The organism is Arthrobacter sp. NPDC056886 (assembly GCF_042788715.1).
Classification (GTDB): Bacteria; Actinomycetota; Actinomycetes; order Actinomycetales; family Micrococcaceae; genus Arthrobacter.
Map to the genome: position 1 here is coordinate 56,434 of NZ_JBHUBT010000014.1, position 57,671 is coordinate 114,104.

The following is a 57,671-nucleotide window of genomic DNA, read 5'->3' on the forward strand; positions in this document are numbered from 1 at the left end:
TCCGGCGAACGGGCTGTCCATCGCTCCGAGTAACATTCCGGCGGCGCCCAGGGCGGCCCGGTCGGCTGCCTCGCCGTTGCGCGAGAGGGCCTGCAGTGCACGGAGGACGGCGTGGGCTTCGGTGTGCGCGGCGGCCAGCCGGGCAAATCCGGTGACTTGTTCGGACGTCCCGACGGTGGCGGTGATGCGGCGTCTTTTCAGTTCGTCGATGATGGACTGGCCGATCCGGCCGGCGCCGCCTGCTTCGTTCGGGCGGTTGTCGTGCCGTTCCACGGGTTCGATGATGCACAGGTGTGATTCGTGCAGGGCGATGATTCCCGGAGCGCCCTCGGACCGGTGCCTGAGTATGGAGAGTGCCCGCTGGCGCTGGTCGTCGGGGACCCCCACCACGCGCACCACGAGCTGGAGGTGGTTTGCCAGGCCGAACTGCCCGGCCCTGCGGGCAAGTGCGGCGGCGTTTTCGGCGCGCGGGCTGAGCAGGTCATCGATGAGTTCGAGCTGCAGCCGGTATTGGGCGTCCTGGAAGGTGCGTTCCAGCAGCAGGGACACACTCAGCACCAGGGCGCTGCGTTCGAGGACCGCGAGCCGGGCCGGGCTGAGTTCCTCGGCGACGATGAGGGAGGCGAGGTGCTGGTCGCCCGCGACGGCGGACATGACGGTGTACAACTTGCCCTTGATTGCAAAGCGCACGGCCGCCCTTTTGGCCGCAGATTCTTCGGCGGCGCTCAGGGCCGGGAGGCTCCCGAAGTCTGCGTCCGCTGCGAGCTCCGCCAGCGGCTCGCCCATGGGAGAGACTAAGAAGACACCAGTGCCCAGGGACTCGGCCAGCAGGTTGAGCAGGTAAGGCAGGCTGCCGGTTGAGGCCAGGGTTTCCATGAGCCGCCGGTCCAGGCTGGAGAGCTCCTCCAGGGCCCGTACATGGGCCAGATTCTGCTGCTGTGCCTGGTCCAGCCGGGTGAGGGCATTGGCCATTTCACTGAAGTAGCGGGCGTTTTCCAGCGCGACAGCCGCGTGCGTACCAATGGATTCCATCAAGGCGACGTCGTCACTGCTGAACTGGTGCGCATGCCTGTCGGCGACCAGGAGCGCGCCGATGACTTTCCCTTCTGCACGAAGGGGGACACCCATGATGGCCCGGACGCCCTCGGCTGCCACCGCGGTGTCGCTTGACTCCAGATGCGATTTGGTCTCGTCCATCAGGTAGTCGGCGCTCTGGGCTGGCGCCTCGCCGGTCGCGACGGCGCCGAGCACGCCCTCGCCGAGGGGCATGCGGATGTTGCGGAAGAGAGCGGTGGTTGCGCCGTCGGTCACCCGGACGTATGACTCGCCGGTGTCGTAGTCGTTCAGGCTCAGGTAGGCGATGTCGCTGCCGATCAGTGACCGGGTGCGCCGGACTATGGCCTTGAGCACTGCCTCGACGTCACGTATGCCGGTCAGGTCAGTGGCCGTGTCGTACAGGACGCGCAGCAGGCCCTCCCGGCGGCTCGCCTCCCACAACCGGGCATTCAGCCGCCGTGCGGCCGCCGCAGTGGACTGGTCAATGGCCCCGGCTGCCAGCCAGGCGGACAGCGTGGTTTCCAGATCAGCCGCGGAAACGCCATGGTCAAGCATGGCCATGAGTTGGCCGGCATCTTTGGTATCGCCAGACGGAACTCCACCGCTACGAACGGCAGAACTGTCATCGGCACCCATGAACCTAATGCTAGTAGGTGAGGGCGGGCCCAGGCCGGGGACGCCGTGCGCAGTGGCGTGAACAGCTTGGGCAGAGTTGCCAGGGACTCCGGGCCGTCCTCGAATGCCGGAGCGGCGGCAAAGGCTTGCTCGTGTTCGAGGAGGCCCTCCAGGTGTGGCCCGGCAACGAAGCCCCGGATCATAGCCGTCCAGAGCTCCGTTGCCTTCGGCGGCGGCGGTTCACGGCGTCGGAATATGCCACACCGATGAGGGGAAGAACGGCCCCCATAGCGGCAACGAAGGCCGGGAGGAGAAAGCTCAAGCTTGCCAGGACCGCCAAGGCTCCGATGCCGGCGAGATCAGATGGTTCGCGGTGGCCCAGTACCCGTCGAATAAAAACGCCCCGGGCGGCAAGGAAAAGAGCGGGCCCACCAAAAATAAGCAGAACAGTAGTCAGATCGGGCCGGGCGGTCGGATCGGTGATGACGAGCTGATCACCAACCGCCACCAGGATCAGGCCCGCCAGTAACACCACCAAGGTGTTGCCGGCCAAAATACCGGGCCGGAACTGATCGTCGACAGAATCAAGCTTCTCCAGAACCTCCTGCTCGAGGCCGTGGAAGTAGCACCACCAGATCGCGACGCTTCCGGCCAAACTTACGGTCCCGGTCAGAAGTATCAAGGGGTCCTCCAGATTGGCCGCTATCGCCAGGCCGGTTGAAAGGATTGTCTCGCCGAGCGCGATCAGGTAGAACAACCCGAACCGCTCAAAGATCCTCTCGCCCGGGAGCGGGACCCGGCTTCCTTCGGTCTTCCGGCCCGGCAACCGGTGCGCCAGCATATGGCCGCCCAGATCGATCGCGGCAGCGACACCCCAGAACATCAAACGGGGCCCCGGATCGAAGAAGGCGCCGGCAATCCAAAACGGCGCGCTCATAAACCCCCAGATCAGCGTGCGCACGAAATGGTCGTGGGTGGTCCGGTCAAGTCCCACAGTGAGGATCCACGCACCTCGGCCCAGTTGGACCAGGAGATAGCTCGCAGCAAAGAGCCAGCCGAAGGCGCCAAACGCTGAGCCGATTGAGGCGTTCATGAACAGTGAGACAAGCATGACGATCAGCAGCATCCACTGCACCTCAAGCCGCGAAGTGTCCAGCAATGTCGCCGTCCAGGTGGTGTACACCCACACCTTATAGACCGCAAGAAGAAGCACAAATGTCTCTCCGGCCCCCACCCATGAGGGATGCTCCAGCAAATAATGGGACAGCTGCGATAGCGCGAAGACAAAGACCAGATCGAAGAATAGCTCAATGCGCGTAACCCGGTCTCCGGTGGTCGCGGAACGCATCAGCGACCTGGCACGGAACATCAGTGTCCTCCACGGGGCTTCAGGAGCCGACGGACGCCCCCTCCTGTTGTCGAAAAGAGTGACGACGGTCAGCAGAGAAGTCAAGGGTGGTCTCGCAGGCGACGCGGGGTAAGTTCTCACCAGTTCGGCAGGTTCCGTCAGCATCCTGAAGACTTCTTCCGGGAGAGCCGCGAGCGTCCACTCCAGGTTCAGGACCAGCCCGCCGGTTTCCGCGGTTTCCTCAGTCCCGCTCGCCTCATTCATCCTTCAACTCTGGCGTCGTCCGGAAGCCCACGGAAGCGATGCCAACACCCCTACTTCCGCAGACCCAAACCGGGCCATAATGACCACATAACTTCGGGGACCCCTCACGCCGGCCGTGCGTGGCGTGGCGTAAAAAGAGTCCCAGGTGACGGCCCCGGCTCGGCGCGCAAGGGGCGGTCACGGGCTCCGGATAAAGGATTCCGGGGGCCGAAACCGGGGGGAGCCTCGCCATCGCTGCGGTCATCCGCGCACTGAAGGGAATCATCATGCTCAAGGATTCAAACATCATGGCTGTCCTCCCCGCGAAGGACATCAACAGGGCCAAGGAGTACTACCGGGACAAGCTGGGAATCGAGCCCTCCGAATCCATGGAGGAGGGCTCCGTCATGTACAGCTGCGGCCAAGGAACCCGCTTCCTCGTTTACCAGACGGACAATGCCGGGACCGCCAAGAACACGCAGATGGGCTGGGAAACGGACAATCTCGAAGGCGAGATGGAAGAACTGCGAGGCCGCGGCGTCGTCTTCGAAGACTACGATTTTCCCGGCCTGAAGACGGAGAACGGCGTTGCCACCGCTAGCTGGGGGAAGGCGGCCTGGTTCCTGGACAGCGAGGGCAACATCATCAACATCTCCCAGCGCACGTAGCCGGAGTCTGGCAGCGATCAACGGCTCAAAGCATCACTGGGGGCAACGACCTCGGACGGAACCAGCCCCCGCCTTCAGGGCGGGAGCCGGTTTCAGCGTACCCACGGTTGTCCAGAACGCGGGCCCCTGGAAATCAGTGCATCAGCCCTTGGCCGAGTACGCCTTGGGCAGTTTCAGTCCGCGCTCTTCCATGACAGTGCGCAGCCGGGTGGGGTAGTCACTGATGATGCCGTCCACGCCGAGGTCCATGAGCCGGTTCATGTCTGCCGTGGTGTTGACAGTCCAAGGGATGACCGGCAGGCCGAGCTCGTGGGCTTCCTTGATCGTGCCCGGGGTGACGGAACTAAAGGTTGGGGAGATGACGTCGTAGCCCTGGGCAGCCGCGGCTTCGGCGAGCGAGCCGCCGTAGGAGTCGATGTCGATGCCGCCGAGGTTGGGGCTGGCGCCGGGTTTGCCGACCTGGAGCCAGGTATCGCCGCTGGACAAGGCAACGAGCGGCAGCTGCGGGGCGATCTCCTTGGTCAGGTTCAGCGAAGACCAGTCGAATGACTGCACGGTGCTGCGCTGGGCCATGCCGGCGGTGTAGATCTCGGTGACCACGGCCTTGGTCAGGGCCACCATGCCCTCACCGCCGGCCCGGCCGTCCTCCACCTTGGTCTCGATGTTGAAGCGGACCTTTTTGGCATCGGCTTCGCGCACCAGCTGGAAGACGTCCTTGAGCTCGGCGATCCGGTTGCCCTCGATCACGTGCTGCTCCGGGTACCCCAACAGCGGCGTGAAGCCGCAGTCCAGGGTCTTGATCTGCGCGAGCGACAGCTCGGCGACCCGGTCACCGACGTACGGGTACTGCGTATCGCCGGGAGCCGCCGGTGCGGTGTCGCGGCACTTGTCGGCCTGGATGGTGTCGTCATGCCAGACGATGACCTTGCCGTCGGAGGTCAGGTGGGTGTCCAGCTCCAGCGTGGACACACCGAACTTCAGCGAGTTGGCGAAAGCGGCCAGGGATTCCTCGGTCCATTCGCCACGGCCTCCGCGGTGGGCCTGCAGGTCAAAGGAGCCGTTGCGTTCGCTGGTCTTGATGGCAGCCGTTGCGGCAGCGTTCGACGACGGCGCGGAGCCGGCTTCCGGGTTGGTTGCGGCGGTGGCGGGGCTCGCCAATGCGGCGAGGAGCGCGGCGGCGGCCGCGGCAGTCAGGGGTGTGCGCATGGGAATGGTTCCTCCTGGATGACAGTTGCCGGCGCTGCGCCGGCAACTCGACCACCGTAGGGAGGCCAGATGGACTGCCGTGTTCGGGGAGCTGGACCTGGAGTGAACACACAATGATGCGGGAGATGCGTGGGCGGGCACTGCACCTTGATGTTGCCAAACTGACCTCAGAAGATCGCAGTGAAGTAGGTCGCATCGAGGCCGGGAGTCCGGCCGCGGCTCTCCGGAGCCGTGTACCCGCTGCGGAGGTCAACCATGAGCACCACGTCCGACAAAGTCTTCGATGTAACTCCCGAGGGTGACGAACCCACACTCAAGCGGGTCCTCGGACCCTAGCTCCTGCTCCTGTTCATCGTCTGCGACATCCTCGGTGCCGGCGCGAGACCTCCACGGCTTGCTGCGAAAAGCAATCACAAGGTTTCATTCGTGACTAGTGTTTGACCCATGACGCGACGGATGAAAGACACGGGTTTTCTTGTTGAAGAATGGGAACACCGTTATGACAACCACGTGGAGCCAATTAATCGCCTTGTAGATTCTCTGATTTCCGAAGGTTCATCCGCCGGTAAGGGCTGGATGCCGTATGTCGCGCCTTGGCATGGGGACACAAAAGCTCGAGTCCTAAGCATCCTCCGCGACCCCGGGCCAATGACACACAAAGACGGAGGTAGCGGTATGTTGTGCATCGAGAACGATGACCCGACCGCTGCCAAGCAGTGCGAGCTGTTCCTGGACAAGTTGGATCCTATCGATCTGACGCCGTGGAACGCATATCCGTGGTATATCAACAGGCCTCCAACCTCTCGACAAGTTACGGAGGGCGCTCACGTTCTGGGACGACTCATAGCGCTCATGCCGGACCTACGGGTCGTGCTGCTGCAGGGCGGCCACGCTCAAGAGGCGTGGCGGAAGTTCCTGAAAATTGCTCCCGGAGCGGTAGTCCGGAGGGGCCTCGTAGCAGTACCTACATTCCACCCAGGCAATCAGGCACTGCAAACCAGCAACCCAGCGGAGCGGCAACAGCGTATCGCCCGACGGATTGAGGCTATAGACGAGGTCATTGCTGTCCTAAACAGTTGAAACTATGTCCATGGTTCAGCCTTCGTCAGCGATTCCAGAGTCCGGCCCGGTACTCGCGAATAAGCTCAATTTCGAGCTTTATGGCATGAGCCCTGGTCTCGACGGTCTGCCACCGTACTTCGAGGCCCGCGTGATCAATCGCTGAACGTGCTGCCGCCGTCGCCCGCATCGGAGTACCTGCAAGGGCCTCGTCGAGCCGGGCCTGGAGCCATTTCGAGTCTTCCAAAGCTCGGTCTAAGGCATGCTCTCCCAAGCCGGAAGCGGCTCCTTTGCCGCTTGCGTATATTGCTAGGCGACCACGGAGGCCGGTGCCCTTCCGTTCTCCGGCCATGCCGATATAGACAGGGCCCCTCTCAGGCTCCTTGCCGATCCGACACATGTACACACCAGGGAAGCGCGGTGCGACTCGCAAAGCATTCTGGAACGGGATCCATTCCGACCAGACTCGATGCGGGATCTCAACTGTGGGGATGGGGCGGCTGTTGCGCGCGGGCGCATCCTCGGTAGCGCGCGGTGGTGGGGGCGTGGGGCGGTTGCCTGAAGAACTTGTGGTCCAGGGCACACTACGACCGCGTTGCGCGGCGAGCTGCTCGACATAGCTCCGCTTGAGGAACCAGTTGCCTCCGTGCTGGGGAGGAAATTGCCGAGCACCCAGAGGGCGTTCGTCACGCAGCCGTTGCCTAAGGGTCTTCCCACTTATTCCGAGAATGGCTGCAGCTTCTTCCGCGCTGACAATGTAGTCGTCCACATAGACATCTTGACGCGAACGTGTAATTTGGAGCCGCAGGCACGACGCACGATTCACGAAATCAGACGCGAAAGGGCCGTCCTCATGCCGCTCCCCATTTCACTGTGAAGCGGCCCACGTGGACGGCCCTTTTCGCATGGATCGGCTGGCGCGAGCAGAAGGCTTACGCGGGACAGTCTGGGCTTGCTAGTCCTAGTTCTTGGCCGTGAGATAAGCACTATCGCCGGGGCGTTGATATGTGACACGTTTGAATTTGCCGAGACTATCGGCCTCTTTATCGAGTTGGGACTGTAGGTCCGACAGGTAGAACTGATATTTTTCCGGTTTGACGTTGGCCTTGTGCAGGAAAAGATTGCATGCCCCTGCCATGCGGGCCAAGTGGTCGAAAGCGCCGGAATTTGGTCTGAGCTGAAGACGGGCATCCCTGAGGAGCCCGCGGGTATCGAGTACGGACTCTTTACAGCGGCCCAAGTCTGCGGCAGTTGCTTGGAGATCCGCGATGCGCGGAGTGCCGACACTGAGAGCACGCTTCAAACTCAAATCGAGGAGGAGACCGTTCAAAGCTGCAGCTTCTTTAGAATGTGCCTGGCTCCGGCCCGCAAACCAGCTGCTAAGTAGGGCAACCGCGGCCCCCGCTACGGTGCCGATGAAACCTATTGCGATTTGCTCCCAGAAGTCCATGTGATGACAGTAGTGTGGCCAGGCGAGTCACAGAACTCACACGACATTGCGAATGCGGCCCTAACCGCCCAGAACCCAAGCCGCGCTGTTCGGCTGGAGCCAGCCGTCCTCGGCCAGCGGAGCGGCGCCGGCCCACGCCTCCGGATCCTAGCCCAGTTTCGCGAAAGGGGAGGCGAAGGCCCGGTGCATCTCGAACCTCGAGCTAGATTCCTGCAGCAGGTGTTTGCGAAGAGCTTGTCCTACTTCGCGGGGATAACCCACTCCCATTGAGTAGTTCCGTCGATACCGAAGGCAAGTATGCCGGTGGTAGCGGGAACATCGAAGACGATTTTTCCTGTTACCTTCTCTCCGGGACCGACGCGGGCTGGGATCATCTCAGCCTCCGGCAGGCAACCATAGGAGTTGCCTCCGAGGTCAGCGTTAAACGTAGTTCCGTTTGATGCAATGAACTTCCAGTTCGGGGACTGCATCATGACGGGGGATATCGACTCCAACGCCGGGAAAGTCTGCAGATCCACCGTCGCGGCCAGGAAGTGTCCATTCTTGGCTGGTTGAGCATATGCCTCGGTGCACTTGACCGGCGCAACTGACTTGATGACGAAAGTTGCCGCCTGGGTCGTGCCGTCGTCTGATGTGAACCCGGCAGGTTGTCCCATCGTCTTGATCAGGTTGCCGCGTGCGCTCTTTGTGGGAGCCACTGACGGGGTGGGCGATGCTGACTGAGAAGTCGTGGCCGAAGCCGTGGTGACGGGTTCCACGGACGGAACTGACGGCTGCGGCGACGCCGCCGGGGCGGAGCAGCCTGACACGAGCAGGGCCAAAAGGCCCAGCGGAGCGATGAGTTTCTTCAAGGATTCCTCTATAAGACGGTGCGAGTGATACGAGCACAGTAATCCGGCTTCGGATATGTGAGAAATCGTGAATCTTGTACTGTACTTGAATAGGTTCCGGGCCTGCCGAGAGTGTGCGCCTCCCGCGGCGGAGGATCGATGCGGCTGCTGCAAGGAGGTAGACCTCCCGCAGCGCGCCGCCGGACCGGTCGTGATGGGCTGTGAGACGCCGTTGCTCGTACTGCAATACTCAAGTTCATGAAGACATTGCTGATCCTGATGACGCGCTTGCTTTCGTCGTCTCCTTTGGCGCGATCCTTTGGGCGTGGATGAAAGTCCGTAAGGACATGCAGGATAACGAGGCCTTGCTGGCACGGCTCCAGGAGATCGAACAGGAGTATGCCCATGAGCCTGCACAGTTATTCGGCGATGGAGACCGCAGGCACGAGAAGCGCGAGCAACAGCAGGCTGCGGGAAAGACGATGTTCACGTACGGCGACCTGGCCAACATGCCCGAACTCGTCAAGCACTTGATCTACAGCCACGCCCTCAATGGTCTGGCCTTGCAGGTATGGCTCGTAGGGCTCGGTCTGGCGGTGGGAACTGCCGCAAATGTGTTGTCGCTGTTCGTACGCACTGGCGATTGACCTGTCTGCAAAGGGGTGGGGGTGGACCCCAAGGCGCTGGTGCGCCGGACCGGTGGTAATAGCGCCTCTATTCTCATACGGGTTGGAATGTCGCGGCTGCCAATAGCCGGCCTGGTTTCTTGGGCAACCGGACCTCGACATCCTCGACGTCAGCGTGGAAATCGATGCGATATCGGTGTCGTCGACGACAGGGCAGCTGGCGGCTCTGCGCATGACCGGCCGCCCTACAGGCCAGCCAGGACGCTGCCTATTCGCCGCCTGTGGTTTCGTAGTCCGCGTGGCCCCAGGGGAGCGGACCCGGACGGGGGCCTGCGGAAATCAGGGTCGCCTTCCGTGATTGCCCGCGAAGCTCCAACGGATCGGGCAATCCTTCGTCATGTTCCGTGGCGCAGATTGACTTTTGGATGGGCGAAGAACCTTGGGTGCTACTGTGACCTCGTCGCACGTGCGACCATCACTTTCCATGGGGGAATCATGCTTGACAGTCCTACCCCGTCAGCGCGCCCGCAGCGCGGCTGGCGGGCAACCAAATCATTCTGGATTGTTGCGGCCATTGTGCTGCTCTTGGTCCTCAGTGCCGCCGCGTCCGGCGGCTTCGGTTCCGTCCTTGCGCTGCTGGGCATCGTCGCTCTGTTTACGGGGCTGTACGCGCTACTGTTCAAGCGCCGGTCTTGGGTGGGCATTCCCCACCGCAAGAGCGCCGCGATTGTGGCTGCATCGGGTGTCATCGCAACTTTTGTTGGCGGTGGAATCGGAGCCGCCACTGCCGCCCCCAGCGGCAGCCATGTTGTGGCCGTAGCGGAGTCCTCGCCGTCGGTCACTGCTACGCAAACGGAAACGGCGGAGTCCTCGCCGTCGGCCACAGCTACGCCAACGGAAACGAGCCCAGCAAACGCCGCATGCACGACGGCGACTGAGTCACGGACTTACCGTGACGAGATTTTCACTTGCACTGTGGCGAGCGATAACAAGCTTGTCTGGCTATCCGAAGCCGATTCCAAGAACCTCGCGACGCAGAAGCAGGAGGCGGCTAAAGCTGCCGAAGCGAAGGCAGCAGCGGACAAAGCTGCCGCAGCGAAAGCAGCAGCGGACAAAGCTGCCGCAGCGAAGGCTGCCGAGGCAAAGGTCGCCGCTGAAAAGGTGGCGGCTGACAAGGCTGCGGCGGAGCGCCTTGCCGGTGAAAAGGTGGCCGCCGAGCAGGCTGCTGCGGCGGAGGCTGCTCGACAGGCAGCCCAAGTACCGGCACCGGCGGCACCGGTTGCTGGATATGTACACCCCGGTGCCTTTTGCAGCGGAGGCACCGGTGTCAGCAAGACCGGCAGGGCCATGGTCTGTGCCCCTGCAACGGACGGACGGTTGCGCTGGCGGAGCGCATAGGTAAGTAGCCGACCAGGCTATAGCCCGCGTAGTCCGGAGTTCCCTCCGGCTGCGCGGGTTTCTTATTGGGCAATGAACTTGGAGCGGACTTCAGGGACGCCCGGGTTTGTCTTGATGGTGGCTCGCATAACCGCAGCAGGACAGGCCGCTCATTACCGGCGGGAGCATGGCCCCCACCTCAGCGGCGAACCGTTAGCCCCGCCGACTTGGAGCGATTGCACGGACCGCACAAAATCTGAAGGTTCTCCGCCTCATTACTGCCGCCCATGGCCAGAGGGATGATGTGGTCAAACTGCAGTTCCGTTGTAGAACCGCAGGCGCGGCAGGAGCCCGCGTCGCGCCTCATGACGTACACCTTTACGTCGTCAGGAATGGCCCGGCGGCCTGACGCCGTCCGTGGGGCGGAACCCATAGCGAAGGTTGCCTGGGCCGTGTCGATTTGCCTCCTCTTGCGCTGCTCGCGCATAGCCAGGAGCGCGTGGACCTCACCGGACCTGAGGCCGTCAGACTCCCAGTAGAACTTGTTCTGAAATTGCCAATAGTGTCGGCCATTGATTTTTGTAACCAGGTTGGGGTAATGCCTCTGCGCCTCAAGGCGCTCGAAGAAGGCCTGTTCCTTGACCTTTCCCAACAAGTAACGTTTCCTGCCGACGGTGATAATGACGTCGACGTTACTGGTCCAGAAGCGCCGACGGTATTCAAGTCGGACGTTTTCGGCCTTGTGCAGCATCCCCAAATACCTACCTGATCTCGCGAAGCGGACCGAGGCCGCCGGTGTTTAGTTTCAGTCGATTCTACTGTTCCTTGTCCATTGGGATCGCGTGCGCGGCCTGAACAACGGATCGAGCTTTGTGCTGTGCGTCAACGATATTGGGACTGCCGGAATGTGCACTATGTATGCGAACTCTGCACATGATGCGGTTACGAAGATCTGCACGCTGCCGTTGCTCGCCGGTGACAACATTTTCAGAGAAAACGTTCCTAATGACTATCGTGCCAAGACGTAGTCAGGAACGTCAGCTCTCCATAAACCGATGCCTTCGCCCAGACGGTCAAGCTCCGCAATGGGGACCACCGGTGGCTCGATGCCACGTAGGGGCGCAGCGCCTTCAGCCCTTCAGAACCCAAGCGGCGTTGTTCGGCTGCAGCCAGCCGTCTTCGGCCAGCGGTTCGGCGCTGAGCAGCACGGTGCCAGCCGGGAGTTTGACTGGCTCGGCGCCCATCGCGACGGCGACGAAGAAGTGCGCGTTGCGTTCACAGACGAGGAGGTTTCCAGCCTCGACCCGCCAACAGCCGCCGTCGTCTGCGGTGAAGACCTCGTTCCTCCACAACTGCCGGCGCAGCTCCAGGGCCGCTTTCGTGAGGTTCAAAGTGGACTGCCCGTCCTGCTCCTGACGCTCGACGGCGTGAGTTCCCCAGCCCGCCGCGATCGGCAGCCATGGTTTCGCGGCAGTCTCTGCGAGCGAGAACCCGTGGGTCAGTGCCGCGTCTTTGGTCCACGGAAGCGGGACGCGGGCGCCGTCGCGGCAGACGCCTCCGCGGGCCCACATCGGATCCACGCGGGCCTCCACCGGGACGTCGACCTCGGGCAGCCCGAGTTCCTGGCCCTGGTAGATGTAGGCGGCACCGGGCAGTCCGAGCAATGCCACCAGAGCCGCCCGGGCTCGCAGGCTGCCGAGCTCGCCGCCGCCGAAGCGGGTGACGGAGCGGACGATGTCGTGGTTCTCCAGTGCCCACGTGGGGGCGGCGCCGTGGAGCTGCCGGGCGGCCTCGAGCTTGTTCCCGACGGCGGCCCACGCCTCCGGATCCCAGCCGAGTTTTACGAACGCGAAGGCGAAGGACTGCTGCATCTCATCGGCCCGGGTATAGCGGGCCGCGCGGGCCGGTTCCAGATTGACCTCGCCCACCAGCAGCCGGTGCGGCTCATACTTCTCGGCCAGGGTGCGCCAGCGGCGGTAGACCTCGTGGACGTCCTCCTGGTCCGAGACCTGCGGGTTGGACCGCAGCCCGTCCACCACCCCGCCCGTCGAGGGCGAGTCCGGCAGCCCGTCAGCCTTGAACAGCGCATGCGCGACGTCGATGCGTAGCCCGTCCACGCCCCTGTCGAACCAGAAGCGCAGCACACCGTCGAAATAATCGCCGACGGCGGGATTGCGCCAGTTCCAGTCCGGCTGCCCGGCCGAGAACAGGTGCAGATACCAGTCCTTGTCAGTCGCCGAATCCGGGTTGGCGCGGCTCCACGCCCGGCCGCCGAAGACGCTCTGCCAGTTATTCGGCGGGGTCTCGGCGGCGCGGCCTTCAACGAAGTGGAACATGTCCCGTTCCGAGGAGCCCGGGCCGGCCGCGAGGGCCGCCTGGAACAGCAGGTGCTCGGAGGAGCAGTGGTTGGGCACGACGTCGAGCAGGATCCGCAGCCCCAGCGAGTGGGCGAGATCCAGCAAAGTATCGAACTGTTCCATGGTGCCGAACAGCGGGTCCACGCCGCAGTAGTCGGTGACGTCGTAGCCCTGGTCCACCTGCGGGGAGGGCTGGAACGGGGTCATCCAGATGCCGTCCACGCCGAGGGCGGCGATGTAGGGCAGCCGGGCGATGAGCCCGGCGAGGTCGCCCACGCCGTCGCCGTCGCCGTCGGCGAAGGAGCGCGGGTAGACCTCGTAGATGACGGCGGACTGCCACCACTCGGGGGCCGGCGCGAGCGTCGTTTCCTCGACCGGAATCACGTGCGGAACAGGGCTCATTTGCTCGCGCCCGCGGTGAGGCCTTCGACGATTCGTCGCTGGAAGATCAGCACCATAATCACCAACGGTACGGTGACGATTACGCCGGCGGCCATCTGCTCGCCGAAGGGCGCCTGGAATTCGGTGGCGCCGGTGAACTTGGAGATCGCGACCGTGGCGGTCTGGATCTTGGAGTCGTTGATCATGGACAGCGCGATGATGAATTCGTTCCAGCTGTGGATGAAGGTCAGGATCGCGGTGGTGAACACGCCCGGCGCGGCCAGCGGGAGCAGGACCCGGCGGAACGCCTGCCACTTGGTGCAGCCGTCGATCATCGCGGCCTCCTCCAGATCGAACGGCAGGGCCTTCATGAACGTGGTGAGGTTCCAGACCGCCAGCGGGATCGCGAAGGACAGGCTGGGGACGATCATCGCCTGGTAGGTGTTGATCCAGCCGAGGTCCATGAAGAGGCGCAGCAGCGGCACCACCACGGAGATGCCGGGGAACGTAATCGGTTTCGGAAAACGGTTTACGTAAACGGTTTCGTGACTTGCCTCATCAACAGTAAGGGAGAGGCGCCGGAGTGGTGCCTGCTTCGGAAACAACCCCTTCAGGACGGCCAGTTGGCGGTGCCCGGCCCGTCGAACAGCGCACTGGTGCTGCTCTGGGGAACGACCACGTGGACGGCGTTGCGCTCGATGGTGAAGTCGGCCGGCGTGGTGACGGCGATCTCGCCGTCGAGGTTCACCGGCATCTGCGGCTCGGTGACCAGCCGGACATGCCGGCTGGTCAGGTGGTACACCCGGTCGTGTTTGATGAAGCTTCCGTCCTTGAGCAACCGTGCGATGCTCACGTGCTCCCGGAGCGGCCCCGCCAGGATGGCGTAGATGTCAAGGATGTGATCGTCGATCCCTGCCGTGGGGGAGACCGTGTTGCCACCGCCATAGTGCCGGCCGTTGCCGACGGCCACCTGAAGCAGGTCCTCGAGCTCCAGCGGCTCGTGGTCACCCTCGGGGAACTCGAGGCGGGCCCGGAACGGCTTGTGCCGGGCATAAGCCCCAAGCGTGGCGATGCTGTACGCCAATGGCCCGATGTACCGCTTCAGGCGGGGGCTGAGAGCTTCGGTAACTGCCACCGAGAGGCCCACGGACGCGACGTTGAGGAACGGCTCACTGTTGGCCCGGCCGAGGTCGATGTCCACCGCCTTCCCTTCGGCGACGGCAGCGCACGCCTCGGCAAGATTGTTCGGAATCTCCAGCGTGCGGGCGAAGTCATTGGCGGTGCCCAGCGGAAGAACGCCGAGCACAACGTTGGTGCCGGCAACCCGGCCGGCGGCGTAGGACACCGTCCCGTCGCCGCCTCCAACAACGATCATGTCGTGCCCGTCCGCAAGCACCCGATCAAGCGTCCCGGCCAGGTCTGCCCCGGACAGCACGTGGTGCACGGAGGAGATGGGCACTCCTGCCTTGCGCATCGTGTCCACGGCAAGTTCGGGTGCCGCCCCTCGGCGGGATCCGGCGTTGATGACAACGGCGGCAGAGCGTGCGTCCCGGGCAGTCTTCATGTGGGCCATGTTAGGTGACGGACCTGTGCCTTTCTATGGCGCCGGCGCCGTTCGGAGTAGTCCATAGATGCCTTGCGTAAGACGTGAGCCTTCCCACCTTATTCTGAGTAGCTCACGATAAGCCTGTAAAGTTAGGTGCAGGCCGCCGTAGCCCTTGAGTACCGCACCGGTGAAGACACCCGGGCCAGCGGGGCAAGCGACACAACGCGCAACCGCCCTCCTGCTTGAGCGGCACAAGAACCTGTACGTCCCTCATCCCGAAACCCCACGGAGAACCCATGACTTTGCTGACCGAACGCCCCACACCCTCCTCATCCACCACCGAAGCCACCCTCAAGGCGGCTACCGGGACCCGTGTCGCTGACACCGCAGTGCGCGGCGGCAGCTACGTGACCCTCCCCGCCGGCAGCGTCCCCGCCGGCGTCGAGGGCAGCTATGTCACGGTCGCTGGCGCACGAAACCTGCCCCCCGTCACCCGGGGCAGCTATGTCACAATAGACGGCACTCCCGTTGTTGGCGCCGGCGTCACCGAGGGCAGCTACGTAACGCTTCCGACGGCGGCCTAGGGGCCAGCCCCATGCGCGGATAGCACCACCGCGGGGGCATAAAAGGAGGCCGACGGCGACACTGGGTGTCGTCATCGGCCTCCTTTTTCGTGCCAGCCGGGCAGCTAGCGGTGTATCCGGCTCGACACGCCGGGCGGTAAGCCTGACGGGAAAGAGCCCGATATGGCCGCAACACTTGAGGCTATGCCGAGTACCAAAACCGTTGACCAGACAGAAACGACCGAGGCCGACGCTGCCCGCGAACTGGTGAGGATGGCGAAGGAGCGGGGGCTGTCCCCGACCGGTCCTGACGGGCTGCTGAAGATGCTGACCAAGACCGTCATCCAGACCGCCCTGGACGAGGAGCTGACCGGGCACCTCGGCTAGGAAAGGCATGACGCGGAACCGCGCTCGATCAGCCGGTGCGGCATGATCTTCGGCCCCAGGTCGCGGGAGCGCAGCAGCTTTTTTACGGCCATTCGGCCCATCTCCTCGAGGGGCTGGGCCATGGTGCTCAGCGGCGGTTTCACGTGCAGGGCGGTGGAGGTGTTGTCGAAGCCGAGGACGGAGACGTCTTCCGGCACCCTGAGGCCGCGCCGTTGCAGTTCATTGACGACGGCGGCGCCCATCTCGTCGCTGATGGCGAAGATTGCGGTGAGGCCGGTTCCTGCTGCAGCAGCTTGTCGACGCCGGGTGCGCCGCTTTCGTAGAAGAAGCTGCCCGTGGCGGTCACCGGTGTGCAGCCGGCCTCGGTCATGGCGCGGAGGTAGCCGCGTTTGCGGGGCTGGGCGACGTGGACCGACGCCGGGTCGCCGGTGAGGAGGCCGATGCGCCGGTGGCCGAGCCGGAGCAGGTGACGGGTTGTGTCGTAGGCTGCCTGTTCGTCGTCGATGGCCACGCTGGGCGAGCCTGATTTGTCGCAGATGGCGACGGAAATGATGGGGACGTTGGGCCCCAGTAGCTGCCGCGTCTCCGCGTGATCACCGCGGAGATAAGGATGACCCCGGCGGCCCGGTAGGTGCGCAGGGTCCGCAGGTAGCCGGCGATGTAGGCGGATTTGGCCCCGGTGCGCCCGAGCATGACGGCGTAGTCGCGTTCCTGGGCTTCCTCCTCCACGCCCTGCATGACCTGGGAGGCCAGGGCATCCGACACCATCGGGGCGAGCAGCCCGATCAGGGAGGTCTGCCGGGTCTTGAGGCCCCGGGCGAGGTAGTCCGTCTCGTAGCTGAGGCTCTTGACGGCGGTTTTGACGCGTTTCCTGGTTTCGTCGGAGTAGCCCACGAGGCCGTTGACAACCCGAGAAACCGTGGCCGGAGAAACGCCGGCGTGCTTGGCGACATCGCGGATGGTGACCACTGTTTCTCCTCACTGAGGGTGTCTTCTGGGCTGCATTGCCAGTTTGCGTAAGCGTTACGCAAACGGTTTACGTCAACGGTTTCGTTGCGTGCAGGATCAACAGTAAGGGGTGGGCATGGGATCGCGTTGCGTTTCGTAAACGGGCTAAAACCGGGAAGATCATTAGTGCCGACGATATCGATCGGGCACTCGAGTGGCTCGAACCCGGGCTGCCGGTCCGGCGCCGGACCGGGGGGAGGCTACCACAGCGGATCGACCTCCTTATGGCGGCAGCCGAGCGCCACCATGCCTTACGACTACCGCTACCAGACGTTCTTGGGCGGACTCCTGGGAACTGATGGCCGTAGCGCTAAGATCGGGACGGTGAGATAAGATAGGTTTTTCGAAACGTAGGGGCACAAGGAGACAAGTGACTGGCCGACGACGACAGGGCTGCTCGTGTGGTCCTAACCCGTATGAATGTCTTCCTGATAGCCAGATTGTTACCCAACTGAATGACCAAGACGGAAGCTTCAGGCCGCAGCCTCGTTTGCCCGGCGAGTCGGACATGTCGGTTCTTATCGGGAACCTGGACGTTGAAGCCGCGTTTACGAACGTCGTTGGCAGGAACCCGATCGACGGCGAACTGCTATCACGCATGGTTAGGGTCGCGACAGTGGGCGATATTCGGCAGCTCGGATTCGGTGTAGTTCATACCCCTGCACGTAGAGTGAAAGCCAGCCTTCACGCATCGGTCGTGTGGCCGGCAGATCCCGCGTCTGCACCCGAAGTCCCCTGGTCGAACGAGATGGTGAGTGCGCTAGACTCACTGTTTAACGAAATAAACGAGAAGGTGAAACCGTGAACCTGGACACTATTGTGCACGTCGGTTCTCGTCCGTGGCTTCCTAGTCCATCAGCTTCAAATCTAGATGCCTGGCATGAAGACGACGTCCCAGTCGCCGGCATCTTTGATCTAGGTGGCGAGAAGATACTGTTCACGGCCGTGGGCGGAGTGGACAGCGACTTGACTGTGTGGGCGTATCTGCCACTCTCCGCCGCCGAATACTTTGAATTAGATGAGTTAATTTTCGAATCTGTTCCAGAGTTAATTTGCGAGATTGAGCGTAGATTTGAGGGTAGATGTTTCGCGCTGGCCTCGGCGCGCAGTTTTGTAATCGACTACTGGACGGCCCTGCTTGAGCCTGCGGATAGCGTCTATTCAGCATCCACTAATTTCCTCAAGGACTTAGTGGCGGCGCTTAAAGCGGAAGTACGCGCATCGAAGAATGATCCTGGATTTGTGCAAGACGATCAAATGACTCGTTTGATGAGGGTTGAATACTTTAGATCCCCTCAAGCAATTGGGCGGCGGGATGAAGTGCGCGATTTTCTAGTGAATCGCAGCGTCATCGGGCTCGTTCTGAGCTAACAGCGCGAAAAGACTCTGCTCAGGTAGAGTGCATTTCAGCATGGCGCATCAGACTCGACTCCCGGATATTTCGCGGTGGTATTTTAGGTTGCCTAGCGTTGATACGCTGCGATTTTCCGGATGAGTCGGCCAGTTGACCTATTCCTGATAAGCGGGCGCCTGGGGATCATCTGCTTACGCATACGCGTGCCTACTTTATGCACCAAGCGGTCGACCATGATGAGGAATTTCCACCGCCGAGGGGGCTCCTGGCGGAGTTTGGGCTGCGGCGTCCGCCGTCCGAGCTCGTCCGCTGACCATCCGCGCTACTCATTCGATTTAGGTAACCGACCCTCGACTTTGACCCTCGCTATTCGGCGCTGATGAGCAACTACGAGCGCTCGACAGGCAAACAACTGTTTAGGCGGTCTCTGCTGTTGAATAGGCGGCCGTAACGCTGAAGACGCATGCCAGCGCGACCATTCGCCCCGCAGGGAGGTAGATTACTTCCGGTAACTTGCGGTCTTGGAACTTCTCCAAAACACGAGTCCGGTTTTGTGGCGCTCAGGAATGAAGTGAGGCTTCGCCTTGGGACTTAGTCTCAACTCTGGGCGCGAAGGAACCTCGGGAGCTGGCGCCAAGGTGTTCGCCAAGCTACACCGTCCAGGTTCTTTCGCCCTTCTTGAGTTCGTCGACGACAAACTGAACATTTCCCAATTCCTTGAACGGGCTGGACTTTGCCAACTCGGCGATCTTCTCGAGCACGTCGGACGCGATTTGAGCGTCCTCCGCTTTCATTGCGTCGTCGAGAGAGTCGAAGAGTCGTCGGAAAGTCTCCCTGCGTTCGTCGAAAGTGAGGTCGAGTCCTTTGATGAGGACATCCCGCTGAGCGATTATGCTCTCTCGCTGCGTCGCCTCCCAGGCGCGGATCTCAACCCTTCTTGTAGTCTCCCCCTGCACTACCTTGACCCATGTGTCGATTGCGGTAATGACTTGCGTGGCGAGCTGTCCAAGGTAGAGGTGGTTGCCCGAAACGCCGAGCCAATCTGGTGCGTCCTTGCCAAGTGACGTGATGTCCCGGATGCGCTTAGAGCTGGTCATGAGTATTTCTCCACGATCTTGACGGAAATGTCGGTCGGGTCGCCGGTTTCGGGATCGGTGACAGGGGTATCGATTACCTCGGCAATCGCGGTGATGAGCTGGTAGGCGTTCAGGAACAGCCGACCGTGTTCGTCGGGGTCAAAATCTTGGCGGCCGAGCTCGTCAAGCGCTTCCTCCCCACGTGAGACGAGGCGCGACAGGACCGTGCGGAGTTCGGTTATGCGCGTCCTGACCGCCAGGAGTCGCTCGCCGGCTGTCTCCATGTGCTCGATGGAGACGTTGATCTCCGAGGCATACTTCACGGCCTTGGTCTTTTCCACGGCTCCCAGCACTCCGACCGTGAGACCGGCGATGAGGACACCTGGCGCAAACATGATCATGTTGAGTACCACGGCGCCGGCGGCCATGCCGCCCCCGCCCGCTGCAAGGGTGCCGCCGCCCAGCCAAGCCAGAGTGGCATTGGTTGCAGCTACTCCGGAGAGCCCGGAAATGGCCGTGCCTGTGCTGGCGGCCGCGAAGGTGCTAACACCCCAGAGAGCAGCTCCTTGTGCGCTTGCGGCTGCACCGAGAGCACCGAAACCCCCGGCGAGCCCGATCCTCGCCTGCTCGACGTCGAACTTCAGCTTCGGGATCGACGGCACCTGGACCTCTACACCGTCGACGATTCGGCGGTCAAGACGGTCCACGAGGTGAGAGTGGTTCTCCAGCCAATCGGCGAAGCGGCCGATGGTATCCCGCTGCGCGCGCAACTGGCTTCGCCCGTACTCCTCGACGATCTCCTGCGTGACGCTCTGTACAGCATTAAGATCGCTGACTGCCACATCGTGGCGTCCCTTCGCGTCTGCGGCTATCGATCGGGCCTGAAGATTGTCCATCACGCCCTTACCACCTGCAACGAGGCCTCCGGCAACCACAATCAGAAGAGGGACAACGAGCGGGGCGACCATGCATTCCTCCGGTCATAGGCAAGAAGCGTGATGCCTCTGGGTGAAGCTAATCCTAAGCTTAGATGCCCGTGAATTGACCGATTCGGTCGTCTGAGTCGTCGTCTTGCCCGGCTGAGTAACGAACTTGCGGAGATGCGGCTGTCCTGGCAGACACGGCGTCATTGCCGATTTCCTCAGGGAAGCTGCGTTAAGCTGAGCCAGGCTGCTGCGGGCGCGCGGGGGGAATAACCGGATACAGGAGCGTCACTTGACTATCAGGAGATCCACCGAAACTGAGCCAACCGTTGCGCCGAGTTCGGTGGTCCGTGTCCGGGACGAGGACTGGCTCGTCACACCAAGAGCCTGTCCACGATCGCCGCCGGGCTGTGTCTGGACGACCGGGTGGAAGCGGTCGGCTCGCCCGCACGCGAAGCATCTGGCGCGAATGGCTGCTGCTCTCTAACCTGTTGGCGTTCAAGCCGATCGGTCTGATGATCGGGTCGGTGATTTCTACGTTCAGCGCCGGTGGATCGGTCGAGGAAGAGGCTGCGCGGCTGGAGCTGTCAGATGGGCTCAACCCTGCCTGGCACGAGCTGCTGGAACAGGCCACCGAGTTCGACAAGACTCTTCTCCTGGCTATTGCCAATGCGGACATTAGAGTCCTGCCCGAACTTGGCTTCGAGGTGGACGGCCTGCCGGTCTCGATCGCATGGCCCGACTACCGGATCGCCGTCGTGCTGGACGGTGACGACGGGCGCACTGAACTTGAGGCCGCTGGCTGGGCCGCCGTGGGAACGGACGTTGACGATATTCGCGAACTGCTGAAGACGAAGGGAGCTTGATATGGCGCTGGTGACATGGATCAAGCAAAAGGACAAGATCGACGGCACCATGAAGAACAAGGTGTACTCCTTCTTCGAGAAGCTCCAGAAGGACGACACCGCGCCCGGGCTCCACATCGAACCCATGCATACGCCCGCGGACCCCCGCGTGCGGACGGGCCGAATCGACCTGAACTACCGGGCCGTGCTCTTTAAGGTCGCCTTCGACACCATCCCGCACTACTTCTATTACGGCGCATGGCCGCACGACGAGGCGATCGACATCGCCCGCTCCAGCGTGCTTCAGGTGAACTCAGTCAACGGCGTCCTGGAGGTCATCCGGGCCTCCACGCCCGACGGTGAGCAGCCTCCTGTCCCGCCCGTTCCCCCTGTTGCGCCGGTTGTTCCTGATGCCCCGACGCCGGAGCTCGACGTCGAGCCTCAGGTGCCGGATGAGCAGGAGCGCGCCTCGCTTCAGGAGGAGACCCTCGAAGCCTGGATCAACCCTCTTCTGGGTTGCGGCATGGATCCGGCCGAATTGATTTCAGACCTTGGCCTCGCCGCGGATCTTGTGGGCAGGGCATTCGCCGCGTCCTCGGACGAAGAACTCTTGGACGTCTTGGACGACGCGCCGGAGTGGCAGGCGACTGCGCTCCTTGAGCTGGCTGCCGGCACCTCTATCCAGGAAGTCCGGGACAAACTCGCGCTGAGCCGCTACGTAGACGACCCGCAGGCGACAGAAGAGGAGAAGATCCGGAAGTCACTGGAGCATCCCGCCACGAAGATGCAATTCACGTTCGTGGGCGACAACTCTGACGAGCTCAAAAAGGTCATCGAAGGTGGAGACTTCGATTCTTGGCGTACGTTCCTTCATCCGGAACAGCGAGTCTATTCGGAACGCCGTTACAACGGCGCCTTCCGTCTCTCCGGTGGGGCTGGGACGGGCAAGACCGTGGTCCTTCTCCACCGCGTGCGGATGCTGGCGGCAGCTGAACCGGCGTCGCGAATTGTTCTGACTACCTACACAACGACGCTTGCTGACTCACTGGAAAACGGCTTGTCGAAGCTGGACGCCGATGTTCCGCTGGCGGCAAAGCCAGGAGAAACCGGCATCTATATTTCCGGTGTGGATTCACTCGTCAACAGGGTGTTTCGCGGTGCTCAGGAAATCGAGCAGCGCCGCGCCATGAAGGATCTTTTCGGGCTGGAGGTCTCTGCACCGGGGAAGCTTCTGGACGCGGATAGTGCCCGTCAGCAGTGGGAGTCAGCACTGGCCGACGTCGATCATCAGCTGGAACTCGAGCTCGCGAATCCGACATTCCTGCAGCAGGAGTACGAAACGGTGATCCTGCCCAACTTCATCAGCGGCAAGGACGAGTACCTGAAGGTGCCCCGCGCCGGGCGGGGCACAGCCCTGAACCGGGCGAAACGGCTTGCAGTCTGGAAAGTCGTGGAAGCCTACCGGTATTACAACCGGATCGAAATGCATGCTTCGTACGTGGAGCTGGCGCACCTCGCTACTCTGGTGCTTCGCCAGCGTGCAGCGGCCAGCGGAGCTCGTCTCGTTGATCATGTACTGATCGATGAAGCCCAGGACTTGCATGCCGGCCACTGGCTCTTCCTCCGGGAGCTGGTCCAGCGGGGACCGGATGACCTTTTCATCGCAGAGGATTCGCATCAGCGCATATATGGCCAGAAAGTCCCGTTGTCCCGTTTCGGAATTGGCATCGTCGGCCGATCACGCCGGTTGACTCTCAATTACCGCACCACCCAGCAGAACCTGGCGTACGCCGTCGGACTTCTGAGCGGTGCTCCGGTGACGGATATTGAAGGCGATCAGGAGTCAATTAATGGCTACACCTCTTCGCGGGTAGGGCCGCGGCCGGAAGAAATAGCTTCCGCCTCGATCGCTGAGGAACTGGACAACCTTGCTGATTATCTGCGGAAGTGGAAAGAAGAGGGGGTGCCGATGGATACCGTAGGCATCCTGGTCCGCTCCAATTTTCAAATCGGCAAAGTCATCAACGGGCTGAACGAACGCGATCTCGAAGCCAGGACGGCGGGTGCGGTGACGGTCCTTGGCGTGCCGTCGGTGATGACAATGCACCGGTCGAAGGGGATGGAGTTCACCCGGGTTGTTCTTTTCGGAGTTTCGGACCAAACGCTGCCCGCTTCCTACCAGATCAAGGACCTGGCGCCAGCTGAGCAGGCTGATGCCATATTCCGGGAACGTTCCCTTTTGTACGTTGCGGCAACCCGAGCGCGGGACGGGCTCGTCGTGTCGTGGAGCGGAAAACCGTCGGAGCTGCTTGCGACAAAGTAGGTTCAATAATTAGCAATTTCGGTCACAAGCATTTGGGGGAGTAATGGCGGTTAGCACCGTTGGGAAAAAGGCGCGCTGGTGGGACGGCGACGCCTCGCAGCGTTACTGGATGGAAGTGGTTCACGTTGAGAAATTTGGGAAAGAACTAGTCGCACCAGAGGAGAGCCGTCACGACCGCATGCACGACGTGCGCGTGGGAGACATCGTTCTGCACTGGGTCAGTAAGAAGAACCCCAAACGCTTGAAACCTGGGGTTTATGGCGCCTCTAGAGTTGCCGGCGAACTACAACCGAACGCGGCCACCTGGGAAGGAAAGCCCGCGAACAGGATCCCGCTGACAGAATACAAGGCTCTGCGGGAGCCCTATTTGCTACCAGAGCTTCGGACGAACCACCAGGAAGATATTCTCGGTATTCTTGGGCGTCTTACTCAGGAGCTGGGGCACAGGCCGAAGCAGAACGGATACTTCCCCTTCAACAGGCATCCCACGGTCGGACTCAAGCCCAATGAGGGCTACTTGTTCAAGATGCCCCGCCAGGTTATCGATGCCGTGCCCGATCTGCTCCCTGAGAGCGACTGGGGCGGATTCGACACGCCACTCATTGCGCCGCCCGTCGGGGGACAGAACGGCATCAAGCAGCGCTACGCGGGCTTCTGTGCTGACCCGATACTGAAGAAGTCCATCGAGATGCAGGCCGTCCTGCAGGCGATTGTTCACTACGAAGGAGCCGGGTACGTCGTCGAAGACGTCGGTGCCTACCGGTCCTACGATTTGCTGGCAAAACGCGGTGACGAAGAGCGTCACATCGAAGTGAAGGGCTCTCAGGGATACGTCCAGAAAGTCATCCTGACGCGCAACGAGGTGACACACGCGAACGACCATGGCCCAACGGACCTGGTTGTGGTGGCGGATATTCAGTGGGAGCGCCACCTCGATGGTTCCATCGCCACCGACGCCGGGACGATGAGCGTCTACCCGGATTGGCGGCCCTCGCCGGAAAACCTCAAGCCGCTGAGCTACGAATACTTCCTGGACTAGCCGGGCGTTGGGCGGGAACGGGCTGGAATTCCGTCCCCACCCAAACGTCAGTAGACCTTGTCTGCCAGTTTGTCTGCGAGGTCAGCGGGCGCAAAGTCCTGGGTGTGATAAATCGTCCAGCCCTGCTCCGCGAGCCAGTCGTCACGTTCGTCATCGCGCTCTACTAGCACTGCCACGCGCGCGCCCGCCCAGGAGAGGTCAACCTGCCACTGGTTGTCGGGGCCGATGTCGGCACCCCAGTCCCCTAGGTCGACGTCGACCTCAACCAGCTCGGGAATTAGCTCCTGAAGTTCGGGCCCAGATTCCGCGAAGACTGTCAGCCAGGGGCCCTGGCGCACGCTGACGGGGATGTCCTCGCCCTGAGACACAGTTGCGACGCTGGCCGGCCTCTCGCTACCAGAAGTCAAGATGGGGTTTAGCGCTGCCCATTCTGTGAATCCAAGACCGATCTGCCCGGGAACGCCAAACAGTGACCCTCGGTCGAGATTAGAGTTGAACAGCTCGCAGCTCGTTTCGGGGACTAGGACGCAGCAGTGGCAAGCGGCAAGATTCCGTGCGTCGGTTCCCGAGCCGCGGGATTCAATGCAAACAGGATCCGCTGAACACCAGGACATGCGGAACAGGCCCTCGTTTAGGGCGGGCCCGAGACGCTTCGGGCTCGCGTGTGCGGCGATGCCGCCCAGGCTACCCGCAGAGTCAGACGACGCCGTATACAAAAGAACCCCGACTTGATCCGAACCTACGTAGAGCCGTTCCCGAATAGACGACGCTGGGTAGCCTGCATCCAGCGAGAGCTGGTCGATGATGATATGGGAGAGCGTGTGGATCAGAGTCTCCACGATGCTGACAGGTACCGGATCCAGGCCACGCTGCTCCGCGGCACGTTTCGCGTTCAATCGGAGCGTTTTCTCCCTGCCGGCTGCGAAGTCCGTTTCAGCCCACGCTTCGACCTGCGATCGATCCAGAGCCACAAAGAGTCCCTCACCCAGCGTCTCGATTGCGGGCAGCCAGTTCTGACGATTGTCGTCAGGGGATAGTGGCGACAGCCTGGCATCAGGCTTGTCTTCACTCCTGGGGTGCAAGCGACTGAAACCGTAGAGCGCCCTGACTTCCCGGAGACGGGTCACCTTTCGTGCGGCCTTGATCCAGTGTTGGTGGACATCTGGTACGGCCACTTTCTCAGCCACAAAGTCGGTGTCCGGACTGTCACGGCGACCGTTCATCAGCGCGAGGAACTCTTGCTCTCGGAGCTGCTCCTCGGACAGTTCAATTTCCTCATTACCGCGGAATTGGCGCTTCATCTCGGCGCGAAGTTCGTCAACGGAGAAGCGGCCGTCAAATTCCTGGACCACGCCCTCCAGAACCCACATGGATCCGGGCTCTAGCGCCTGAGGCTGACTGAGCTGGGGCGCCTTTGACGTCACTACCTTGGCAAGAAACTCCGAGTAGGGCGGGATGGAGATCGCAGACCTAACCACCGGGAACCAAACATTTGACGCACCGCGTTGAACCGTTTTCGGAGCTTTGCCACATTCGCGTTCCCGATAGCCCCAACCGAGCCACGGACGGTGGCCCTGACATTTCATTTCCTTCAAGGCGATGGAGTTAAACGCGTCAGCCATATTCCGAGATTTCCCGCACGAGCACCGAACCACCATGTCGGCTAGCGATGAGGTTCGACCCTCGGAAGCGAGACTCAGCAGATGTTCGGTGTGGTCGTTTGGCGTGTAGCCGTGGACCCAGTAAGCGTAGGGAAAATCATCGATATGGCCGTCTTCGCACGCAATGACGAAACGCGATGGCGTAACCGGGGCCAGTGACTTGCACAATCCGCACTTCGGGTCCTCGTACGTTGCCTGCAGCTGTTTGACTTTTCCGATCCGATTGCAGTTGGGACAAACAAGCATTTCCGGGAAACGGATCACGGGAATCTTCCCGCGTGCGCCAGCCGGGGGCAGCAGTAGCTGTGAAACCCTCAGACTTCGGGCCAGACGTGGCTCGCTGACCGGCTTCAGATGCTTCTTGTCCCACTGATCGATGCTCGTGATCATGAAGCTGTTATTCTCGGCTGGGAACAGGCTTCCGACTCCGAACGTGGATATCAGTTGGCTGCGCCGGGCGGCGTATGTCTTCTTAGCCAAGTGAGGCATCCTTCCTAAGGGGGGCCGGGCTGAGGGTCGTTTCGGCGTCTACATCGCGCATGCTTCGAGGTGTGGGCCAGGGAATGCTGCTGGTGCTATAGACGAAGTCGGGATCTTCGAGGGCCTTGCTGGAATCGATGAGGAGCGAACGTGGTGAATTTCGCTTCCCTCCGTAGGGAAGGTCAGCGTCGGCCAGGGCAGCCTTCCGCCAGATGTTTAGCAGCCGCTCGAGCTCCTCGCGAGTTGCGGGGGCCTCCTCCGAGTCGACGGATGCGACTCGTTTGCCTATCCACGACACGACTTCATCGACTGCCGGGGATTCGTCTCGGACGTGGCCAGCAGTGCTCCGCAACTCGGGGATGAGCATCCGCAGCGCAGAGACGAGCGTGGCGTGAAGTCCGCGGTCGCGCGACCGGGCCGCGAACGGCGTCGCACTCGTGGCTTCCACCGCACGGTACAATGCACCATGAAAGTCGTTGAACGATTCGTAATGCGACCGGTCCCTCGTGCGGGCCGCATTGAAGATCGTCACGACAAGGCCCGGGTGCACGCGCCCTACCCGGCTGGTGGCCTGGATGTACTCGGCACTGGACTGCGGCTGACCCATGACGGCCATCAATCCAAGACGGTCAACGTCCAGGCCCACAGAGATCATATTGGTGGCCAGAACCACGTCCTCGGGGGTGAGTCCACTCCCCAGGCTCTTCTCCAGGGACTTGAGAGCCTCCGGAATCTTATGGTTCTCCACCCGGCTTGTTAGTTCACTCAGCTGGATACCTCGCGCCCCGAGCCGACCTTCTCGTTTGGCCAACAGATTAAGCCGGGCACGGACGTCGTCGTATACCTGAAGGTAGGCAGAGCCGAGGACACGGAGACTGTTGAAATATCCGATCAGCGTCCAATAGGGGTCACGGTCCTCAGCGGCGGCATGTTCGATGACGGTTGCTGAGTGCAGCAGCGATGCGTAGGTGCGCACCATGAGCGTGGCATGGCTGGTGCCGGAGGCGAGGACCCCGACGTATTGGCGGGTACCGAGGCCGTCAGCTGGGGCCTTCTTGGCGAAGAATGAATCGTCCGGGTCAAGCCCGGGCGGCGGAAACAGACTGGAGTCACGGTTGAAGACGGATCGGATTTGATCCTTGGCTCGTCGGATCGTTGCTGTCGAGGCAACGATTTTGGGCTTCCGACTGGCGTAGCCATCTTCACGTCCAATCCCGCTCGCTGCCAAGTCGACTGCTGTTTCAAAGAGGCCAACGGTTGAACCAAGTGGACCTGAAATGAGGTGGAGTTCGTCCTGAATGATGAGGTCCGGGCCCCGGTCGGCAGAAGAGATACGTCCGAATAGGGTCGCGATCTCTCCTCGCCATGGCATACCGGCGAACTTGTCCACGGTCCCGATCACGAGTTCTGGACGCTCCCGGTAGACATCCGAGTCGATGATGTGAACGGGTAGGCCGTTCGAAAACTCGCACGCCTTGTTGGAGCAGCTCACAAGCATCCGGTCAGAGGGCACCTTGACGATCCGATAGTCGTCGACTGTGAGCCGAGTGCCGCACCAAGGGCAAGCCTCAATCTGCTTCGGGTTTCCTTCGACTACTTCCTGGTTGTTCCGAAGCTTACCTAGGTTCGTTCGGGCAGTTGCGATGTCGTTGGGCGTAGCCCCTCCGCCTACCCAGAGTCCGATGCCGAACGGTGCTCCGCCGACCCGGTCCTGGTTCTCCAGCCGCACAGATTCCAGGGAACAAATGAGCATGGCAGCACGCTCAAATTGCTGGATGGTCAGAAGCCGGAGGGTATAGCGCATTATCACGGCCACGCCCCGGACACGCGTGTTTCTCAGCCGCCGCAGTATCAGAAGGTAGGCGACAAGCCCGAGATAGGCTTCAGTCTTTCCTCCGCCAGTGGGGAACCAGAGGAGATCTGCAACATCGCGTTCTGAGTGCTGATCGTCGGTCACTGACGGCAGATTGATGAGGATGAATGCAATTTGGAAGGGGCGCCACGCCTGGGCGCCAAGTACGAACTCCCCCTTGCCTCCCATGCGCACCCAATCCTGGCGCGAACGCTGCATGTGCATGGCCTGATTCGCCAGCTGAAATGCCTCAAAGGCCTCCTCGTCGTTGACCAGCAGCTGGATGCCCGCCTTGATTCGGTTGTGGGCCGTCCCCGCCTGCTGCATATGCTCGGCCGCGACACCCCGCAAGTGCTGCGGGACATGTGCCTGGCCGTCTGCCGTCATCGAGTCACTGGATGCCGTGATCCACGATGAGTAGTCCTGAGCGAGCAGGTTCAGCTGAGCGACGACGTCATCCCGCGTTGCCGAACCCAAGAACGACAGGGACAGGTTAGCGTCGCTGACGCCAGCCATGGACCGGTGCACATCCTGCCGGGGAACAAACGTCGTCGTTACTCGCCGACAAAGCCGGCCATCGACGTCGGACGCGTCCACTTCTACTGCGGAGCCATGCCCGGCGCCGAAGACCATGTGGTTTCGGTAGAGGAGTTCGGAAGACGCCAGGTCGGGGTCCGGCGGAACGCTGCTACGCAGCTTCGAACGATCCACAAGAGCGGGTTTCTCGGTGTGAACGGAAAGGCCAGCCTGGAACCAGCACGCCACGTCTTTGTCTGATGCGGGGTCAGGCTTGGGCTGCGTGTTCCGCAGCACCACGGTCACCGTGACGACGGCGTCTTCGGGAGTGCGTACCAAGGCGTACAGCTCCAGGGCCCCGCCCTCCAGCAGATGCCGCTGGGGCCCAGCTGAAGCCAGGTCGATCACGGTGTCGTGGAGTTCCGCTGGCTGACGCTGCCAGTCGTAAACGTCGCGGCGCTTGCTACCGCTCTCCCGGACGGTGGTGATTGGGGCATATCTGGACGCGGTTGGGGAGACGATCAGACCAGTAGCCAGCGTAGTGTCAACGGAAACGGTCAAGCCCACACTGCTCGGATAAGTCAGCCGTGCGTTGGCGACCGGGCTGTCGACGGAGGCCTCGCCGGAGGCGGCAGCTACGGATTCCGGCTCATCGGGTGCCTCTGCGTATGTGTCGTCTGCCGCTGGCCAGAGCACTCCTGTGACATAGCGCTCAAGAGGGCGCTCGGTGATGAGCTCGTCGGAAGCGCCAGGCCCGTAGAGGTCCGTGACAAGGCGGTCCACCATTTCGCGGCGGAATGCGTATTTGCTGTCTAGGGTCGACACTGTCATTCTCCTAATCCTTGATCCGGCTGATCAGTCCGGTTAGCCGGGGTACCAGCCACATACCGGAGGAACCGAGCCCCGCGAGCTTCGTCTCCTCTGGATGGCCCGTGGAGCACTCGATTGATGTGACGCGGGCGCCGGTAAAGGCGGTGGGCCACTCTTGGCCGCGGTTTCCCCTGAAGCCGAAATTCTTCTTCAGCGCGAACGCGAAAGATTGACTGGTTCTGCCGAGCACCCGGCCGTCGTTTGTACTGAGCACGTAGCGGGGAACTTCACCCGGCTCCGGTTGGGATTCAATGCAGCCGGACACTACTTCACCCAGAAGGTCGCCCAGGACAAGGTTTTCCTGAACGGCCAGGGTCTCTCCATCGGCGGGGCAGTACGGCGCGGCATCGTCTATGTCTGAGTTCAGGAACTCCATTCGTGCCGTGTACTGACCATATTTCCCGTAAGCCTTCTCCAGCCATCGCCCCTGGGACCCGTCGGCGTGCTTGAGGAACTTTTTGGGCAGCTTGGTGGAGACGATTTGTTCGCGGGCACGGCTCAAGGCAACGTACTTCTGCCTCAGAGTAGCTGCGTTCTGCTCGGCTGCAGGAGATCCGAACTCCGGTTGTAGGTAGAGGACATTCGTAAACTCGAGGCCTTTTGACCGGTGCACCGTGGAAACTACCAGAGGAGCGAAGTCCTCTACGGTTAGCGTCAGCGGGATGGACCTGCTGCGCAACCGTTGGCTGAGCTGGGGAACGTTCAGCGAGTCATAGGCGGGGAAGTTTCCCTCTGCGGTCTTGAGGGCCAGCCAGCGGTCGGCTGCTGACTCGCCGAAGAGCTGGAGCAGGCGGGACTTGATCTGATCGGCGTCGTACGTCCTGTCCTCGAGATCCCTAAAGACCTGGTGAACCCAGGGCGCCACACTCATGTCCTGTGCCTTACGCCGGATCAGGTGTGGGTATCCGCTGTGCCATAAGAGTTCACTCGCGATGAGGACCTCGTAATTGGTCGAACAGAGGAGAGCCGTCGTGTCGCCGGTATTCGGGCTGAGAGCCCCAGACTCACTCAGCACGGACGTGCTGGAGACCTCCTTGCGGAAGTCGTCGAGCAGACTGTGTGCCGACTCGCAAACGGAGCCTTCGAGAGCGCCGAGGCTCCGGATCTCTTCACCAACGGAGATGAGCTCCCGTGTGCGCTCGGTCATGGCCCTATAGTGTTTCGCCAGTGTCTGGTGTTCCGCACCAAACTCACTGATGAGGCTCCCGATGAGATCCGCCGCCGTCAATTTCGACGTGGATTCTTCCAACTGAAAGTCGTAGATGCCTTGCAAGGGGTCGCCGAGCACTGTGAAGCCGAGGTCGTCGCCGATGACGGAGAACAACGCCAGGACGAGCTCCGCCCGATCTCCTACCAAGTCCTGAGCCTCATCGACCAGGATGTGCTTCAGGTAGGTGATCCGCCCGGGCGTCTCCTCTCCCGCGATGTATTTCGTGGCTTTTCGAATCCGGGCGTCAAAGCTGTCGCCCAGAGTCTCCTCGTCCATGTCGATCAGAATCTGTGACGCAAAGGAGTCGAACGTGCGGATTTGAAGTCCATCGAGGTTATGGATCCGTGCGCGTTTCCTGACAGCCTCGACTGCGGCCCTGGAAAAGCTGAGCACGAGAATTTCGTCGGCGGGGTTGAGCCCATCTTCCACTAAGGTCTTTACCCGAGCCAGAAGGACCTCAGTCTTACCTTGGCCTGCCGCGGCCGTGACGAACATCCGCGCATCCGGCGCAGCTTCCGCAACCGCTCGCTGACTTTCGTCGAGTTCAATCTCAGCGAGCACTACGCATCGTCCTTCCACAGGTAGTCGAGCTGGGTGAACGCCAGCTTGTGGCCGTGCTGGTCCAAATTGTCCTTGACGTTGACGATCAAGACCTCTTCGCTTCCCCCGTTGAGCGGTCCTCGGAGGCCTCGACCGATCATCTGTATGTATTTATTGGGAGAGAACGTCGGGCGGCAGACGTACACGGCATCAACCTTGGGTGCGTCAAAGCCCTGGGTAAGCACGTCGAAGTTGGTCAGCACACGGATTTTTCCATTGCGGAAGTCCTCGATTATTGAACGCCGGTGGCCTAGGTCGGTCTTTCCCGAGATGGCGGCCGCTGGAATTCCTTCGACTGTAAGCACAGCCGCAAGGGCCTCTGCATGCTCCACAGAAGCAGCAAAAACCAGAGTCGGCCCATTCGTTTCTGAGGCCGCGATGTGATCCAGGATCGCTTCGTTACGCTGTGTGCTGTCCGCTACCTGCTGGAGGTCGATGCGGGCCTCAAGCATGGCACTTTGGGAATCCACGTCGGTCGCAGAGCGCATGTCCTTGAGCTTGAGCTCGATACCCTTCAGCTCTTCGTGGTTCACCCTTGCCAAGACCTTTATTTCCTGCAGGTACTCGTGTGCATTTTCAGCGCTGAACTCAGCAGGTTCAATTAGATTCTTGCCGAAGCGCGCAACCAGGCGCTCAGTCTCCTTGTCGTTCGTGCCCCGATACGGTGTGGCCGAGAGACCAAGCAGCGACCGGGACTTCTCAGTGAACGAACGACCAAACCATGACAGAACTGGCGTGTACGAGGTCGCAGTCGCCCCGTGCGCTTCGTCAATAATGACCAGGTCTGGGTTCGACATCCAGTCGTACATCTGCCGCCTGTTTTGTTGAATGCTGGCGAGGGTCTGGATCGTCGCAACCACGAGGTGAAGCTTGGTTTCTTCACGAACAGCACTGTTTCCACCCCATAGCCTGCTCACGGCCATTCGTTCGCCTGGGCAGCCGGCAGCCTGCCATACATAGGTCCACGTTTCGATGGCTTGCTCGCAGAGTTCTTCGGATTGCGCGATCCAAACGATGAGCCGGTGGTCGTCCTTGGTCGACGATGCGATGTCCCGAATGACCGATTCGACGGCCACGCGTGTCTTGCCGGCACCCGTGGGCAATTGAACCAGGCCCCGGCTGTGCTTTGTGCGACCGGCGAGGAGATCGCAGATCTTCTTGCTGGTGGTTTCCTGATATTGGTGCAGCGGATTCAGGCCAACCGGTCCAACAAATTCCTCGCGTTCCGGTTTTTTCTTGATCGATTCGCCAGCCATTGCGGGGGAGAAGCCGAGCTCTTTAACAAACTCCTGGGCCGTACGTCCGCCGCGGAATTGATCGGGGGTTTCGATGCCTGCTTCGGACAGGGCGGGCTTGAGTACTTTGAGCAGGCTGCTGCCGTGCAAATTGCTGACGATCTCGAACAGCCGTTCGTCGGTGAGCTCCAGGTCTCGTGCGTCCAGCATCTTCATAACCGCGTCGGGAATCAGCTTCCGAAGGGTGTCGCGACCGACCAGTTCGGCGACCTTACCTGCATCTGTCTTTTGCTTGCTGACGCGTCTGATCCGAGCTTGGGCCTCTTCGTCCTTCTTGAGTTGCTTCATCGCCTGCGTCACCTGGGATGCAGGCCGGTTGCTTCCGAATGCGCCCAGAATGGTCGTCAGAAGGGCTTGCTCGCTCTGAGGCGCTCGGTAGTACAGCACACCATCCTGGAGAATCGACGCTTTCGGTGTCGCCTCGGACCGCGAATCGAAGCTATTGGTCCGGACCTCGTCGACAGAAACGCAAGGAACGCAGAGCGTTTGAACTGCGACTTCACCGGCGGCACGCTTCAGGAACGGATACAGGGTCTTGATACTTTGTGGACTTTCCCCGTCAATCGGCACGGGAGCAGCTGAGACATGAAATTCCACGGGCTTGGGCTCGAGACCCCATTTCTCGGCGAGAGCAAGGTCGAGATCTGGGTGCCCCGTGTACAGAGCCGGTACGTCCGCGCAGTCGACGAGGTAGTCCCGGCTCGCGGGGTCGGGAGCCAACACCACTTCCGAATTCAGGTAACGGGTCTTTCGGCCCCCGCTAAGCGGAACCAGCAGCTCTTTGGGCGCCTTAACACCAAGTGCGGCCAAGGATCCGTAAAGCTCATGAAGTTGCCTCATCGAAAGCTTGAGCTCGGCGATGGAAAGGACGAAGTTCCAGTGGACCTGCCGCACGTCTGTGGGCAAACGCAGGGCTGCGGCTTCTTCTTGTCCGGGGTAAGGCAAATAGTCAGTCGGAATTCCGTCGATGGCTCCGACACACTGCTTTGTGTCCACCAAACCGAGCGATGTCTCGAGAACTCCGTGATTCTTGACCCACCACAGATCAGGCCCGTCGATGTTTTCACTGGCTCTGTATGAGCTACTGAATTCGACCTTCGACGGGTACTGAGGGCGGCTCAATAGCGTCCTGGTGACTTTGGCGCGCGTAGTTGCCGACGCATCGACCAGCAGATGAAGTCCATCGGTGGCGAGAGCCTGGCTGAAGCGGATGGCCGCCTCAGAAATGGGCGCCGGACCCGTGCGAGACTCCGACGAGATTCGGTTCGCTTCGCCCGACTTCCAAAAGTTGTAGGTTGCGCCAACTTTTGTCATCTTGGCTTCACCTAGAGATATGCGGGCCCCGAGATTCTTCAGGAGTGCCAAATCATTGCCATGGAACTGGTCATTGACAAGCAGGTGCTCGTCGCCGATGCTGGTGGCCGGCATCAAAGGCCCTGGCAGCCAAACGTCACCCAATCGACGCCACTTAGTATCGCGGCATCTGACCAGAAGTTTGGCTGGCTCGGTCCGATCGTTCAAGACCGAGAGGGCCTCGGGTACGGGAAGCGAGCGAGTAAGCCTCCAGAGCGATTCGGCCAGATCTTTGTCGTCGTAGTCCTGCGCGACTTGGCTAGATATTCGGCTGAAGGCCCCTCGGCCGTCCTGGGCCTGAAGGTCGAGGTCCCGAAGATAGCTGTTGGCTTTTCCGTGGTGCAGCAAGTCGTAAGAAACAACGCTGGCTGAATCGTCGTCCGCGCTCATCGGGAGAAATACCCTGGAGGTGATTGGCGGTTGAGTACTGCCGTCAGCCATAAGGACGATGCGGCTCCGCCGCATCGCGTGCTGGTACTCGATGTATGACTTGTCGATCAGGGCCGCCAGTTGCAGCGCATTCTCGAAATCTTGAAGTTCGCCTCCAGCCGCCACTTCTTCCAGCCATTCTTCGACTGAGGCGCGCTTCAGGTTGGCCTCTCCCAGGATTCGCATGACCTGGGGCTCGCGGCCGCGAAGGGCTGCCGCGTGCAACCACGGCCGGTCGAGGGGGATCCAGGACTCCCATAGGGCGGTGAGACGCGTGGCTTCTTCCAAGCTGGGCTGGACTTTGATCTCGCTGGGCAGCCGAAGGGTTCCTGAACGGTCAGGCAGACAGGGAACGAACGGCAACATAGCGTATATCGGTTTGTTGATGACTCCGTCGGCCCAGGAGCTGGACTCTCTTGCGCGAGAGGGAAGAATATCCAAGAACAGTCCTGGGTCATCTTCCGAGCTCAGCCGGGCGAGGGCGCCTGCAACCATCCGGGGGAGTGCCCTGGTCAGGATCTCCTCGTTGTAGCGAGTCTGGAGCATGCTGTGACGGTCTTCGTTCATCTTGAAGGCGGCGTTCACAATGCCGCGCAGCGACGTCTCGTGCTGGGTGGGGAAGTAGTTCCAAAAACGGCCGAGTTTTGCACGCTGGTTGCTCGTGATTGGTACCGCCCAGGTAACGTCCACGTGCTGGCGCGCAACGATCGAGCCAGCTTCGACGGCGGCCTGCACGCTGACCTGATGCTGATGGTGGAAAACGAGCCATTCTTCGCTCTTGCTACCGTCGCTGAGGACGACTTTGTCATCGTCCCTGGTGGCAGTCCAGACCACTGTAGAACTCTGAACGTGGTCATCGAATTCCAACGAGCCGATCTTGCTGGAGAACAGCAGGAATTCTTGAGGGAATTTCCTCATTTCTTCAGAAAGCCAACTGACGCTCCCTGCCAGCGGCAGCTTTACGACGGTTGTGGCCCATTGCATCAGGTCTGCAAGTACGGGGTCCACGGCCCCCTCAAGGGATGCGTCCACTGGCGATGCGACACGCAGAATGGGGTAGGTTTCCAGCCCGGGGTAAAGCTTCTGAAGAGAGTCGCGGCTGTGTTCTTGACTCCAAGAGACAGACCCGCTCCTGCTGAAGATTTGGGGGTTGTTGGTTACCTGGATAACGGATTTGAATCCCAGTCCGAACCGGCCGATCTCATCTTCCCTCTTCTCGGACGAGTGAGACAGCATGAGTGTGCGGAACCCAGCCTCAGTGAACGGCTGCCCTTCGTTTGCGCAGTAAAGTGCGTCGCGGGTTAGAACAACCTTGATTCGACCGCCTGGCTCCTTGATGGCGTCGGAGGCGTTCTGCACTAGCTCGTTGAGTTGCTTTCGGCCGTAACCACCCTGCGAGATGGCTGCCTCGATGTTGCTGTGTTCGCGTATGAGGTCCGGGCGGGCCCGATATGCGCTGAGCGCGCTCTCAGATTCTCCTGCAACAAACTGGCTGAGCGGCGAAGCCGTCCCCGCCCATGATTCCTGAACCATCATCGGTTCCGTCCCCCAAATCGAGATAAGTGCTCTCGGCCCCCGCCGAAGTCTTCACGACAATATTTACCATTGAGAGGCGACATTTCTGTGAAGCTCGGTCTGCGAAACGAAGTGTTCTACAAATGTTGCACCAGGTGGGCTGCCACGGCGCTTACTAGAGCCGTCGGAACCGCGTTGCCGATTTGCTTGACGATGGCCATTTTTGGGCTCGAGCCACATACGAAGTCAGGGTACGCGTGCAGCTTGGCCGCTTCTATATGGGTGACCGCATAGTCTTCCGCCGGGTGGGCGTAGCGGCCCTGTGGGCTTGAAGAAAATGGGTCCGCACCAAAGGAGCCGCGCTTGAGTACGGAGCCCCGAAGCAAACCCAGTCCTGCTCATGCGAAAAGCCAGCGCCGAGGCAGTGACCACTCTGGGGACGAACAAGCCACTTTGTCGCTGCTGCCTTCCTCACTGTCAAAACAGGGCTAGGTCCGCCGGGCCGCTCTCTGCTTTGTGTGCTACCGCGTTGACGGCGCCTTCTGGCACCCGTGATTTGGCGCCGACCGGAATGGATTGTACAGCCCATACCAGGTCGTCGTAATCTCGAATCCTTCCCTGATTGAGAAGTCGTTCAAATGTAATTCCGGGGTTCCACACCCCTTTCTTGCCCGAGCGGATCTTCTCAACGGCCCTTGTGAGGGCAGGAAGATCGACGTGATATACGTAGTCGACGGCGCCTGAACCATCCGCCAGGATTTTGAGCATGGCAGGGCGCGGCTCCATCGTGATTACTGCATAGTGCGGCATCGGTCCCCGGCGCTGAGAGGCCAGCTTTGAGCCCTGTGAGAAACAGTCCTGTGCCCTGTCAGTTCGCAACGTCCACTTTGACGACAGCCCAAGATGGAGAAGTGGCTCCATGCCCTCTCGCTCTGAGCCGCAGGTAATGTCCAACTTCAGCAGAGATTCTTCCGGCATGTATGACTTCAGCCGTTCGCTCATCTCGTCCTGCAACGCGAACTCCGCGGCAGTGGTCGCTAGTGCTGCCTGCAGCCTCAACGCCGTCGCCGACGGCGGCAAGGAGTCAGCGAGCTTCCGCAGGTGCCCTAGCTGGCGCGCGGTTCCGACGTGGCCTTTTCGAAACTCAGGAAACACGCGCAGGTGAGCATACTGTTCGAACTCGATGGCTGACCGTGAACGCCGAATAGTGAGGTCCGGCCGCAACGGCTGCAAATGATCCACGATCGCCTGCTCTAGGTAGGACCCAGGATTCGCTGGACCCTCCTGCCCTTCGGGGACACCCATCTCTTCGAGCAACGCCCGACCCAGTTCCTTGGAGCCGTCGTCCCCGTTGTCTGACGTGTTCGGGTTTCCACTATCGGCGCGGTAACCGCCCAGACTGGCGGCGAAAGGTGCAGGCATAGACTGAGACTTTCATTAAAGACGGCCCACCCGGGATCGACACACCTCCCTCGGGAAAAATGTCAGGGCTCGCCGGAAGGATAAGATTGCAACCGGAAGGGCATCATGGACATACGCACAATTGACTTATTCGCAGGCGCCGGAGGACTTTCTCTCGGCTTCGAGCAGGCAGAGCTCGGCTTCAGGCCGATACTCGCTGTAGAGATCGACCCCGCCGCCGCCAGGACATACGAGCGACACTTCGGCGGTGAGGTTGAGACCGGTTCCGTCACGGACGTGGAGACGTTCCCCGAGGCGGACGTCATCATCGGAGGCCCTCCATGCCAGGGATTCTCACCGCTGGGCCGCGACCGGGACGACGTCTCACGCGCCGAACTTAACGAGCTCTGGCAGCAGTACCTTCGGGCTGTCCGCCAAGTTCAACCCGCGGCATTCATCATCGAGAACGTGCCGGAATTTCAGAAGTCAGCGCAGTTTCACGCCCTCTTGGAGGCCATGGAGACTGACCCCGTACTGAAGAAATACGCCTTCGCCCACGGCCCGCTGAATGCCGCTGAGTACGGCGCTCCACAGCGCCGCATCCGTGGCATCTTCATGGCCGTCCGCGACGCCGAGGAAGTCGAGTGGCCGCCGCCCGTCACGCACGGTCCTAACGCCGCCAGCGGTACGCCATACGAGACCGTTCGGAACGCGATTGGTGATCTGCCCAAGTACCCGACTGAAACGGAACCCGAAGTAGTCCAAGGCGTGGGCGGGGATCGACAAGAACTTCACTTGAAGAGGAATCCAAGGCCAACCAGCTTAGAACGGTACATGGCCATTCCTGAGGGTGGAAACAGGTTCGATCTCGCGCGCAATCGTCCCGACCTTCTGCCCCGTTGCTGGGCCGAGAAGCCCACCGGAACGACAGATGTCATGGGCCGGCTGTGGTGGGAACGTCCCTCGCCGACAATCCGCACGGAGTTTTTCAAGCCGGAGAAAGGGCGCTACCTGCACCCCGAGGCTCATAGGCCGATCACACACCGTGAAGCAGCCCGTCTGCAAGGCTTCCCTGATGACTTCATCTTTGAGGGTTCGAAAATCGAAATCGCTCGGCAGATAGGCAATGCTGTTCCAACCGCGTTGGCTCAGGCGATAGCCCGGCATCTGCACGCAGCTCTTGTTGCCCAGGAACTGGATGCTGTCGCCTAACCATATATAATGCACGAAAGGCCGTTCTGATCTCATCAGAACGGCTTTTTGCTTTCACGGCAAAGCCTTGTCCTAGAACATCGGGTCGGTGCTAGGCCAACTCTGAAGGATGTTCGGCGAATTCGGCCCCCGAGCCGTTCCTCTTCGGTATCTCCGACGACGTCGACCAGAGCCAGTTGGGGTGGAAGCGCGGCAACTTCGACACCGCGCAGCTGGACAGCCTCTACACGGGCAACGATGCCCGCGCCGCCAAGGTGATCCGCGAACTTCGCGACAAGGTCACCAGCACCGACCAGATGCGGGCCATCGGCTTCTGTGTCTCGGTCCAGCATGCCCACTACAAGGCCGAGGTGTTCAACCGCGCCGGCATCGCCTCCGTTGCAGTCGACGGCGGAACCGACGACGCCGACCGCGCGGCGGCGCTGGATCGGCTCCGCACACGGGAGATCAACTGTATCTTCGCCGTCGACCTTTTCAACGAAGGCCTGGACCTGCTGCAAGTGGACACCATCCTCTTGCTCCGGCCCACCCAGAGCGCCACGATCTTCCTCCAGCAGCTGGGACGCGGGCTGCGCCGTGCCGAGGGCAAGGCCGTGCTGACCGTCATGGACTTCATTGGCCAGCAGCGCCGCGAGTTCCGCTTCGATCTGCGCTACCGGGCGGTCACCGGCTATGGGCGCAAGGAGCTGGAAAAGGCTGTCGAGGATGAGTTCCCGTACCTGCCGTCGGGCTCGCAGATCGTGCTTGACCGGGTGGAGCAGAAAGTCGTGCTGGACAACATCAAGGCGCAGCTGCGGTTCAACCGGGAGCAGCTGATGCGGGACATCGCCTCGTATGCGGAGACCGAGCTCGCGGCTTATCTGGAGCGGTCCGGGAACGACGTGAAGTCGATCTACCGTTCGACCAAGGATTCGTGGACCGGCTACCTCCGCCAGGCTCAATTGATCGAAGGGTTCTCGCCGTTGGAGACGGTCCTCCGCGGGAGGATCCGGGAGCTCTCTGACGCCGATGAGAAGAAGCTGCTGGGCAGGATGGCAGCGCTGATCCATGTGGACGATCCGGAACGTGCCGAGGCCTACTCGATGCTCGTCGGCGCCGACGCGCCCCGCTACGCGGACCTCGGCATGTGGGAACAGACGCCCGCCCGCATGCTCTTCTGCACGCTGTGGGGACGACGGCGGCGGGTTCCAGTCTTACGCCGCCGGGCTCGACTATCTGCGCGGCTACGAGTTTGTCTGCAGCGAGATCCGCCAGCTTGTGAAGCTCAGGGTGGCCGCCTCGAGGCACGCCGCCAAGGGTTTGAGTGCGGGGCTGCAGCATGTTCCGCTGCTCTCGCATTCGACCTACGGGCGCGAGTAGATCCTTGGGGCGCTGCATTACGGTTCGCTGGAGCTCGGCAAGAACTTTCAGCACCGCGAGGGTGTGGCCTGGTGTCCCGCGACGGCCACGGACGCCTTCTTCGTCACGCTCAATAAGGACGACAAAAAGCACTCGGCCACGACTATGTACAAGGACTACGCCATCAGTCCGGAGCTCTTCCGCTGGGTGTCGCAGAACGGCGACTTGACCGGGTAGCCCGACGGATAAGCGGTATCTGGACAGGACTTCGCACGGTACGAAGATCCTGATTTTCACGCGCGATACAGCAGAAGACGAGACTGGACTTACTGTCCCGTTCACGTGTCTCGGCCAGGTGGACTATGTGCAGCACACGGGGGAGAAGCCCATTGCCATCACCTGGCAGCTGCACCGGCCGATACCGGCGGATGTGTTTTCGGTCGCTACTGCGGTGGCACACTGTCAATCAAATGTACGTCTGAGGACAACGTTGTGGATTCTGCACTTGCCGTGTCCTTGACAAAAGCCACGAAGAAAATCACGCCGACTTCTCATCCAACTGACTTCGAGGCGCCCTTCAGCTCCAACCTAGTGGCGGGCGTGGTTGCTACAGGACATGACGGGGAATACGACGACGATGAACATGCGCCTTCGAATGCAGCCGATTCCGCCGTATGGCATAGTCCAAGGTCGCGCCTCATCCGATCTTCGAACATTCTCGTTTTGCCTCGGATACTCAGGACCTATGCAGCGGGCTGAGTATCAATGCTTACACTAACCATAACCGGTATAGCTGCAGGTACACTGAACTTTCAAGAACTGAACATCAAGGAATAACCAAATGGTATTTAAGCTTCTGTCGGTTAACTTAGTGGACCAGCACGACACTGGGGACGAGGTGGACCCTGCAAAAATCTTGCGAGACGGTATATCTTTTGCAGCGCAACCCCATCCAGATGATGTTACGGGCTCGATTACCGGAGTTATTGGAAAAAATGGCACAGGCAAGTCTCTGCTCTTGAGATCTATAGCCGAAGCATTTCTGAGACTTGAAGAGCTAGCCCGTGGGAAGTCGAAATCACTTAAGCCTTACCCCGTGAGTCGAATTGAATATCTGTACAATAATCACCATTGTGTCATTCAATCAAATGCAAGTGGAGTGCGCTTTTACGTCGATCACGCCAACGTTGCACTGGAAAACCTTCCGCGCCCCTCCTGTGTGGTTGCTCTTACAAATAGTCCGTTTGATAAGTTTCCACTCGAGAAATCTCAAACGATAAAGAGGCCATCCTCCGAGCAGTCTTCATATCACTATTTGGGGCTTCGTGATAGATCGGGTAGGGCATCAATCGAGAACCTAATGTATCGCTCACTAAATGCTCTTTTTGAACAGGGCGAAGAAGGCTGGATGCGCTATGAGATCATTCAAGAGATCTTTGCCTTCCTCGGACTAGAGCCTAGACTTGCTGTTGTTTATACAGCAAAAATTTCTGCACGAGTGGAACAAGCAGTTGCAGAAAACAAAAGCGTGCTGATTGATGGGGTAATACATGATACGCGAACGTATCACCGCACTGTCGAAACGGCAGACTCACACGACTTAGCAGACGGCGAATTGAACGAACTTCTAGCTCTGGCCCTTGAATATCGTGACATGCGAAAAATTCGGTCTGAAACTCGATTTGAGACTGGCGCCCGGTTCGATTCTGATTTCAGGAAGTTACAAATACTGCGTCGAGCCGGTTTTCTGCAGTTATCTGCAATTGAAATCTTCAGGGGACACGGCCCTCGCGACTTGAAAAACTCCAGCTCCGGGGAACTCAGTTTGGTCGGATCGCTAATAGCTTTGGCATCAGTGATAGAAAATGATGCTTTAGTTCTCATAGATGAACCTGAACTCAGTCTGCATCCGGAATGGCAGATGGACTACATTAGTCTGATACTTCGCGCTTTTGCCATGTACCGCGGCTGCCATTTTGTAATCGCGACTCATTCCCCACTGGTAATTTCAGAGCTTCCATCAAGGGCCACGGTTGTAGGCCTCGATCGGCGTGATCTTCCTTCCACCGGGGAGGTGGCGGGAGAATCGAGTGATCTTTTACTTGCCGAAATGTTTGGCTTGCCCACGGCCAATAATCTTTACGTCAAGGAGTGCATCTTACAAGTATTACAGATGGCCGCCGACGGTTTGGCCGACACGGACAAGTTTTGGACGGAGCTTCATCACATCGAGAAGCTGGGAGCAGAAATGGCAGAGGAAGACCCTGCTCGGGTAATAATTCAAAGCCTGCGAGTAGTTGGAGATTTGTCCAGAAAGAAGCATAATGATGCGTCCTGTTGACTATAGTCCCGACGTGCGGGCAAAGGTGGATGCATTCAGCCTCCAGTCCAGCTGGGACGCCAATTTGTGGTCCCATGCCGACTATGAAGATCTAAAGAAAGAAGTCAAAACTCATTACATAATTGAACAAGGGTATAAATGTGCATATTGCGATAGAATGAACGTCACTACCAACCATTCACAGTGGGATGTGGATCACATTATATCGCGCGGGAGTAGTCCAAGGTTCTTGTTTGAGCCAACGAATCTTGCCGTTTCTTGCCGAGATTGCAACATTACTAAATCAGACAAGGAGGTTCTTAGACGGCCAGGTCGCAAGACTCTGCCCCGCAATTCTTCCGACTATATAATTGTGCATCCTCATTATGATGAATACGGTGAACATATAGGATGGATCGATTTTATTTGTTATCCGAAGTTTGGCAGTATCAAGGGGCAGAAAACTATCGAGGTTTGTGGTCTTCTTCGGTACGCACGAATGCAGCTCGGGGTTGATAGTTTGGTCGTAGATGACAAATTTATGAAGGCTATTTCAGCCCTGACCCGCAAGACGCCGCGTCGAGAGGCTGTCGCTGTTATGAACTACTTACTTGAATACCTATATCCAGATGAAGAAAATAGCGTCGTGAGTTGACTAAACTTCGCATCGGTATCAAACGCTGAGGTGGGAATATGCACTCTGACTGTGTCGTCTGCTAAGAAGTTATTCCTGCCGCGTGGGTCTAGAGTCTCGCTCGTTCCCGGGCTCAGGGGGTGTCGAAGGCCGTACGCTGCGTGAGGCTTGCCCTATTTTGCCGGCGGTCTAATGGCCAGCAGACCGCTGGCAAATCGGCTCTTCACGGTTTGTGGGAACAGGAATCCCGGATGAGTGTCGTGCCGCGGTCCGGAGGCACTTCGCATGAGAATAACCGATTTGTAGTTGGCGGGGTTGCGGTAGCCGCGGGCGGTGCGTTTGATGTGTTTGATGCCGGTGTTGTTTGCCTCGACCTTGCCGGTGGTGGCGCCGGTGACTATGAGGACTTCGATCTCGCTCCACCATCGGCATACGGTGCGGTAGAGCTTGTTGGTCTCCGGCCGTCCGGCACCGTCCACGAGCATCTTCAGTTCCTCTTTCGCGGCGACGGCTTCGGCAAGAGAACTCATTCGCAGCAGTGTCCGGCTCTTCAAGGTTCGTGGGGAATTGATTTCGTGTCGTAGCTAAAAAGGGCCCGTGGCCCTGCTGGGATGAGTGTGTCTAGCATTCCACCAGGAACAGGACCACGAGCCTTGACTGAGCCTATCGTTGTGGCGGCTGACGCTGCCACCAGCATCTTCAACCTGCCCGACTACCGCGTCATCTCCGCCACCGTTCTGGACGACGGCAGGCGCCGGGGCATTGTGCGTCGGCAGGGGAACTCGTTCGCAGCAGTATCCGCAGCTGTTCCTTGTCCTTCCACGCGGCCAGCAGCTTGCCGGTAGCGTCATCGGCAGCGAACATCTCGGCCAGGCGGCATGCCGCGTTCCCGGTGCGTGTGTCGCCGGCGTGCAGGCGCATCCGGTGGGCCCAGGCCTTGTGGATCTCGCGGCCGCAGCCGTCCTTGACCTGCTGGGACAGGTTCTGCCGGGCCTCGGTCACGGCCTGGTTGGCCAGGGAGACCCGGTGTAAAGTGGTCAACGGCCACGGCGGTGCGCGACAGCCACATCCTCAAGGCTTTCCGGAACGCCGCCGACGGGTCGATCGCGACGACCTGGACACCCAGACGCCACTGAAGCGGGCGGGGGAAGAGCCAGTCCCCGACGCCCTTGTGATCCCGGCCGTCCACGATCCCAGGACCTGGCCGGTGTCCAGGTCAACGATGGTCGTCATCCGTGGCTCATGCCTGACCCACGACCTGGAGTCAGGGCCGCGGAAGTAGCGCACGGACCGGAACCGGTGTTCGTCGAGGCCGAGCATCCGCGGGCTGAGCTCATCCGCCTCCGGCAGAGTGAGAAAACAGGACTCGGTCAATGCCGCGCGGACCGTCCACCAGGAGACCGCGAACGCTGCAGCAGTCTTGGACACGGCGCGGCCGGAATTGGTGACGGCATCAACGACCTGGTCCCGCAGCCGGGCGGTGGATTCGAATAACGGCAGTCGGGCACACTCCGGTTCCTCGCGGTGCCAGCGGTACTTGGGCCAGAGGACCTCCACCGCGCCGGCGACGGGGATGTCCCGGACCCGCTGGAAGCGCCGCTCCTTCCGCCGCGATGCCACGACACCGCAGCTGGGGCAGCCCGGTTGCTGGTCGGTTTCGACAATGACCTGGCGCCTGCCGTCGTCCAGAACGGTGGCGGAGATGACGCGGTAGTCGGGCAGGTTGAAGATGCTGGTGGCAGCGTCAGCCGCCACAACGATAGGCTCAGTCAAGGCTCGTGGTCCTGTTCCTGGTTGAATGCTAGACACACTCATCCCAGCAGGGCCACGGGCCCCTTTTTAGCTACGACACGAAATCAATTCCCCACAAACCTTGAAGAGCCTCTAAGCCACATCGTAGGAGAGATCAACGCGGTCTCCACCTGTGCTCATCACCAAGGCCTGAGCCTTGGCATCGACGCCGCGGCCGCGCCGGGCGAGCCGGTACAGCCCGGCATCCGGGCAAACGGCAGTACCTCTTTCCTCACCGGTGGTGCTGGATGCAGGTGGACCGTGCCCCGGTTGCATCCGCCCGTGCAGCTAGTCGAAATATTGCGGGGAGCGCTGCGATAGTTCCACAATCATTGACAGCTCGTCCATAGCCATAAGCTCTTTGGCCAACAGGCGGACCTGCGCTCGAGCTTGACCCACAGGCAGCAGCCCTGCTTCGCCACGGGCAACAATCACGCGCACTGCAAGGGCCAGGTTTTGAGCGTCGCGCCGACTTTTTAGCGCCTCGTCAATAGAGGCCTGTGCCGAGTGAAGGTCGTCCGATGCAAGGGCCAGTTTCGCGCTGACGTTGAAAAGGACGGCAGAGGGTGCTCCTGGGAGGGCTCTGACCCTTTTTAGCGCAATTTCAGCGGATTCAGTCTCACCCATGTCAACGTGTACGCTCGCAAGCGACATCCAAGAGTCGACAAACGTGGGATCGATTTCCACAGAATGCTGGAATTCCTGCAGTGCCAGTTGCCTGTTCCCTAGCTGCAGGGCAATCCGTCCCAGCCTGTGCCGGTAACGGGGGTTGGTGGGCTCACGCTTTACTGCACGCGCCATCATCGTCTGAGCCTCGTGAAACTCGCCCTGCGCTTCTAGTGCTTGGGAATAAATGGACAGGGCGAAAGGCGTATCGCCGCCCTTATCGATTGCAGTTTTGGCCGCTGCTGCAGCCCCGTCCCAATCCTCCATTCGGATCTTGACCTGAGCAATGTCGGCATAGAGCTGAGCATTGTTCTGTCGGAGGGGGATGGCGCGTTCATACCAAGATATTGATTCAGCCCACTTCCGATCAATTTGCTCGACTCGCCCACGGTCGCGGAGTACAGAGGGACTGCGAGGATTTGCGGCCACTAGCGCATCACCAAGGGCGCGGGCTTCCGACATTCTTTCTAGACTGGCGAGTGACTTCATTATTAGTTGGCGTGCTTGGAGATCAACCTCTTCATCGCCAGTGATTGCCTCCTCAAGATAGGCGAGCGCTTCAGCCCATCTACGTTCCTGGAAAAGTTCCTTGCCGGTTTGGAATAGTGTGCCGATGAGCCCTTGACGGAGTCCGCGCGCTTCATCGAGCCGCCCTGCGAGGCCTAGAACTTTGACCGTTGATAACAACGCCTCGACGTATCTGTCCTCTGTCGGATCGAGATCATTGAGACGTTGATACAGCAACGACGCTAACCTATTCGTCTGCTCTTTGTAGTTGGCGCTTTTCCTGTATGACCTTAGGAAGTAGTCACGGAGCAACGGATGCAGCACCAAGGATCCGCTCGCTCCTAAGTGAACCAGGGCGTACTCCGTGGCTTCAGAAACTGTGGCGCTGTAATCGGAAGCGTCGAGATCCAGTACCTCCGAAAGGTCTTCGCCATTCAAGGGGCCGTCTACGAGTGACAAAACCTCTAGCAAACGCCATCCTCTGGTGCTGATTCGCGAGGGATCGATCAAGTCGGTTGCGATGTCGTGGCGTTTGTCATTCAGAATGGCTGGGCTGATAGGAAGTTGGGGCGCGATTACCTCCAGCGCCAATGGATGTCCGTCCAGCTCGCGCGCAACGTAGAGAAGCTGTGCCGGTTCCAGCCGCATCATGTGATCGCAGTAATGGAAGAGCGTGCTGCTCTCTCAACCCGTTCAAATAGAGTGTGTCAGTCGACGCTGCCTGCGAATCATCTAGTTTAGGCTTCCTTCGAGAAGTTAAGACAATCAGTCTGTTCGTGTAGTCGGCAGGCCGGTTGGTTGCTTCAATTACCTGTTTGAGTACCCGTCCGTATGTACCATCATCCTCCAGCCAGTGCTCTGCATCTTCGAAAACCAGCAGGCCGCCGGAATCCACAAAGCTAGACATTGCATCGGCGCTATGAGCGCTAATTTCTGAGAGATCGGCCCCCTCGTAGGCTGCGTTTATTCGGAGTGCACTGGACAGCCGTAAGTTGAGCTCTGGTTCGGCTGTTCCTTCATCTACAGTCACGGTCAGCACTGTTCCAGCACCGGTTGTCACTCTTGCAAGCGCTTCCTTGGCAAGTGATCGTTTGCCACTGCCTGGGACACCGCAAATCCACAGTACTGAGACTGTGGCGTCGTAGAGGTCTTGTTCGACACGATCTACCTCGGCATTCCGGTTGAAGAACCTGCGGCGTGGACTTGCGGCGGGAATATTGCTTCGAAGCGCAGATGCAATGGACTCTGCATCGGTGGCACCACGTGCCTGTAGGAACGGACGGAACTGGAGCGGCACAGGCGTGGTGTCAAGGCACACGATCCGCAGCGCGATCGCAGAGTCTTCGAGCCACCTGGTGAAGGCTAAAGTGGTCTCGAATTGTACCCATTTCGACTCCGACGATGCTCTAGACCACAGAAGGACGAAGTCGGTAGACGCTTCTATTCCTGCACTGATCTCGTGGAGAAGAATTTGGCCGACACCAATCTCATGCAGATCGACCCACGCATCATCGTTCAGAGCGGCCTTTAACTCCAAGGCGAGGGGCTTGTCGGGTCCAGCGTGCGAAATAAAGTATCTTCTTGCGGCCAAAATTCCTCCACTGAACCAAACCGAGCTGTCCCATGTGGGATAGGCGCTATCCCCAAGAGATACACCGTCAAGAATACGTAGGGCAGAGGCCGTCATCGGCACGGCCCGAGAATCAGAATAGAGCAGTTTCGTGTGATTGACGGTCATCCGCCATGGCAGCAGGATCAGTGTGTCGTCGCCATGCCCAGTTGCCCTGCCAGACTGTTCCTTGTACGTGCCTTGGACAGTGGATTACGTACAGCACGCAGGTGAGAAGCCGATTGCAATCACATGGAAGCTGCAGACCGATGCCCGGCGGACGTGTTTGCGACGGCGGCTGCGGTGGCGAAGTGAAGAAGGACATCCGACGTCTCGACGCATAATCTTGGGCGGGAGGTCGAGCCCAGGATGAAGCCGCCGCCGATCGTTAGGCCTTGTTACCTCGGCGGGAGCCGGGGCTGGCGCCATAGGTACCTGATGGTAGCCCCCGGGAGGACCGCCGCCGACGACCGGTTGCGCACGCTTCATCAGAACTGGTCGGTATTGCGTCGCTGGGCCGCACCAAAAGGTTGGGTCGTTGCTGTTTGCCCCGTGTTTCGGAGTGACCTTGTGCAAGTTTCGGCGGTCCGTCCGCTAGATTCGGGTCGAGGGGTCCGCCCAAGGCAGTCCAAGGAAGGTCGGCCCATTTCGACGCGCACGCTAGGTGCCTCGAGGCTACGGTGGTGAAGAACTAAACATCAAGGAGACCTGTGAAAGCCGTTGACTCGCATCTGCTTACGCTGCTGAAGGCGAGCAGCCAGTTCATTGTGCCGATATACCAGCGGCTTTACTCTTGGCAGGAAGCGGAGTGCGCCCAGCTGTGGGCCGATATTATGCGGGCGGGATCGAGTTCGGCACTTGGGTCGCATTTCACGGGGTCGATCGTCTACGTTGCCAGGGATCAAGCCACTAACACTTCTGCTGAGCCGGATCTGATTATTGACGGCCAGCAGCGGGTGACAACTGTAACACTGGTCCTAGCAGCGCTGGCTGCCCGGCTGGAGACACTGCCAGACGATCAGCGCGAGCCCTGGGACGGTTTCTCTCCGCGGAAGATTCGGAATCGCTACCTGCTCAACGATGACGAGGAAGGTGAGCGTCAGTTCAAGCTGATCTTGTCCCAGAGCGACAGGCTGGCATTGATCACGATTCTGCAGGGAGCCGAGCCGGCTAGCGACGTCGGTACTCGCGTGATCGAGAACTATGCCTACTTCCGGCGGAAGCTTGATGATCGGAGGCTCGACCTGGCCGTCGTTTGCCGTGGCCTCGACAAGCTCGTCGTCGTTGATGTAAAGCTCGAGCGCGGGGTGGACAATCCCCAGCTTGTCTTTGAGGCCATGAACTCAACCGGCAAGAAGCTGTCGCAGGCCGACCTGATCCGCAACTACGTCCTCATGGACTTACCACCTAAACAGCAGGAGAAGGTCTACTCCGCCTATTGGCGTCCTATGGAGCTCGAGTTCGTTGGTGCGGGGGAGAGCCAGTTCGACGAGTTCGTCCGCCATTACTTGACCATCAAGACCGGCGAAATTCCTCGACTGGACGACATCTATGACGCCTTTAAGGATCACGCGACGGGTTTCATCGACGCGGACGAAACAATCGAGTCTCTCGTTGTCGAGCTGCGTCAGTACGCCCGGCGGTACTGCGCGATGGCGTTGGGCAAGGAGACCGACCCGACGCTGCGACGGGCTTTCAAAGACCTGGACCAGATAAAGGCCGACGTCGTCTACCCCTTCCTGCTCGATGTCTACACTGACTACGAACTTGGAACTCTGACTCGCGAGGCCGTGCTCCAGATCGTTGATTTAGTTACCTCGTACATTTTCCGCCGCGCGGTCTGCCGCATCCCGACAAACTCGCTGAACAAGACCTTCGCAGGCGTCAGCTCAGCGGTGCGCAAAGATCGCTATCTTGAGAGCGTCGAGGCACACTTTCTCGGCCTCAAGAGCTACCGTAGATTCCCAACCGACGCCGAGTTCGTTTCCGCGCTCAAGTCCAGTGACCTCTATAACTTCCGACGGCGCTCCTACTTTCTGCGCATGCTGGAGAATTACGACCGCAAGGAGCACGTGACGATCGAGGATTACACGATCGAGCACATTATGCCGCAGAACGAGAACCTCTCGGCTGAATGGCAAGTAGCCCTTGGTGATGACTGGCAGGACGTGCATCCGAAGTACCTGCACACCCTCGGAAATCTGACTCTCACGGGCTACAACTCGGAGTACTCCGACCATGGGTTTGTCAAGAAGCGCGATATGGAGGGAGGGTTCAAGGACAGCCCGCTCCGGCTCAACAAGGGACTAGGGCAACTCGAAGCCTGGAACGCCAGCGAGATCCAGAAACGCGCCGCGCGGCTGGTAGACGATGCTCTCAAGATCTGGTCCCTGCCGGAGCTGCCAGCCGAAACGATCACGGAATTCGAGGGAAAGCGGGCAGAGTCGGACTTCTCCATCGAAGACCACCCCCATCTGCTCCGCCAGCCGCGGCGAGCCCTGTTCGAGAGGTTCAGTGCCGAGGTTCTGGCCCTGGACCCAGGCATCATTCAGCAATTCCTCAAGCTCTACGTTGCTTTCAAGGCAGAGACTAACTTCGTCGACGTCATTCCGCAGAAGGCTCGGCTCAGGTTGAGCCTCAACATCCCGATCGAGGCGCTCCGCGACGAGCGGGGCCTTGCCTGGGACATAAGCAGCAAGGGGCACTGGGGCAATGGCCCGACCGAGGTCAGCTTGGACGAGGACACCGACCTCGGCTACATCATCGGCCTGGTCCGCCAGGCTTTCGAATTCCAAATGGGTGGAGAGTAGGCGGAGCGCCGCCCCTCGACTTTATGGATTAACCGCATGGACCATCATGTAGGGGCTACTCTTTGCCATGGATCCAGAACGGGCAAAGCAAGGCCCTGGTTCGCTTCTAACAAAGGAAAGTGGGTCCTTGCTACGTTGCGGTGACTGTGGGATTTAGGTTGATACCATAACAAAGTTTCGAGTATTGCGCGTCGCACGGGACGAATCTGGCGACCCAGGGAGGGGTATGCCCGAAGGGCTCTACCGGCCCCTGGCGCCCGGTGCAGGATGGTCCGGTACGGCTTGCCTGCCTGGTGACACGCTGCCAAGCCCGCAAGGAAATACGGGATCGAGGGCATCCCCGAGCTGGGCTCCGGAACCGAATCATCGTCTCGTCCTCCATCCCGTAAGTGAGGTCTGAATCACTTCAAGGCGAACAGGGTCTCCCACGGATCCGTGACCTCCGAACGGCCATCACAACCTGGATCGAGAGAACATACCACCGCCGACGGCAAAGACGGCTGGGCAAACTCACGCCTGTCGAATATATGACACAATCAACCGGACCGCGCTCACAGCGGCCTAAGACCGCAAGTCAACAAAAGTCGGGGCAGTCCCAGTTGGCCAGTTACGATATCGGCCTGCGTGCCAGTCCGATGTTCTACATCAGGATGTCCATGCTGCTACCGGCCGACGCGGCGATGACCGAGCACATCCTGCCGATGGTGACTCGATCGCTGAGGTTCTTCCCCGAGCACGGTCCCATCACCAAGGACGGCTTCGTCGTCGCCGACCGGAGGAAGACGATGCTGCTGGACGAACGCGGCGGCTACAGCAGGTGGCGACCAGTGGCCGACGGGGACTTTCTGACCGCCGACACCTCTCTGGGACTTCAAGGTCTCAAAATGCGACACCGACGAAGGACAACACGCTACAGCTGCTGACGTACTTCCTCATATGCAAGGATTCCGGCCTGTCGGCATCTTCACTCCGCGGCTGAACAGCGTCTATCAGCTCGCGGTGAACGATGTGCCGGCGGACGTGATCGACATAGTTCGCCGAGATGTGATTGGGCATGAAGCATGACTTCCAAAAGGTCCGATTCGATCGACTACACGACGAACTGCACGGTATGCATCATCTACATTGACGCCGGGTTTGATAACCGCCTGGTGTATGAACTCCCTCAGATGCAGCTCCCGAATCGCCCGATGACCGCTGTCGAGCACAAACGGATGAGCTGGCTCCCAAACGATGCGGCACTGACGACGGAGGCGAGGGCAATCTTCTCGGACATGCAGATGAAGAGCCGGATTGGGGCATCTGCTGCCCTGCGCACGGTCTTTATCGCTCGCACCGCAGCGGCGGCGCTGGAGATGAATCTTTAGGTGGGCCTTGACCCCGTTCTTTCGGGCCCTTGGTGGTCGTTACAGAGGTGCTCCTGGTTCCTCAGGTCGCGCGCGACATCGTCACGAGACTCGGTCGGACGAGATCACCGGTGACTGGAACATGGGTCACGATCGCGACGGGCTACCGGATTGAGCTGGCGTCTTCTTAATCGAGGGCAAAACGTCCGTAGTCAAGGTCGGGCTCACTAGCCCACGATGCATCAGCTCGACACCACACGTCGCTCCTGGACGACAGCTCGTCGTAGAGTTCATCCCACAGTTCAGTGTCCATTTCACCGAAGACATCATCCATGGCCTCGTCGAGATCAACCATCTCGCCATGCAGATAGCGGTAGACGCCGTCCTCTTTATCCCAGAACGCGCCAGCCTGGTCGGGGGTTGAGTACTGGCTGTTGCACCGGCCGAGCATTCGTTCGACACTGTCTTCCCAACGGGGATACCCACCCGACCACGTCGCAGGTTTTTCACCAGGAATCGCCCAAGGAACCCACATGTCGATCTCTTCGAGGATCTTCGGGGTGCCACCGGTGTCGAGAATGATCCTCTTCACGTCGTTTGGCTCAAAGAAGAGATCTCCGCGAACACGCCATTCACGCTCCCAGCGCCAGTCATTTGGATTTTGACTGCCGATCGATCGGACGTTCTCGATGAACGGAGTGAGCGACCAGATCGGCGCATCTGGGTCTTTCTCGCCGGCCCGCATCGCATCGTTGACCGCGTCAAATTCGGGCGAGCCGTCGCTCAGGTACCACACCGACTGCGCGCCGAACCTCTTGCGCAAGCGCTCCTTGTCGAAGACGATTCCCCATGGTCTGGGGTCTTTGGACTTCGTCATGCGCTCCAATTCGGACAACGGCGTCTCGGTGAAGCACACGGAATGATGGCTGTCAGCTGCGATCGAGAAGGCCTTGCCTGCTCCGAAGGAGTTGCGCGCTTCGATGCAACCAGTTCGCAGGATCGAGACCAATTCGTCCTCCGAGCGAGTGAGGTGCACGAGCCATCTCGACAGGTCCCGTGCGTCGCGGTGCTGGTGCGTGCCCAGTAAGTGGCGTTCTACTCGTCCCACGGGACCTCCTGCCTGTCGATTCGGAGCACGAGACCCAGAGCCTCTGCTATCCGCATGAGCTTCGCCGTGTTCACATCATCGCCCGCCTCGACGCGGGCCACAGTAGGGCGGGAGACACCGGCGTGTTCGGCCAGCTCGTGCTGGGACCACCCGCGGGCCGCGCGCGCGTCACGGACCTGACGGGCGATCTCCGACATGGGCGAAGGGGAGGGAAGCATGGAGAGCGCGCTCATTCCATTGGCTTGATCTGGGTTTCGATGAAGTCGATGTCCTCAGGGGTGAGATCGTACTTCGCGTAGAGCTGCCGATCGATCTCGGCGACGCTTTTCGTCCAGTCGATGTCTGAGTCCGAGGTGAAGTCCTGAAGCGGGACATGCTTCCAGACCTTTGCGGGGTTGTGCTGCGTGATCTTGAGAACACCGAGCAACGTGCGGGCAAACTTTGTCTTGATGTACTTCAGGCAAGCATCCGCGGCAGCCACATCTCCGAAACTTCCGATTGTGAGGAACGTCTGCGTAACACCGACATCGGGTTCGAGGACAAGCGGCGAAGAGAGCACCTCACCAAGATGGCCGGAACCGTTAGCAGCTGCGACGGCGACCTTGTAAGCGCCAAGAGCTTCGGTGCCACTGACGTAGTCACTGCGGATCCAACGGAATACGCGTTTCTTCCCCGCAAGCCCGAGCACTCGCGTGTACGCCTGTCCGTCGCGCAGCGGCGAATCGTGGAACAACTGCGGAAGCCGCTGGAACGCATGCGGTCCGATCACGTACTCGTGCCCATGAGACAAAATATCGACCGCTGCCGGATGTTCCTCATGCATCCTGGCCGTGTATCGATACGAACGTCCACTCGTAAATCCGAGGCTTGTTAACGGCTTGAAATCACCGTGCCCCACCCGCTGCAGGATGTCGTTGAGCTCGTCGAACTTCGTGAATGCGCCGATCGGCTCGCCAACACTCTCCGCGTCACGATACGTCACGGCGATGCCTCCCTTGATGCCCGTGCCGGGGAACAAGTCATCACTGACCGGCGCGTAGTGGGGCACGCTCAGGTGCGGATCCGCGAGCATCTTCTCGTTCCAGGCCTTCGGGGTATAGCCGGCATTAAACAGGAAGCGCGCCGGCGTGATGAGAATGACTTTCGTCCCCACTTCGTACGCGGCTTCCATGAACTCGTGGTAGATCGGCATCGCGTGGGTTGCATCGCCAGTCGACTCTCCCTGGTACGGAGGATTGCCGATGACGACGTCGAACTTCTTGGTCATGGTCAGTTGCCTTCCTGGAGCATGTCGTTGATCGTTGCCTGGCGTTTGGCTGGGGTCATCGCGGCTAGGTTGCCCACTTGGTAGTGGCCGGATTCCTTGATCCATTCCCTGCGTTCGTCAACGCCGCCGGAAACCGCTTCAATGGTGATGTCGTGGAGGATCTGGTTGTGGCTCATCTCGAAGATCTGCTTCGTGAGGATGTGCCGCAGGCGCTCGTTCTGGTCCGGGATCGACGACGCCAATCCGCGGTCCAGCCGGCGCACGAGCTCCATGAGGAACAGGCCCGCGGTGGAGAAGAGATCGGCGAATGTCCTCGTGGGGTCCTCGAAGATGCCCGGGTTCTCCTGCTCCAGGAGGTCGACCATGCGCTTCACCACGGGCTGCGGGGTGAAGACAAGGGACGACTTCTGCCGTGGGATGTAGGCGAAGATGTCCTCGGTGAGAGCCTCGTCGAAGTAGTCGGCAAGCTCTGCCTTCTTCGCAAGGAACTCCTGAATCGCCTGATCGAAGACAGCTTCGTCGAAGAGGCCTGGGATCTGCATGATCGTGCCGTCGTCCTCGGTGACGTCCTGGCCGTCGCGCAGGATGCGGAAGTCCGCCTCGCTGATGCCGGTAATCTCCTCGAAGACGGCGTCTGGGGTGTGGTCGTCGAAATTCGCCAGGCGGATGCTCTCGTCGCCGTAGGCCATGAGGAACATGGGGATCGTGCGGGCGAAGCCGCGCAGGTGGGAACGGGCGTCGTCCATGGCGGTGTTCGCGCGCTTCTGCTCTTTCTTCGTCTCCTCGCGAGTGACTACCTCGGTGGTGACCGACGCCGTCGTCTCCTTGAGGATCGCGACAATGTCGGCCTCGAAGGCTTTCTCCTGCTCTGCGCGCTTCTCGGCGACGGTGGCGACCTCGTCGTCCGTCGTAGCCGCATCAAGCTCGTCCTCGAGGTGCTTCTGAGCGATCTCGTGATCGATGTATGCACGCTCGACGGCAGTGACGACGGTCGCTTCGGTGCGCTTCTCGTCGCGTGTGACCTGCGCGGCGGTGAGGCCATATTCCTCCTTGAGCCTCTCGCGGGTGTCGCGGGCCTTCTGCGTCACAAGGGAGGCGAGCTCCTTGGCTGCGGTCTCAGCCGGTGTGTCCGGGGTGATCGCAGGGATCTCCTCGACGCTCCACACGGGCGCACCGAGCTCGGCGACCTTCGGATTGATGACGGTCTCGACGTCGACTTCGACGTTGCCCTCGTGGTCGGTAATGGGGGCCGGCTCCTCGATGGTGATCGTCGTGCCGGTCTTGAGCTTGCCCTCCTTGGCCTCGGGCAGCTTCTCGAGGATCGACTTCACATGCTCCGAGTACCGGAAGATGCCGGCGACGTTGGCGAAGAGCAGGTTCGAGAGGAACCCGCGGCGTACGACTTCCTTGGCCTTGAAGACCTTCGGGAACGTGAGGATCTGCGCGGCATCAAGCTCGACCATGCGCCCCTCGGAGTCTTCACCGATAACGGGGAAGAAGTTGAGGAGAGTGCGGATGTTCTCGCGCCGGACGTCGGGGCTGCCTGAGGGGTTGGGTCGCAGGTTGTTGGCGAACTCGTCGAAGATCGTGAGCGTGCGCTCGGGGGCGAAGTCGAAGATGTAGGCGTTGCTCTTCTGCAGCATGCGCTCACCTCGCAAGAAGGTGTGCGGGTTCTGCGCGCGGAAGGCCGCCTGCATGTATTGGGCAGGTGACGACAGGTTCGAGAGCATGAGGACCGCGGTCCACTCGGGGACGGTCACACCTGTGGTGAGCTGGCCGACCGAAAGCGTGATGGTCTTGCCACCGAACTTCTCGGCCTCGGCGATGGCGGCGCGGACCTTGTCGAGAGACTTGGATGACGCGACCGTGTCGCTGTCGTCCTCGCTCCGTCCGTCACCGGCGGCGAGGACGATCGTGTAGTCCTTGAAGACCTCGTGCTGCTTGAGCAGCTTCTCGAGCGCCTTCGCGGACGCGACGCGATTGAGCAGCCAGAACGAGTGGCGGATCTCGTCACGAAGCTCAGCGGTGGAGAACGGGTACTTCTCGTTCGTCGTAAGGCAGTCGAGGAACTTCAGAACCTGCTCGCGGTGCTCGAAGATGCCGCTCTCCTTCGTCGCGAAGAACTCGCCGAGGTCGAAGGCGTAATCGATGTTGGCCTCGTCCTCAGCCAGCGCGACGCCCTCGGCGAGACGATCGGTGATCATCCTCGAGAGCTGGTACGTGAGCATGTTGAGCGTCGGCAGCGTCGCGTAGGGGTTCTCCTGCGCCCCGTCCGACCATTCGGCGCGTGCCGTCTGCTCGTCCTCGTACGTCCAGTTGAAGATCTGCTCGGCCTCGAACTTGCCAGCGGCCAGCGCCTTGAACGGGGTGCCGGAGAGGTGCAGCGTCCATTGGCGTTTGATCTTGTCGAACGCGATGTCGGTCTTCGTCGTGTCGACGCCCTCATGGGCCTCGTCGATGACGAGCAGATCCCACGTCAACTCGGCGACGTGCCGGAGCTTCTTGTGATGGCCGCCGAAGTACTGCGAACCCTTGAGGTCCTGCAGGGAGAGGAATTCGACAATGCGTGGGTCTTCGTGCTGAACGGCGTGATGGATCCACTGCTCGCGAGACATCGTCTCACGACCAACTAGCGATGCCGAGTCCGAGACGAAGACGTATTCGGTCTGGTGGCCGATGAAGCGCGTGAAGTCGTCGAACCACGAGTTGGCGATTGCCGGGCGGTTGGTGACGATGAGCACCTTTCGGGCATCGAGCTGGCGCATGAGGTCGTAGGTCGTGAGCGTCTTGCCGAAACGGGGCTTGGCGTTCCACAGGACCTCGCAGTGACCGGACGTGAAGACGTCCAGGGCCTGCGCGACAGCGGCCCGCTGCTCTTGGCGCAGACTGTAGTCCTCGGTGCCGGTGCGCTGGCGATCCGCGCAGTCCTGGCTGGCGAACTCGAGGAAGTACTGCTTTGAGGTCACGGACATGTCTACGAAGCTGTGCCACTCGGTTCGCGGATCAAGCTCACGTTCCACGCCGACCTGCTTGAGATACGCGTGGAAGTCTTTGTCAGTGAAGGCACCGCCCGCCTCGGACGTGAAGAAGGCGCGCTGCGACCACACCTTCCTCTTCTCGATGCCCATCTGCGACGCCTGCTGGGCGATGCGCACGTCGGCCCCGCCCTCCTGCTCCGTGTAGCCGATCTTCTCCCACCCCTCGTACTTGGGCACGTCGGGTGTCATCCATGAATAGACGACGGGAATGACTTCACGGAATGTGCTGATTTTCGGATTAGCCATCGGCCCTCACTTCTTTGTGGACGTGGTCGATGCGACACACGGCGTAGGTGTCATAGGTGGTGAAATCGAACATGACGGTGCTGTCGGCCATGCCGCGCAGTGACGCGAGCGTGAACGGTTTTCTGCGAACCACCCCGGGCTCGTTGAGCACGCGGTGCCACCACGAGAACTGGATCGCCTCACCGCGGACGTCGAAACCAGTAAGCGTGTTGCCGCAGATGATGTTGCGCTCCACGAGCATGGCAGCCGAACGGTAGAGATTCGTGCGGGGACCGCACGCCTTGCCAGCGCGCTCATGGAATGCGACAAACTCGGTC

The 57,671-nt window shown here is 60.4% G+C and carries 45 protein-coding genes and 3 pseudogenes (2 of these 48 only partly in view); 18 read left to right on the forward strand and 30 right to left on the reverse strand.

Annotated features, from left to right (window positions below; translation table 11 throughout):
- Both ACFRJ8_RS20870 and ACFRJ8_RS20875 read right to left on the reverse strand, forming a co-directional pair.
- A protein-coding gene (locus ACFRJ8_RS20870) for a helix-turn-helix domain-containing protein (protein ID WP_377988278.1) crosses the window boundary here: on the reverse strand, positions 1 to 1,617 show its 5' portion. Its footprint begins 279 nt before the window's first position; 1,617 of the gene's 1,896 nt are visible here — the first part of the coding sequence; the start codon lies at positions 1,615 to 1,617; its stop codon lies beyond the left edge, outside the window.
- Between the two features lie 253 nt (positions 1,618 to 1,870).
- Positions 1,871 to 3,283 (reverse strand): low temperature requirement protein A, encoded by a 1,413-nt coding sequence (locus ACFRJ8_RS20875; protein WP_377988279.1) that lies wholly within the window; start codon positions 3,281 to 3,283, stop codon positions 1,871 to 1,873.
- Positions 3,284 to 3,549: 266 nt separating this feature from the next.
- Here ACFRJ8_RS20875 and ACFRJ8_RS20880 point away from each other — a divergent pair, with 266 nt between their 5' ends.
- Positions 3,550 to 3,930, forward strand: a complete 381-nt coding sequence (locus ACFRJ8_RS20880) for a VOC family protein (RefSeq protein WP_377988280.1) — start codon at positions 3,550 to 3,552, stop codon at positions 3,928 to 3,930.
- Between the two features lie 141 nt (positions 3,931 to 4,071).
- Here ACFRJ8_RS20880 and ACFRJ8_RS20885 read toward each other — a convergent pair whose 3' ends face one another.
- The 3 genes from ACFRJ8_RS20885 to ACFRJ8_RS20895 all read right to left on the reverse strand — a co-directional run bounded on the left by ACFRJ8_RS20885 (position 4,072) and on the right by ACFRJ8_RS20895 (position 8,343).
- Positions 4,072 to 5,136, reverse strand: a complete 1,065-nt coding sequence (locus ACFRJ8_RS20885) for a glycerophosphodiester phosphodiesterase family protein (protein ID WP_377988281.1) — start codon at positions 5,134 to 5,136, stop codon at positions 4,072 to 4,074.
- Positions 5,137 to 7,156: 2,020 nt separating this feature from the next.
- Complete coding sequence (locus ACFRJ8_RS20890; protein WP_377988282.1) at positions 7,157 to 7,645, reverse strand: hypothetical protein; 489 nt, start codon at positions 7,643 to 7,645, stop codon at positions 7,157 to 7,159.
- Between the two features lie 239 nt (positions 7,646 to 7,884).
- Positions 7,885 to 8,343 (reverse strand): DUF4352 domain-containing protein, encoded by a 459-nt coding sequence (locus ACFRJ8_RS20895; protein WP_377988283.1) that lies wholly within the window; start codon positions 8,341 to 8,343, stop codon positions 7,885 to 7,887.
- A 479-nt stretch (positions 8,344 to 8,822) separates the two neighbouring features.
- Here ACFRJ8_RS20895 and ACFRJ8_RS20900 point away from each other — a divergent pair, with 479 nt between their 5' ends.
- Both ACFRJ8_RS20900 and ACFRJ8_RS20905 read left to right on the forward strand, forming a co-directional pair.
- Positions 8,823 to 9,122, forward strand: a complete 300-nt coding sequence (locus tag ACFRJ8_RS20900; protein ID WP_377988284.1) for a hypothetical protein — start codon at positions 8,823 to 8,825, stop codon at positions 9,120 to 9,122.
- 474 nt (positions 9,123 to 9,596) lie between these two features.
- Positions 9,597 to 10,499: a hypothetical protein gene (locus ACFRJ8_RS20905; RefSeq protein WP_377988285.1), complete on the forward strand. Its 903-nt coding sequence runs from the start codon at positions 9,597 to 9,599 to the stop codon at positions 10,497 to 10,499.
- A 178-nt stretch (positions 10,500 to 10,677) separates the two neighbouring features.
- Here ACFRJ8_RS20905 and ACFRJ8_RS20910 read toward each other — a convergent pair whose 3' ends face one another.
- The 4 genes from ACFRJ8_RS20910 to ACFRJ8_RS20925 all read right to left on the reverse strand — a co-directional run bounded on the left by ACFRJ8_RS20910 (position 10,678) and on the right by ACFRJ8_RS20925 (position 14,780).
- Positions 10,678 to 11,229, reverse strand: coding sequence for an HNH endonuclease (locus tag ACFRJ8_RS20910; RefSeq protein ID WP_377988286.1), 552 nt, complete (start codon positions 11,227 to 11,229; stop codon positions 10,678 to 10,680).
- A 379-nt stretch (positions 11,230 to 11,608) separates the two neighbouring features.
- Positions 11,609 to 13,237, reverse strand: coding sequence for an alpha-amylase family glycosyl hydrolase (locus tag ACFRJ8_RS20915; protein ID WP_377988287.1), 1,629 nt, complete (start codon positions 13,235 to 13,237; stop codon positions 11,609 to 11,611).
- On the reverse strand, positions 13,234 to 13,707 hold the full coding sequence (locus tag ACFRJ8_RS20920) for a carbohydrate ABC transporter permease (protein ID WP_377988288.1): 474 nt from the start codon (positions 13,705 to 13,707) through the stop codon (positions 13,234 to 13,236). Before ACFRJ8_RS20920 ends, ACFRJ8_RS20915 begins: the two co-directional genes overlap by 4 nt.
- 119 nt (positions 13,708 to 13,826) lie before the next feature.
- Positions 13,827 to 14,780, reverse strand: a complete 954-nt coding sequence (locus ACFRJ8_RS20925) for a lipid kinase (RefSeq protein ID WP_377988289.1) — start codon at positions 14,778 to 14,780, stop codon at positions 13,827 to 13,829.
- 278 nt (positions 14,781 to 15,058) lie between these two features.
- Between ACFRJ8_RS20925 and ACFRJ8_RS20930 the strand changes: the two genes are divergently transcribed.
- Positions 15,059 to 15,346 (forward strand): hypothetical protein, encoded by a 288-nt coding sequence (locus ACFRJ8_RS20930; protein WP_377988290.1) that lies wholly within the window; start codon positions 15,059 to 15,061, stop codon positions 15,344 to 15,346.
- 162 nt (positions 15,347 to 15,508) lie between these two features.
- A pseudogene (locus ACFRJ8_RS20935) lies at positions 15,509 to 15,709 on the forward strand (IS256 family transposase); the annotation flags it as partial.
- On the opposite strand, the gene ACFRJ8_RS20940 reads toward ACFRJ8_RS20935, so the two are convergent.
- From ACFRJ8_RS20940 to ACFRJ8_RS20950, 3 genes and pseudogenes are all read right to left on the reverse strand, one after another.
- Positions 15,709 to 15,954 (reverse strand): substrate-binding domain-containing protein, encoded by a 246-nt coding sequence (locus ACFRJ8_RS20940; protein ID WP_377988291.1) that lies wholly within the window; start codon positions 15,952 to 15,954, stop codon positions 15,709 to 15,711. The pseudogene ACFRJ8_RS20935 and the gene ACFRJ8_RS20940 sit on opposite strands and share 1 nt — an antisense overlap.
- Positions 15,852 to 16,223, reverse strand: coding sequence for a substrate-binding domain-containing protein (locus tag ACFRJ8_RS20945; RefSeq protein WP_377988292.1), 372 nt, complete (start codon positions 16,221 to 16,223; stop codon positions 15,852 to 15,854). Before ACFRJ8_RS20945 ends, ACFRJ8_RS20940 begins: the two co-directional genes overlap by 103 nt.
- A gap of 377 nt (positions 16,224 to 16,600) precedes the next feature.
- Positions 16,601 to 16,681 (reverse strand): annotated as a pseudogene (locus ACFRJ8_RS20950) (LacI family DNA-binding transcriptional regulator); the annotation flags it as partial.
- A gap of 840 nt (positions 16,682 to 17,521) precedes the next feature.
- Between ACFRJ8_RS20950 and ACFRJ8_RS20955 the strand changes: the two are divergent.
- Positions 17,522 to 18,091, forward strand: coding sequence for a hypothetical protein (locus ACFRJ8_RS20955; protein ID WP_377988293.1), 570 nt, complete (start codon positions 17,522 to 17,524; stop codon positions 18,089 to 18,091).
- Between the two features lie 633 nt (positions 18,092 to 18,724).
- On the opposite strand, the gene ACFRJ8_RS20960 is transcribed toward ACFRJ8_RS20955, so the two are convergent.
- Positions 18,725 to 19,171: a hypothetical protein gene (locus tag ACFRJ8_RS20960; RefSeq protein WP_377988294.1), complete on the reverse strand. Its 447-nt coding sequence runs from the start codon at positions 19,169 to 19,171 to the stop codon at positions 18,725 to 18,727.
- Positions 19,168 to 20,118: a hypothetical protein gene (locus tag ACFRJ8_RS20965; protein WP_377988295.1), complete on the reverse strand. Its 951-nt coding sequence runs from the start codon at positions 20,116 to 20,118 to the stop codon at positions 19,168 to 19,170. Before ACFRJ8_RS20965 ends, ACFRJ8_RS20960 begins: the two co-directional genes overlap by 4 nt.
- A 365-nt stretch (positions 20,119 to 20,483) precedes the next feature.
- Here ACFRJ8_RS20965 and ACFRJ8_RS20970 point away from each other — a divergent pair, with 365 nt between their 5' ends.
- The 3 genes from ACFRJ8_RS20970 to ACFRJ8_RS20980 are packed head-to-tail and all read left to right on the forward strand — an operon-like array spanning position 20,484 to position 24,280.
- Positions 20,484 to 20,939, forward strand: coding sequence for a hypothetical protein (locus ACFRJ8_RS20970; protein WP_377988296.1), 456 nt, complete (start codon positions 20,484 to 20,486; stop codon positions 20,937 to 20,939).
- A gap of 1 nt (position 20,940) precedes the next feature.
- Positions 20,941 to 23,241, forward strand: a complete 2,301-nt coding sequence (locus tag ACFRJ8_RS20975) for a 3'-5' exonuclease (protein ID WP_377988297.1) — start codon at positions 20,941 to 20,943, stop codon at positions 23,239 to 23,241.
- 43 nt (positions 23,242 to 23,284) lie between these two features.
- Complete coding sequence (locus tag ACFRJ8_RS20980) at positions 23,285 to 24,280, forward strand: protein NO VEIN domain-containing protein (protein ID WP_377988298.1); 996 nt, start codon at positions 23,285 to 23,287, stop codon at positions 24,278 to 24,280.
- Positions 24,281 to 24,327: 47 nt separating this feature from the next.
- Here ACFRJ8_RS20980 and drmB read toward each other — a convergent pair whose 3' ends face one another.
- The 6 genes from drmB to ACFRJ8_RS21010 all read right to left on the reverse strand — a co-directional run bounded on the left by drmB (position 24,328) and on the right by ACFRJ8_RS21010 (position 37,483).
- Positions 24,328 to 26,421 carry a DrmB family protein gene (gene drmB, locus ACFRJ8_RS20985; protein ID WP_377988299.1) on the reverse strand — a complete coding sequence of 698 codons (2,094 nt, stop codon included), beginning with the start codon at positions 26,419 to 26,421 and terminating at the stop codon, positions 24,328 to 24,330.
- A complete protein-coding gene (locus tag ACFRJ8_RS20990) occupies positions 26,414 to 29,614 on the reverse strand; it encodes a helicase-related protein (protein WP_377988300.1) in 3,201 nt (1,066 codons plus the stop codon). The genes drmB and ACFRJ8_RS20990 overlap by 8 nt, the downstream gene beginning before the upstream one ends.
- A 10-nt stretch (positions 29,615 to 29,624) precedes the next feature.
- Entirely contained in the window at positions 29,625 to 31,430 is a 1,806-nt protein-coding gene (locus tag ACFRJ8_RS20995) for a UvrD-helicase domain-containing protein (RefSeq protein ID WP_377988301.1), read from the reverse strand.
- Entirely contained in the window at positions 31,430 to 36,082 is a 4,653-nt protein-coding gene (locus tag ACFRJ8_RS21000; protein WP_377988302.1) for a DEAD/DEAH box helicase, read from the reverse strand. The genes ACFRJ8_RS20995 and ACFRJ8_RS21000 overlap by 1 nt, the downstream gene beginning before the upstream one ends.
- A gap of 116 nt (positions 36,083 to 36,198) precedes the next feature.
- Positions 36,199 to 36,447 carry a DNA cytosine methyltransferase gene (locus ACFRJ8_RS21005; RefSeq protein WP_377988303.1) on the reverse strand — a complete coding sequence of 83 codons (249 nt, stop codon included), beginning with the start codon at positions 36,445 to 36,447 and terminating at the stop codon, positions 36,199 to 36,201.
- A gap of 91 nt (positions 36,448 to 36,538) precedes the next feature.
- On the reverse strand, positions 36,539 to 37,483 hold the full coding sequence (locus ACFRJ8_RS21010) for an NgoMIV family type II restriction endonuclease (protein ID WP_377988304.1): 945 nt from the start codon (positions 37,481 to 37,483) through the stop codon (positions 36,539 to 36,541).
- 105 nt (positions 37,484 to 37,588) lie between these two features.
- Between ACFRJ8_RS21010 and ACFRJ8_RS21015 the strand changes: the two genes are divergently transcribed.
- The 5 genes from ACFRJ8_RS21015 to ACFRJ8_RS21035 all read left to right on the forward strand — a co-directional run bounded on the left by ACFRJ8_RS21015 (position 37,589) and on the right by ACFRJ8_RS21035 (position 42,987).
- A complete protein-coding gene (locus tag ACFRJ8_RS21015) occupies positions 37,589 to 38,674 on the forward strand; it encodes a DNA cytosine methyltransferase (RefSeq protein WP_377988305.1) in 1,086 nt (361 codons plus the stop codon).
- A gap of 176 nt (positions 38,675 to 38,850) precedes the next feature.
- The gene (locus ACFRJ8_RS21020; protein WP_377988306.1) at positions 38,851 to 40,149 is read left to right on the forward strand and encodes a helicase-related protein; all 1,299 of its coding nucleotides are present in this window, start codon (positions 38,851 to 38,853) and stop codon (positions 40,147 to 40,149) included.
- Positions 40,097 to 40,249 carry a DUF3427 domain-containing protein gene (locus tag ACFRJ8_RS21025; protein WP_377988307.1) on the forward strand — a complete coding sequence of 51 codons (153 nt, stop codon included), beginning with the start codon at positions 40,097 to 40,099 and terminating at the stop codon, positions 40,247 to 40,249. Before ACFRJ8_RS21020 ends, ACFRJ8_RS21025 begins: the two co-directional genes overlap by 53 nt.
- 604 nt (positions 40,250 to 40,853) lie before the next feature.
- Entirely contained in the window at positions 40,854 to 42,353 is a 1,500-nt protein-coding gene (locus ACFRJ8_RS21030) for an AAA family ATPase (protein ID WP_377988308.1), read from the forward strand.
- A 13-nt stretch (positions 42,354 to 42,366) separates the two neighbouring features.
- Positions 42,367 to 42,987, forward strand: coding sequence for an HNH endonuclease (locus ACFRJ8_RS21035; RefSeq protein ID WP_377988309.1), 621 nt, complete (start codon positions 42,367 to 42,369; stop codon positions 42,985 to 42,987).
- Between the two features lie 152 nt (positions 42,988 to 43,139).
- Here ACFRJ8_RS21035 and ACFRJ8_RS21040 read toward each other — a convergent pair whose 3' ends face one another.
- From ACFRJ8_RS21040 to ACFRJ8_RS21060, 5 genes are all read right to left on the reverse strand, one after another.
- Positions 43,140 to 43,496, reverse strand: coding sequence for a transposase (locus tag ACFRJ8_RS21040; RefSeq protein WP_377988310.1), 357 nt, complete (start codon positions 43,494 to 43,496; stop codon positions 43,140 to 43,142).
- Between the two features lie 317 nt (positions 43,497 to 43,813).
- Entirely contained in the window at positions 43,814 to 44,155 is a 342-nt protein-coding gene (locus ACFRJ8_RS21045) for a hypothetical protein (RefSeq protein ID WP_377988311.1), read from the reverse strand.
- Positions 44,038 to 44,739, reverse strand: coding sequence for a hypothetical protein (locus tag ACFRJ8_RS21050; RefSeq protein ID WP_377988312.1), 702 nt, complete (start codon positions 44,737 to 44,739; stop codon positions 44,038 to 44,040). Before ACFRJ8_RS21050 ends, ACFRJ8_RS21045 begins: the two co-directional genes overlap by 118 nt.
- A gap of 306 nt (positions 44,740 to 45,045) precedes the next feature.
- Complete coding sequence (locus ACFRJ8_RS21055; protein ID WP_377988313.1) at positions 45,046 to 46,581, reverse strand: tetratricopeptide repeat protein; 1,536 nt, start codon at positions 46,579 to 46,581, stop codon at positions 45,046 to 45,048.
- Complete coding sequence (locus ACFRJ8_RS21060) at positions 46,466 to 47,668, reverse strand: toll/interleukin-1 receptor domain-containing protein (protein WP_377988314.1); 1,203 nt, start codon at positions 47,666 to 47,668, stop codon at positions 46,466 to 46,468. The genes ACFRJ8_RS21055 and ACFRJ8_RS21060 overlap by 116 nt, the downstream gene beginning before the upstream one ends.
- Before the next feature lie 581 nt (positions 47,669 to 48,249).
- On the opposite strand from ACFRJ8_RS21060, the gene ACFRJ8_RS21065 reads away from it, so the two are divergent.
- The 4 genes and pseudogenes from ACFRJ8_RS21065 to ACFRJ8_RS21080 all read left to right on the forward strand — a co-directional run bounded on the left by ACFRJ8_RS21065 (position 48,250) and on the right by ACFRJ8_RS21080 (position 51,716).
- A complete protein-coding gene (locus ACFRJ8_RS21065) occupies positions 48,250 to 50,349 on the forward strand; it encodes a DUF262 domain-containing protein (protein ID WP_377988315.1) in 2,100 nt (699 codons plus the stop codon).
- Between the two features lie 434 nt (positions 50,350 to 50,783).
- Positions 50,784 to 50,914: pseudogene (locus tag ACFRJ8_RS21070) on the forward strand (IS3 family transposase); the annotation flags it as partial.
- Between the two features lie 34 nt (positions 50,915 to 50,948).
- Entirely contained in the window at positions 50,949 to 51,272 is a 324-nt protein-coding gene (locus tag ACFRJ8_RS21075; protein WP_377988316.1) for a hypothetical protein, read from the forward strand.
- A gap of 138 nt (positions 51,273 to 51,410) precedes the next feature.
- A complete protein-coding gene (locus ACFRJ8_RS21080; protein WP_377988317.1) occupies positions 51,411 to 51,716 on the forward strand; it encodes a hypothetical protein in 306 nt (101 codons plus the stop codon).
- Positions 51,717 to 51,882: 166 nt separating this feature from the next.
- Here ACFRJ8_RS21080 and ACFRJ8_RS21085 read toward each other — a convergent pair whose 3' ends face one another.
- The 5 genes in view from ACFRJ8_RS21085 to ACFRJ8_RS21105 are tightly spaced (at most 2 nt apart) and all read right to left on the reverse strand, a layout consistent with a single transcriptional unit that may run on beyond the window.
- Positions 51,883 to 52,803, reverse strand: coding sequence for a hypothetical protein (locus ACFRJ8_RS21085; protein ID WP_377988318.1), 921 nt, complete (start codon positions 52,801 to 52,803; stop codon positions 51,883 to 51,885).
- Complete coding sequence (locus ACFRJ8_RS21090) at positions 52,791 to 53,036, reverse strand: helix-turn-helix domain-containing protein (RefSeq protein ID WP_377988319.1); 246 nt, start codon at positions 53,034 to 53,036, stop codon at positions 52,791 to 52,793. Before ACFRJ8_RS21090 ends, ACFRJ8_RS21085 begins: the two co-directional genes overlap by 13 nt.
- Positions 53,033 to 54,070, reverse strand: a complete 1,038-nt coding sequence (locus tag ACFRJ8_RS21095) for an Eco57I restriction-modification methylase domain-containing protein (RefSeq protein WP_377988320.1) — start codon at positions 54,068 to 54,070, stop codon at positions 53,033 to 53,035. The genes ACFRJ8_RS21090 and ACFRJ8_RS21095 overlap by 4 nt, the downstream gene beginning before the upstream one ends.
- A 2-nt stretch (positions 54,071 to 54,072) precedes the next feature.
- Positions 54,073 to 57,354, reverse strand: a complete 3,282-nt coding sequence (locus ACFRJ8_RS21100; RefSeq protein ID WP_377988321.1) for a DEAD/DEAH box helicase family protein — start codon at positions 57,352 to 57,354, stop codon at positions 54,073 to 54,075.
- Positions 57,347 to 57,671 carry the 3' portion of a hypothetical protein gene (locus ACFRJ8_RS21105; protein WP_377988322.1) on the reverse strand. The gene runs 335 nt beyond the window's last position, so the window shows 325 of its 660 coding nt (coding positions 336–660); its start codon lies off the right edge, out of view; it ends in the stop codon at positions 57,347 to 57,349. Before ACFRJ8_RS21105 ends, ACFRJ8_RS21100 begins: the two co-directional genes overlap by 8 nt.

What these genes read in the sequence shown, in the direction of transcription:
- ACFRJ8_RS21060 (WP_377988314.1), bottom strand. Translation starts at nt 47,668, where the DNA reads ATGACCGTCAATCACACGAAACTGCTCTATTCTGATTCTCGGGCCGTG.
- ACFRJ8_RS20905 (WP_377988285.1), top strand. Translation starts at nt 9,597, where the DNA reads ATGCTTGACAGTCCTACCCCGTCAGCGCGCCCGCAGCGCGGCTGGCGG.
- ACFRJ8_RS21080 (WP_377988317.1), top strand. Translation starts at nt 51,411, where the DNA reads ATGACTTCCAAAAGGTCCGATTCGATCGACTACACGACGAACTGCACG.
- ACFRJ8_RS20885 (WP_377988281.1), bottom strand. Translation starts at nt 5,136, where the DNA reads ATGCGCACACCCCTGACTGCCGCGGCCGCCGCCGCGCTCCTCGCCGCA.
- ACFRJ8_RS20915 (WP_377988287.1), bottom strand. Translation starts at nt 13,237, where the DNA reads ATGAGCCCTGTTCCGCACGTGATTCCGGTCGAGGAAACGACGCTCGCG.
- ACFRJ8_RS21015 (WP_377988305.1), top strand. Translation starts at nt 37,589, where the DNA reads ATGGACATACGCACAATTGACTTATTCGCAGGCGCCGGAGGACTTTCT.
- ACFRJ8_RS21090 (WP_377988319.1), bottom strand. Translation starts at nt 53,036, where the DNA reads ATGAGCGCGCTCTCCATGCTTCCCTCCCCTTCGCCCATGTCGGAGATC.
- ACFRJ8_RS20930 (WP_377988290.1), top strand. Translation starts at nt 15,059, where the DNA reads ATGACTTTGCTGACCGAACGCCCCACACCCTCCTCATCCACCACCGAA.
- ACFRJ8_RS21095 (WP_377988320.1), bottom strand. Translation starts at nt 54,070, where the DNA reads ATGACCAAGAAGTTCGACGTCGTCATCGGCAATCCTCCGTACCAGGGA.
- ACFRJ8_RS20880 (WP_377988280.1), top strand. Translation starts at nt 3,550, where the DNA reads ATGCTCAAGGATTCAAACATCATGGCTGTCCTCCCCGCGAAGGACATC.
- ACFRJ8_RS21055 (WP_377988313.1), bottom strand. Translation starts at nt 46,581, where the DNA reads ATGATGCGGCTGGAACCGGCACAGCTTCTCTACGTTGCGCGCGAGCTG.
- ACFRJ8_RS20960 (WP_377988294.1), bottom strand. Translation starts at nt 19,171, where the DNA reads ATGACCAGCTCTAAGCGCATCCGGGACATCACGTCACTTGGCAAGGAC.
- ACFRJ8_RS20940 (WP_377988291.1), bottom strand. Translation starts at nt 15,954, where the DNA reads ATGGGCGCCGCCGTCGTCAATGAACTGCAACGGCGCGGCCTCAGGGTG.
- ACFRJ8_RS20890 (WP_377988282.1), bottom strand. Translation starts at nt 7,645, where the DNA reads ATGGACTTCTGGGAGCAAATCGCAATAGGTTTCATCGGCACCGTAGCG.
- ACFRJ8_RS21100 (WP_377988321.1), bottom strand. Translation starts at nt 57,354, where the DNA reads ATGGCTAATCCGAAAATCAGCACATTCCGTGAAGTCATTCCCGTCGTC.
- ACFRJ8_RS21040 (WP_377988310.1), bottom strand. Translation starts at nt 43,496, where the DNA reads ATGAGTTCTCTTGCCGAAGCCGTCGCCGCGAAAGAGGAACTGAAGATG.
- ACFRJ8_RS21030 (WP_377988308.1), top strand. Translation starts at nt 40,854, where the DNA reads ATGGTATTTAAGCTTCTGTCGGTTAACTTAGTGGACCAGCACGACACT.
- ACFRJ8_RS20980 (WP_377988298.1), top strand. Translation starts at nt 23,285, where the DNA reads ATGGCGGTTAGCACCGTTGGGAAAAAGGCGCGCTGGTGGGACGGCGAC.
- ACFRJ8_RS20900 (WP_377988284.1), top strand. Translation starts at nt 8,823, where the DNA reads ATGCAGGATAACGAGGCCTTGCTGGCACGGCTCCAGGAGATCGAACAG.
- ACFRJ8_RS20875 (WP_377988279.1), bottom strand. Translation starts at nt 3,283, where the DNA reads ATGAATGAGGCGAGCGGGACTGAGGAAACCGCGGAAACCGGCGGGCTG.
- ACFRJ8_RS20910 (WP_377988286.1), bottom strand. Translation starts at nt 11,229, where the DNA reads ATGCTGCACAAGGCCGAAAACGTCCGACTTGAATACCGTCGGCGCTTC.
- ACFRJ8_RS21010 (WP_377988304.1), bottom strand. Translation starts at nt 37,483, where the DNA reads ATGCCTGCACCTTTCGCCGCCAGTCTGGGCGGTTACCGCGCCGATAGT.
- ACFRJ8_RS20975 (WP_377988297.1), top strand. Translation starts at nt 20,941, where the DNA reads ATGGCGCTGGTGACATGGATCAAGCAAAAGGACAAGATCGACGGCACC.
- ACFRJ8_RS20965 (WP_377988295.1), bottom strand. Translation starts at nt 20,118, where the DNA reads ATGGTCGCCCCGCTCGTTGTCCCTCTTCTGATTGTGGTTGCCGGAGGC.
- ACFRJ8_RS21000 (WP_377988302.1), bottom strand. Translation starts at nt 36,082, where the DNA reads ATGATGGTTCAGGAATCATGGGCGGGGACGGCTTCGCCGCTCAGCCAG.
- ACFRJ8_RS20925 (WP_377988289.1), bottom strand. Translation starts at nt 14,780, where the DNA reads ATGAAGACTGCCCGGGACGCACGCTCTGCCGCCGTTGTCATCAACGCC.